We start from the raw sequence: 57259 nt of genomic DNA, 5'->3' as shown, positions 1-57259 counted from the left end.
CAGCGATTCGGAGATCCAGCCGAGGGTGTAGGTCTGGAGCAGCGGGTCGCCGAGGTCGTGGGGGATGACCTGGTTGATGTCGCGGGCGAGCGGCCAGGTCATGGCGAGGGCGAGGGCGATGCTGAAGAGGGCGGCGATGGTCCACTCGCTGGAGGCGGCGCGGCGGACTGTCGCGGTGAGGCGGGCGCCTCGGCCCGGTTGGCCGGGCCCGGTGGGGGCGCCCTCGGCGGGAGCGGCGTGGCCGGCGGCGAAGCGCTGCCAGCGGGCGGCGTCGTCGGGCGTCTCGGTCCCGGATTCGCTCGCGGGTCCGTCTCCGGATTCGGGTGTGGTGTTGGTGATCGCCATGGGAGAGGTTCTCGCGGTCTCTGCTAGAGGTCGTCCAGGGCACATCCTACGGACGTCGGCAATTTTGGGCCCTTCGCCCCCGATCACGGGACGCGTGTGAAGCCGCCCGGCTCTGAGCCTGCCTCGGCGGTCTGGAAATCGTTCTGCGGCGGGGCCGTCACCTTCTTCTTGCTCGCTCGTTGAAAAAGGTTGAGACCTGATTCGGGCGATCCGACTGGTCGCCCCGAACATGTACCCGCAGTTGGAGAGTCGCAGGCATGGGAAGACACAAGACGAAGCTCGGCGAGCCATCGCGAGCCCAGACACGTCCTCCGCTGCCCTATCCGGTCAGCGACGGTCGGATCCCCCCGACGGTGCAGGCCGTCATGGACAGGCGCACGCAGCGGCGCAAGTCGCGTCTGGCCGCCATTTCGGCGGCCGGGATGCTCGCGGTCGGCGGTGCGGCCGGCGTGAGCATGGCGACGGCCGACGAGTCCGGTTCGAGCAGTGACGACCAGATCGTCTTCAGCGGCAACTGCGGCACCCTCGACGTCGTGTCGGCTTCCTCCAAGCCCGACTCGACCGAGGTGACGGTGCCGGTCGGCTCCGAGGTGAGCTACCGCAACGAACTGGGCACGGACGCGCAGCTGCACGTCGGCGACGAGATCTACGACATCGATCCGGACTCGGAGCAGGTGTTCGTGATGAACCGTTCGGCCGAGGTGGCGATGGTCCCCAATTGCCACGGGCTGTTCGCCGACTACGACGCCGCGCAGGTGAGGGTAGCGGAGGCGCAGTCCGATGACGATGCCCCGGAGAACCAGGAACCGGCGAGCGGCGAGGCGCCCGCGTCCGATTCCGATGGCGAGGGCAGTGAACAGACGAACGAGTCCGAACCCGACTCGGCCGCAGGCGATGGGGCCGCAGCCGGTCGGGGCGAGGGCCCCGGCTCGAACCCCGAAGAGCGACCCGAGGGATCCGATGCCGCGGGCACGGACGAGGACTCGAAGTCCGATGAGGGCAAAGAGGTGAACTCGTTCGGCGAGACCGGCACCGACTCGGGCACCGACAGCTCCGGCTCGGGCGCCCCGAACGGCGAAGAGGTCGTGGCGGTGGATCCGAAGGCGGTCACCGATGGGGCCAACGGACTGCTCGCCTTGATCGCGATCGTCTGCCTCGTGGGCGTGAGCGCCGCGGTGATGCGCACCATGCTCAAGTTCCGGGCGGCCGCGTGACCGCTTCGAAAGCGTCCCCGCCGCGGCGGGGGCTTCACCGGGTGGAATCTCCGTGAGGCACTGACACCGGGCAAACGTAGTGGTCATTTCCTCCCCAGGTCCCACCTCGAATGCCCGGGCCAGTGCCTCACGGCCCGCCCGCTATCAAGACGGACTCCAGACGCTCGGAGCCGGCGCCCCAGCCGGTTCCGGGCGTCTCGTCCGTTCGCGGACGGGCACAGTCGGGTCGGGCGACTCGTCCGGGAGGCTCGCTCGGGAGCCGGAGCATCTGACTGCGGATCAGAAGGTCGAGGGTTCGGGTTGGCGGCGCGAGGAAGCCGGACCGGTTCGAGTGGGGCGCGTGTATGGGCAAGGGACGCAATAGCGACATTGGCCGTAGCGTTGTATAAGCGTTACAATTTCTCGGGTTCAACCCGGGTAGTCGCCGCCCTGCCACCTGCTTTAGCGTGGGCCGCAGTACCTTGTCAGCGACACCCCATCCAAGAGTCAGGTTCTCCACCCGTGACCCCCAAGCCGAATCCATCGCGGCGGCTCTGGCCCTACCTCGCCGTCCCCGCCCTCGCCGTACTCGTCGCCACCACCATTTACGTGGGCGATTTCACCGCCGAAGACGTAGGCCTCGGCGGCTCCTCCGACGAAGGCCTTCCCAGCTCGCAGGCCGACGAGTCCGAACTCGCCGACTCCTCGCTCCAGCCCGACGCCGAGGAACTGCGCGCCGCCGCCCATGAAAAGCTCGAGTCCGACCTCACCGAGCGGATCGACGAATACCTCGCCGGCATCGAGGACGAGAACCTGTACGTCTCGGTCGCGTTGAGCGACAGCGAATTCGACCTCGGCTACAAGGCCGAGGAGCAGCACAGCACCGCCTCCATCGTCAAGGTCGAGATCCTCACGATGCTGCTGCGCGAATACGGCTCGCCCGAGGACTTCCCCGACTGGGTCGCCACCGACGCCGAGAAGATGATCCGCGAATCGGACAACGAGGCCACCACCAACCTGCTGTTCGGCGTCTTCGACGACGGGCACGCCGCGATCCGCGAGGCCCACGAGGAATTCGGCCTGGAGAACACCGAGCCGTACGAGACCGAGCAGTGGGGCCTGACCTGGTCCACCGCCGCCGACCAGCGGACCATGCTGGAGACCGCCCTCTACGACGGCATCTTGGACGCCGCGCAGACCGAGTACGCGCGCTCCCTCATGGGCGACCTGGAGGAAGACCAGTCCTGGGGCGTCTCGGCCGCCGCCGCCGAGGGCGAGACCGTGTGGTCGAAGAACGGCTGGGACACCCGCGACGACCTCGGCGGTGAATGGGTGGTCAACTCGATCGGCGTCATCGCCGGCGACACCGACAACCCGATCGAACTGGCGATCATGACCGGCGGCTTGGCCTCCGAAGAAGACGGCATCGCCGTGGTCGAGGACATCGCGAAGATCGCTCGGGAAGTCATCGACACGGATCCCTACGCCTAGCGTGTGAGAATCGCGGTATGAGCGATCTGTTTTCCGCGCTGGCCACCGCCGGTGTCGAGCCCGTGGTCGATGCCGACGTCATCGCCGCGCATTCGGTCGACCAGGCGCGACTGGTCGAGCCCGGGAGGGCCGCCGCTCTGGTCCGGGCCGCGGACGCCGCCACCGTCTCGGCGGTTCTGGGCGTCGCCTCCGAGTACGGCACTCCGGTTGTCACGCAAGGTGCCCGGACCGGACTGGCCGGGTCCGCGACCGCCGTGGACGGGGCCATCCTCCTCGACGTCTCGCCGATGAACCAGATCGTCTCGATCGACCCCGTCAATCGCATCGCGGTCTGCGAGCCCGGCGTCCTCAACGCCGACATCTCCAGGGCCGCGGCCGAACACGGCCTGCGCTACTCGCCCGACCCCGGTTCCTGGCAGATCTCCACCATCGGCGGCAATATCGCCACCGCCGCCGGAGGCATGTGCTGCGTCAAATACGGCGTCACCGCCGAATACGTGCTCGGCCTGGAAGTCGTCCTCGCCTCGGGCGAGGTCATGCGCTGCGGCCGCCAGACCGCCAAGGGCGTGGCCGGATACGACCTGACCCGGCTCATGTGCGGCTCCGAGGGCACCCTCGGCGTCATCACCGAGGCCACGCTCAAGCTCTCCCCGATCCCCGCCGAGCGCCTCACGCTCGCGGCCGTCTTCGACACCACCGCCGCGGCCGGGAACGCAGTCACCGCGATCATGGCCGCGGGCTGCCAGCCGAGCCTGTTGGAGCTCATCGACAATGTCCACCTGCGGGCGCTCGAAGCCCTGCGCCCGCAGGGACTGCCGACCGACGCCGCCGCCCTGTTGCTGGTGTGCGCCGATTCGAACCCCGTCGCCGAACTCACCGAGATCGAGCGCCTGTGCACCGAATCCGGTGCGGCCGAGGTCTTCCGGGCGACCGACGAGACGGAGGCCGACGCGCTGCTCGAATCCCGCCGCAATGCCTATCACGCGATGGAGCGGCTGGGGACCGTCCTGGTCGACGACGTCGCCGTGCCGCGCTCGCGCCTGGCCGAGGCCCTCGACGGCGTCGCCGCCGCGGCTGAGCGCCACGGGGTCGTCATCGGGGTCATCGCCCATGCGGGAGACGGGAACCTCCACCCGAACATCGTGGTCCACCCCGAGGACGAGTCGTCCGTCGCGGCGGGCCGGGCCGCATTCGATGAGATCCTGGAAATGGCACTCGCCATGGGCGGCACCATTACCGGCGAACACGGGGTGGGAATGCTCAAACGCGACTGGCTCGCAAGGGAAATGGATCCGGTGAACCTGGCGGTCCAGCGCCGCATCAAGCACGCGTTCGATCCTTTGGGGATTCTCAACCCCGGCAAGGTACTAGCAGTTTAAAGCGAACGGAGCACTCGCGGCGCCGAACACATCTCTATAGGATATATCCTATAGGATCGCGTTCGCGATAGCGCGGCGGAAGTGCGGCAGCTTGAGAACCGGCCGATGCATTGTCGTGCCGATATGTAGTCGTGTCGGTTCTGTGACACATTAATGGGGCCGCAGCGCTTGCCCATTCGCTGCGGCCCCGATAAAGTGGAGAAGCTCCACTTTTCATTGGCACCGGAAGGGCTGTGCCCGATTGCCCTTTCCGGTATGTGCCCCCGGATTGTTCCGTGCCTCCCAGGCGACTGCCCATGTCATCCTGTTCGGCTTGTCGGCGTGACCGGAACAATCATTACTATGAGGACCGTCTCTGAGCGTGGCCTGTGGCGAGCCTGGGAACATGCTGTGAAACGATGCCAAACCGTTATTCGGGTACGGCAAATCCCGCGAGTTTGTCCAGCTCAGCCGTGATGTCCGGCCGCTGAGCGATCGCCTTGCCATCGATCGAAGTGATGAAGGCCACACCCCTCACCGACGAGCTCAGCCAGGCCGCCTCGGTCCCCATCAGATCCTCCACTGTGATCAGCCGCTCGGCGGTCTCCAGGCCCGCCTTCGCGGCGTGTTCCAGCAGGTAGGCGCTGGTCGTCCCCGGCAGGATCCCGGTCGAGGCCGGCGTGGTGCACAGCGTCCGGCCGTCGAGCCACAGCAGCGATGAGGTCGGGCCCTCCAGTGCGTAGCCGTCGGCCGAGACCCACAGCGCGTCGTCGGCTCCCTGGGACTTCGCCCAGCGCGTCACCGCCATCATGCTGGCGTAGGACAGTGCCTTGACCCCGCCTAGAAGCCACGGGGCTTTCCCCCGCGCATCGGCATCCACCCCCAGTGAGGCCGTCACGATATTGAGCCCGTCCCGGCGCGGCGCGATCCGCTCCGCCGGCACCGGGTCGATCGTCGCGAAGACGGTCAGCGGCCCGCCGTGCTCGCGCCCGCGCGTGGCGACCAGGCGCAGCGCCGCCTCCTCGCCGGTGAAGCGCCCCCGCCAGGCGGCGAGGGCCTGCTCGGCCAGTTCGGCCATCTCGGTCTTGGCGGGGAGTTCGAACTCCATGCGGCGCGCGGAGTTCGCCATCCGGTCGAGGTGTTCGGAGAGCAGGAAGGCCTGCCCGTCGCGGACGTTGATGGTCTCGAAGACGCCGTCGCCGCGGAGGACTCCGAGGTCGTCGGCGCACAGGATCGGCTCGTCGGAGTCGACGACACCGCGGTGCAGTACTGCTGTAACTAGTGCCATGCGCTCATTGTCCCCCTTCGCCGCGTCGCTTCGGGAGAGCCGGACCGGAGTATTCGATGACGGCGGGCGCTGCGAAGTACGATGCAGACATGCCCACCGAAGTCGAGACGGAGACCGAACTGGCTGCGGTGCTGCGCTCCAAGGGCCTGCGCATGACCGCGCAGCGCCAGCTCGTGCTCGAAGCGGTCCGCGCGCTCGGGCACGCCACCCCCGAACAGATCCACGAACGGATCCGAGGCCAGGTCGACGGGGTCAATATCACCACCGTCTACCGCACGCTCGACCTGCTCGAAGAACTCCAGCTGGTCTCCCACACCCACCTCTCCCACGGCGCCCCCACCTACCACCTGGCCGGGGACCGGGGGCACGCCCACCTGGTGTGCCACCGCTGCGGCCGGATCACCGAAGTCGAACCCACGCTGTTCGCGAACGCGCGCAAGGAGGTCGCCGACGCCACGGGTTTCATCATGGACGTCGGCCACGTCGCGGTGTTCGGAACCTGCGCCGAATGCTTGGAGAAGGATCAATGACCGAGACCGCTCCGTCCCCGCTGCTGGGCCTGCCCGGCGCCGTCGCCGACGAGGGCGGCATCGCCGCCTGGCATTACGGCCAGCCGCTGGCCGAGCAGCGCACCGCGATCGAGCGCGGCGCGGTCTTCGACCGGTCCGACCGGGACGTCATCACCATCACCGGGGCGCCCCGCCTGGAGTGGCTGCACTCGCTGTCGACCCAGCATTTGACGAGCCTCAAGCCCTTCGAGGGCACCGAGACGCTGTTCCTGTCCCCGACCGGGCGGATCGAGCACCACGCGAACGTCTTCGACGACGGCGAGACCGTCTGGCTCGACACCGAACCGGGCGCCGGCGAGGCGCTGCTGAAGTTCTTGCAGCTCATGAAGTTCCGCACCGAGGTCGATATCGTCGACGCGACGGGCGAATGGGCGCTGCTGACCGTCACTCTCGGCGCCGAGGACTCATCTCCCGAGCCGGTGCACCAGCCGGTACCGGTCGCGAAGTTCGCCGCCAAGGACCTGGCGGCCGTGCCGACGGCGGTGCTCCCCGGCAAGGCCGTGCCGGACATGGGCTGGATCCGCCGCACCGACGCGCTCGGCGTCCACACCGTCGACTGGATGGTCCCGCGCGACGATTCGCTGCCGGGCACCGTCGAGCAGATGGAGCAGGCTCCGGCCGGGTCGTGGGCCTTCGACGCCCTCCGGGTGGCCGCGAAGCTCCCGCGCTTCGGCGTCGACACCGACGAGAAGACCGTCCCGCACGAGGTGGCCGCCTGGCTCGCCTCCGCCGTCCACCTCGACAAGGGCTGCTACCGGGGCCAGGAGACCGTCGCGAAGGTCCACCACCTGGGCCAGCCGCCGCGCCGCCTGGTGCGTCTCCACCTCGACGGCTCGACCGAGCCCCCGCCCGCGCACGGCACTCCGGTGACCTTGGGCGAGAAGGAGATCGGCTCCATCGGTACCGCCGTGCAGCACTACGAGGACGGCCAGATCGCGCTCGCCCTGCTCAAGCGGTCGGCCGCCGAGAAGCCCGACCAGGAGTTCGAGACCGGAGGCCAGACCGCGGTCCAGTGAGCAGGGCTCAGAACGAGAAGTTCATGATCGCCCCCGCGCCCGAGGCGGCCGCCGCCTCGAAGAAGGCCACCATCCGGACGTAGTGGAACTCCTCGTAGTCAAGGGAGGCCCCGACTTCCCAGACCCTGGGGTAGACGTCGGCGGCCTCCATGGCGGGCCCGTCGTAGTGGGCGGCGAGGCGCTCGAACGGCACCGCCCGCAGCTCCTCGGCGGTCTGGCGGACGAGCTCCGGCGACCACGCGAACAGGGTGCCCTCCTCGTCGATATTGACGCCTTCGAACAGGAACTCGAAACCGACCCCGGCCTCGCCCATCAGGTACTCCAGACCCGCCCAGGACTTGTCGAGGTAGCCGTCGGGCTCCTGCTCGGCCTTCTCGTCCTGCCAGAGCAGCTCCTCGGCCCATTCGGGGTCGGCGAGGGCCTTCTCCAGCTCCTGGCGCGTCACACTCGTGAAGCTGATGGTCATGCCCATCCGGTGATCCTTACGTTCGACTGTCGCTGTCTCGCAAGAGAACCTACCGAACGACACCGACAGATCCGGCGATCGAACGAACCGGCGTGCGTCTCATCGTCGCCAATCCGGCCGCGCGCCAATGAAAGCGGCGTTAGTCTCCGCGGTATGGAATCTGTCTACCGCGGCGGCGAACCCGCCGCCGAACTGATCCGATCCGGTTTCACCGAGAGCCTCCACCGGGGCAGCGTGGCCGTGGTCGACCCCGAGGGACGCCCGGCCGCGTCGCTCGGCGACGCCGTCTCCCCGATCTTCCCGCGTTCGGCGAACAAGCCGCTCCAGGCGGTCGCGATGCTGCGCGCCGGCTGGAAACCCGCCTCGAGCGCCGAACTGGCGATCGCGGCGGCCAGCCACCGGGGCGAGCCGATGCACCTGGCGCAGGTCGCGGCGATCCTGGACGGGGCGGGGCTGAGCGAGAGCCGGCTCCAGTGCCCGCCGGACCTGCCCGGCGACCCGGCCGCGCGGCGCGCGCTCGTCGCCGCGGGCGGCGGGGCCCGGCGGATCTACATGACCTGCTCGGGCAAGCACGCGGCGATGCTCGCCACCTGCGTCGTGAACGGCTGGGACTCAGGGACCTACCGAGAGATCGACCACCCGCTCCAACAGTTGACCGTGTCCGTCATCGAGGAGCTGACCGGCGAGACGGTGAGCGCGACGGGTGTGGACGGGTGCGGCGCGCCCGTCTTCGCCACCAGCCTCCAAGGCCTTGCGAGGGGCGTCGGGCGCCTGGTCGAGGCCGAGGAGGGGACCGAGGAGCGGGCGGTGGCGGACGCGATGCGCGCCCACCCGCTGCTGATCGAGGGCACCGACCGGGTCGATTCGCGCGCGATGGCCGCATTGCCGGGCCTGGTGGCGAAGTTCGGGGCCGAGGGCGTGCACGTGCTGGCCGCGCCCGGGACCGGTGCGGTCGCGGTGAAGATCGACGACGGCGCCGGGCGGGCGTCGATGCCGGTGGCGCTGCGGGCGATCACGGTGCTGGCCGGACTGGACGTTCCCGAGTCCGCCAAGCATGAGGTCGAGCACCTGGTGTGGCCGGAGGTGTGGGGCGGTGACCAGCCGGTAGGCCGTCTGCGCACCCTCTTGTGAGTGGCGCGGAACTCAAGTGGGGGAATACCCCGTGGTGTTGTGGGCACCGATCAAGGTAGTATCGTCGCGTTGCACATAGCACCACTCGCGCGAGTGGCGGAATGGCAGACGCGCTGGCTTCAGGTGCCAGTGTCCTTCGGGACGTGGGGGTTCAAGTCCCCCCTCGCGCACATCGGGTTTCATTTCTGAACCCATGGGTTTGTGAAAACCGATTTCAGTGGCGGCGATCTTCTCCGGAAGGTCGCCGCTATTGGCGTTTCTGGGTCTGATCGTAGCGAGCAGTGGCGCGGCGGCAGGTGCGGCCTCGGTGTGCGTGGTGTGGATGCCGTGTTGGTCGCGGTCGAGGTAGAGGCTCGAAAAGCAGATCCGGTTGAGCGTCCTGCGGTCAGTGTCGGCGACCCGCCGGTAGACCGCTTTCGGGTCGGTGAGGAACTCCAGTAGCGTCTCAACGGTCTGGCGGGCCTCGGTGACCTCGGTCGCGGTGGCGTCGTTGAGTTGCTCGTCGATGGCGGCTTTCTTCAAGCGGAGGTCGCGGATGCGGTCGGTGAGTTTGTCGGCGGGCCAGTCCGGGTCCCCGATCAGCTCGATGCACTGACTCTCAGCGGCCTCGATCCTGGCGCGTTCGCGTTTGAGTTGGTCCCGCACAGCTTTCGACGTCGTTTCTTCGGACTCCAGCACCGCGTCGAGGTGCGACCGAACCTCATCGGCCTCAGCTTTCGTAATGGCGACGGTGGCCCAGTGGTTGACGACGTGCTGGTCAACCGCATCAACCGAGAACCGCGGCAAGTTGCATTCCTTGCGGTTGCGGCCCAGGCACAGGAAGTAGAAGTAGTGGCGGCCGGTGTGCGACTTTCCGCGTTCGAGTGTCAGCATCTGCTTGCACCGCCCGCACCGCAGCAGGCCCTTCAGGTGGTGGTCCCATTTGCGGTCGCGGGTCCCGGCCCCGCGCTGGGAGTAGAGCACCTCCTGGACGCGGGCGAAGATCTCGGCGGAGACGAGTGGCTCGTGGCGGCCTTCGTATTCGCGGTCCTTGTAGGGGAGCTGCCCGATGTAGTAGCGGTCTTTCAACAGGTTGCCGATGGCGTGGATCGAGACCGTGGTTCCGGCCGGGAACCGCTTCGTGGGTCTGGTCCGCAGTCCGGCGGCGGCGTCGCGGAGCTGGCGGAACGTGTACTGCCCGGTGGCATACCGCTCGAACAGCATCGTGACGAGGGGCCCGCGGACGAGGTCGATGGCGACGGTGCGCACGGACCTGCCCTCGACCTCCTCGGTGACGTTCAAGTACCCGAGCCTGGTGCGGGTCGGTGTCCCGCCTCGTTGGGCTTTGGCTTCCATCTTGTAGGCGATGTCGTCCCCGGCCGCCCGCGACTGGTACTCGTTCACCACGTCCAAGATGCCCGCGAGCATGTCCCCGGAGATGGTGTCGGCGGTCGGGTCCTTCACCGAGATGAGCGAGACCCCGAGCTCTTTGAGCTCCCTACGAGTGAGGGCGGCGTCGGCGGCGTTGCGGAAGATCCTGCTCCGCATGTAAATCAAGATGACGTCCACGTCGCCCCTCTCGCGGACGCGTTCCATCATCTGCTTGAACCGGGGCCTGCGGTCAATGCTCTTGGCCGACCGCCCCGGCTCGACGTACTCTCGTCCACCACCGTCAACCCCAGGTCGGCCGCGAGGGCCGTGCAGGCCTGGCGCTGGGCCGGGATCGAGTTTCCCTCGGGGTCGTAGTCGGTGTTGACCTGCTTGGGGTCGGAGACCCGCAGATACAGCACAGCTCGACCTCCCCGCAGTTTCGCGGTCTCGGTCGCGCTGGTGGATTTCTTGCGTCGGGTCATGACTGTCGCCTCGTCTTCGTCTCGCCAGTACGGTCGATGACGCCCCGCACCTGGTCGCCGGAGTCGGCCTCGCCCGCGTGGATCGAGATACGAACTAGGGCTTCGGCCAGATGGCGGGTGTCGATGCACTTGCGGCGCCGGCCGGTGACCCGGATCGGGCCGCCCGCGCCACTCACACAAACCACCCGCCTATGTAGGCGCAGGTCAGGACGTCACCGGTGACCGTAGCGGGACTCCGGCGGGCCATCAAGCCATGGCGAGTGGGCCACCAGCGCGGGCGATGGCGCTCGATGACGAAGTCGAAGAAGCTGCCCGAGGAAGACAGGGCAGCGCGAAGTGAAGCGGTGGAATAGGGCAAGACAGGTGTCTCACCGAGCACCATGCAATCCAGACGGGCATGAACAGTACCCGATCAATCGCTGACTGTCAAGGGTCGAGTACAAATTTTCTGTCCGGGGCGCACCCTGCCCGCTGTCGCCGGGGGTGGGTGCGCGCACCCACCCCCGGTTACCGACGCGCACCCTCCAAAGAGCGTTGGAGGGTCCACGTCAGTAACCGCTCCCGAGCATCTGGGGTTTCATGCCCATCCGGCCCGGTTCGCGAGGGTAACCGGGCCCGGTAACCGCCAGTAACCGCGGGGTGGGACCCACCCTGCGACTGCTCGATGTTCTTACCAATCAGGGAGCGCACGCACCGCGAGACGGCGAACGGCGGCAACTTCGATTCAATGCCAGCGAGTAGCCAGCCCGAATATGGTCATATACCCACGGCCGCCCGGCCCGGCGGGGACGCCGCCTCGCGGAGGTTCACTCACCAGTCCTCCTCGTCTCCGGTGTTCACTCCCGGCCAGCGCGGCCGCTGCCGCCCGCAACCCCGGCCAGCCCCTTCCACCGCGGCGCTGGCGATCGCCGGGGCCGCGTCGGGCCGCTGGCGGCCTCGACCGGGCTCCACACCGAGGCCGATGGAACCGCATCGGCGGGGACGATGAGGACCGGGAAGCAGCAGCACGGCTTCCGCCTTTTTCGGCGGCCGGTGGAGACATGACTATGTCGTCGGGTTCAGGGTGCGCGCCGAACTTGCCCGTTGCCCTGGGAAAACAGGGGCGAGCGCCGGGTCGGGCGCTGATGGGTCCGCTCCAGGGCTGATGCTGATGGGGTCATGCTGATGGGTCAACGCTGATGGGTCAACGCTGATGGGGCAACGCTGATGGGGCAAAACCATTCCGGTATCGACCCGTGCGACCGGAAACGTACCCGCTGTGCCTGTGCGGCCGCAGCAGCACTCAGCTTCGGCTGACAAGCCGGCGCCGCTTCCAGCGGTCGCGCCGCGGCTGCGTCCCGACTGCGGCGTCCGACGGGGCGAGCCTTGCCGCCCGTGTGGCCCGCTGGGGCCACACACTGCCGGTCCAGGCCCGGTTACGCACGGCAGCAGGCACACCGGAATCGCCAGAGTGGCCCAGGTTCATCCAATGGAGACAAACTGAGACCAGGACGGCCACCGGCGACCGGGACGGCACGAGACCGCTGGAGGGGCGCGCCACGAGTGCCGTCGATCCTTTCGCCCCGGGGGATATGTATATATGTCGGGCTCGGGGAGTGGGCGCGCATCCCGCGCCTGTCCTGCGGAAACGCGCAGTAACCGGGGGTCGGGCAACGGCTGGGGCTGTCCGAGGTGCTGCCTTGGGGTCGACGTGCCGGGGTCGACCACCGGGGGCTCAATCCCAGATCACCGGCCGGTTCGCGATCGCCTTCGCGACCTGAGGGAGCTCGGCCAGACTCACCACCTCCCCGGTGCCGACCACATGCCAGCGCCGGTCCTCGAGCGTATCGGGGAAGGTCTCGGGCCGGGTGAAGGTCTGCTCGGCGGCGGTGGCGGCACTGGCCGCGACCGTGAAGGGCGTCGGGCGGGTGCCCGGTGCGGTGGAGTCCCTCCAGTGGGCGGCGGCCAGGGGCAGGAGATTCGCCAGGCGCCCGGGGCCGGGCACCTCGATCAGCAGCACGGCCTTCTTCAAGTGGTGGTAGTTGACGTGGCTCTTGTAGCTCTTGACTTTTTCGGCCAGGCGCTGCAGGGTTTCGGTGCCCCGGTCGTGCTCGAACCAGAACCACAGTTCCCGCCCGTCGGCCCAGGTGAGGGTGACGTTCGCGTCTGAGCGCATCGAGTACGTGCTGTCGTGCTCGAAGACCCAGTCGACCTCCACATCGCCCCGGTCTCGGGCGGCGCGCATGAGGCGGCAGTAGAAGGCGTTCACGCCCTCGGTGTGGGCCCGGTGGGCCGAGACGAACAACTGCTGCGCCCGGAACGTCGCCGCGGACTTCGTCGGGGGCTTCTCGTCGTCGCGCATCGCCTGCAGGCACTGGCCCCGCCAGTCCAGCACATACCGGAACGCCCGACTGGAGGGGTTGCGCCACCGCGCCAGCACCCCCATCTCGGACAGCGTCAGCAACCGCGCCGCCGCCGCATGCGAGGAAGGGAAGAACAGCGCCTCCAACATCCCCGCGGTCATGATCTTGTGCTTCGCCAGCGCCGCGATGATCGCGAAGTCCCGCTCGGTCAACCGCCCGGCCAGTTCATCGAAGCTGCCGGTGTTGGCGCCCGGAATCCGCCGACTCATGCCCGCACCCCTCTCAACCGCGATCGCCTCCGGACCAAGCATTATCGCCCGCAGCCGGGTGCGTCGGCTGCGGTTCGGCCGCCTCCGGCACGGCTCCGAATCCGCATGATCAAGGCGATTTCAGGTATTTGTGCCCTGGCTGGCTTGCCCTGGCTGACCACCCCTGGCTGACCAGGGCTGAATACACCCCTGACACCCAAGCACCCGCTCACCCCGACGTTCTCGCAGGTCGCGAGCGGTTTCCGGCGCCCACCCTGAACCCGACGACATAGTCATGTCTCCAGGGCCCGCGAGAAAACGGCAGCCGCCGAGTCGCTCATCGGTCGATCCCGGCAATCGGGACCGGCCGCTCTCACCCGGCTACTTGAACAGCCCCGCGACGACACCGATGGCGGAGACGGCGAGGCTGCACGCGGCGATCTGCTGCGGTGCGCCGGTGAACCAGCCCCGCACGGCGTTCCCGAACGTGTCCAGCCGTGTCAGCGACTTGAACCGCAGCCACTTGTGCATGCGAACCTTGCCGCAGCCTCCCAAGAGACCGGTGGAGTTGTTGCGGCAGTAGCCCTCACCGCGGTTCTTCGCCCCGCACCACGTCGGTGCCGCCAGCAGCAGCCACACGAAGCACAACGCGAACGCACCCGAAACGGCCACCGGTCCCACGTCGCGCGAGAACAGCAGGACCACCGCACCGGCCAACAGCAGATAGCCCCAGTAGCGGTAGATCGGCGACTTCCTTTTCCTTGACATGACAACGGAACGTATCCAACCCATCCGATTCTGTGAAGGCGTGTGTCGGATAGAAGACATGCCAGCCTCGAAGTCGATCACCAACGGGCGCAGCTACTGTCCACCGGGCGCGCATCACCGAAGCGCGAGGACGAGGTGCCTGCGGCGCGCTCTCATGGCGGATCTTTGAACCGGTTCCAGCCGGTTTTTACCCCACGCTGATCGACCCATGCTGATCAACCCACGCCACACCCCACTCCAGGACCCACACTCACCGGTCTGCCGCAGTTCCGGCATTACCGCAGGTCGACGGCGATATTCAGCGGTCCCCTGAACCCGACTACATAGTCATGTACCCGACCGCGAGAGAAAACGGCTCTCCTGTCGTCGCAACCGGGAACGGCTCGGCTTCCCGAGTGCAGTCGATCTCCTTGAACAACCCGTCCGTTGCTCGCGGTGGAGCACTGCTGGCGGGACTGCCGTAGCGGCCTGAGTACGTTAGGCTTCCTTCTGAATCGGGTGCGACCGGCGTGGTGGACTGGTGCGCCATCATCGCGGAAGGACCCCAGCGCAGTGGCTCGTACAGTTCACGACCTCCTCGAACAGATCCGCTCCACCGCAACGAATAACCGTGACCTCGGCACCGAGTTCGAGCACCTGATGCTCACCTTCCTCAAGACCGACCCGCAGTGGGCCGAGCAGTTCTCCGAGGTCTGGATGTACGGCGACGCCCCCATCGCCGAGGACAACAAGCGCGACCTCGGGATCGACCTGGTCGCCCGCGATGTCGAGACCGGCGGGCTGTGCGCGATCCAGTGCAAGTTCTACGAGAGCGACCATGCGGTCTCCAAGGCCGACGTCGACTCGTTCTTCGCGGCCTCCGGCAAGGGCGGCTACACGCGCCGCATGATCATCTCGACCACCGAGCGGTGGGGTCCCAATGCCGAGGAGATGCTCACCGGCCAGCAGATCCCGGTGAGCCGGATCGGCCTGTCCGATCTCGAGGCCAGCCCGATCGACTGGGACAAGGTCGCGCTCGACGGCGTCTGGACCCAGGGCTCCAAGCTCGGCCTGGCCTATCTTCGGGACAAGAAGCAGCTGCGCCGCCACCAGGAGCAGGCGCTCGCCGCAGTGTTCGAAGGATTCGCGGCATCGGAGCGCGGCAAGCTGATCATGGCCTGCGGCACCGGCAAGACCTTCACCTCGCTCAAGATCGCCGAACACGACGCGACCGAGCGGGCGAAGCCTGACGCGGACCCGAGCGGCCTCGTGCTGTTCCTCGTCCCGTCCATCGCGCTGCTCTCACAGACGCTCCGGGAATGGACCGCCGAGTCGAGCCTGCCGCTGCACTCCTTCGCGGTCTGCTCCGACGTCAAGGCCACCAAACAGCAGGTCACTAAGGACCTGGGCGACCAGGCCGTCCACGACTTGGCCCTCCCGGCCACCACCGACCCGGCCAAGCTCATCGCACAGCTCGAGAGGGTCAGGAACCGACCGGGGCTCACGGTCGTGTTCTCCACCTACCACTCCATCGACGTGATCGCCCAGGCCCAGCAGCTCGGGCTCGGCGACCTCGACCTGGTGCTGTGCGACGAGGCCCACCGCACCACCGGCGTCACGCTCGCCGGCGATGAGGAGTCGAACTTCGTGCGCGTGCACGACGGCGATTACCTCCGCGCGAGCCGGCGCCTCTACATGACCGCGACACCGCGGATCTACATGGAGCACACCAAGGACGAGGCGAAGAACGCCGACGCCGTGCTCTGCTCGATGGACAACGAGGCCCTGTACGGGCCCGAGTTTCACAAGCTCGGCTTCGGCGCGGCCGTCGAACGGGACCTGCTCACCGACTACAAGGTGATGATCCTCGCGGTGGACGAGTCGCAGGCCTCGGCCGCGCTTCAGCGGCAGTTCGCCGACGAGAACATGGAACTCGCGCTCGATGACGCGGCCAAGATCATCGGCTGCTGGAACGGCATGGCCAAAAGGGCCGGGTCCTTCGCCGACGGGACCGGCTTCGAGCCCGGCGAGCAGCCTATGCGCAGGGCCGTCGCCTTCTCCCGCACCATCGCCGAGTCGGAGAAGATCGCCGCCTCGTTCGCCAGCGTCGTCAACCTCTACCGGGAGGACGCCGAGGACGAGCTGTCCTGCGAGCTCGACCATGTCGACGGCGGCATGAACACGCTGACACGCAACCGCAAGATCGACTGGCTCAAGGCCGACCCCGGTGAGGGCAACGCCCGCATCCTCACCAACGCCCGCTGCCTTTCCGAAGGCGTGGATGTTCCCGACCTCGACGCCGTCCTGTTCCTGCACCCGCGAAATTCACACGTCGACGTCATCCAGTCCGTCGGCCGCGTCATGCGTAAAGCTCCGGGGAAGAAGTACGGGTACATCATCCTCCCCGTCGCCATCCCTGCCGGGATCGCACCGGACAAAGCCCTGGCCGACAACAAGCGGTACAAGGTCGTGTGGGAGGTGCTCAGGGCGCTGCGCGCCCACGACGACCGGATGGACGCCCACGTCAACCAGATCGACCTGAATAAGAACAAACCCAAGAACATCATGGTCGGCACCGCCCCGCCCGGCGATGAATCCCTCGGCGGAAACTCGGGTTCCGACAAGGACGGCACCGAGAAGAAGACCGCCGCCTGGATGCAGGACGCGCTCCAGTTCGAACACCTCCGCGACGCCATCTACGCTCGCATCGTGAAAAACGTCGGCCAGCGCACCTATTGGGAAGCGTGGGCGAACGACATCGCCCGCATCGCCCAGCACCACGTCGTGCGCATTCAGACCGCGATCGAACTGCCCGAGAAGCGGAAGGCCTTCGACGCCTTCCTGGCCGAGCTGCGCTCCAACCTCAACCCCGGGGTGAGCGAAGACGACGCGATCGACATGCTCTCCCAGCACATCATCACCAAGCCGGTCTTCGACGCTCTCTTCGCCGACTACGCCTTCGCCAGCCACAACCCGGTCTCCAAGGCTATGGACGCCATGCTCGCCGCGCTGGAAGACCAGTCGCTGGAAGCTGAGACGGCGAAGCTGGAGGAGTTCTACAAGCGGGTGCGTGTCCGAGCCGAGGGCATCGACAATCACGTGGCTCGCCAGACCATCATCAAGGACCTCTACGAGCAGTTCTTTGAGAAAGCTCTGCCGAAGACCTCGAACCGGCTCGGCATCGTGTACACCCCGACCGAGGTCGTGGATTTCATCATCCGTGCCGTCGACCAGGCACTCGGCAAATACTTCAACGCCTCGCTCTCGGACGAGGGCGTCCACGTCATTGACCCGTTCACCGGCACCGGCACCTTCATCACGCGGCTGTTGCAATCGGGCCTGATCAAGCCTGAGGACCTGCTGCGCAAGTACGCCAGCGAGTTGCACGCCAACGAAATCGTGCTCCTGGCTTACTACATCGCCGCGGTCAACATCGAAGCCGTCTTCCACGACCTGGCAGGTGGAGAATACAAGCCGTTCGAAGGGATCGTCCTCACTGACACCTTTCAGCTCTACGAAGGCGAAGCCGAACAGCTCTTCGGCGTCCTCGAAGGCAACAGCGAACGGGCCGAACGCCAGAAAGCCACCGACATCCGAGTCGTCATCGGCAACCCGCCCTACTCCGTTGGACAGGGTAGCCAGAACGATGACAACCAGAACCTCAAATATGAACACCTTGACGCGCGGATCAAGGCCACCTACGTAGCGATGTCGAACGCCACAAACAAGAACAAACTATATGACTCCTACATCCGGGCCTTCCGCTGGGCATCCGACCGTATCCGAGACAAGGGCGGAGTGATCTGCTACGTCTCCAATGGGGGGTACATCGACAACAGCACCTTTGATGGTTTTCGAAAGTCCCTTGTCAACGAGTTCGATGCCATTTATTGTTATAACCTTCGCGGCAATTTGCGTGCAGCGGGCGAACAGCGTCGCAAGGAGAAGGAAAACATATTTGGTGACGGAGCGAGAACCACAATCGCGGTTATTATCCTAATCAAGGGTAATAAGGCATCAAGTGAGGGTTGCGAACTGTATTACAGGGACATCGGCGACTATCTCACTGAAAAAGACAAACTCGCCATCGTTTCTAGTAAGAACCTGCATGATGTGGAGTGGGAGCAGCTTGCGCCGAGCGTGGAAGGCGACTGGATAAATCATCGTGACGAACGATTTGGCGGCTTCAGGCCCATCGGAGACAAAGGGAAGACTGTTGCACGAGAGCCAATCTTTGGGCTGCACAGCCTTGGAGTAAATACTAATCGAGACGCCTGGGTCACGGGTTTTTCCGCCGAAACTCTGGCCGATAATGTTCGATCGATGATCGACTTCTATAATCAAGAGGTTGGGCGAATCATCGATTCGGGTCTAGATCTCGCAATACCGGCCAAAGTGCGCCTTGCGATGGTGGAGAAAATCATTGACCGGACCGATACCTCGATCAGCTGGTCCTCCAGTCTTATTTCCAAGGCTGCGCAGGGAAAAATGCTGAGCTTCGATCCAAGTCGATTCGCTTTCGAGACCTACCGCCCTTTTAACAGGCAATACCTATACTTCGACAACGACATGAATCATCGAGTTGGGCAGATTCCTCGAATCTTCCCCACTGTTGACCACAAAAACTTCGGCATCTACATCACGGGGACTGGTTCAGAGGAGCCGTTCTCGGTTCTAGCTGTAAAAGACATCCCTGATCTACACGCTGTTGGCACCAAGAGTGTTGGGCCGCTATTTGCGCGGTATAGCTACCGTGAATTGGATGGCGAAGGAACGCTCTTCGATGGTGGCGATGGATCCAGCTATGAGCGAGTTGACAACATTACCGATGGTGCGCTTCGGGATTATCAATCGAGCTACAACGACTCGTCGATCTCGAAGGACGACATCTTCTATTACGTGTACGGGCTCCTGCACTCACCGGAATATCGGACCACGTTCGAGGCGGATTTGAAGAAGTCGCTGCCGCGTATCCCGAAGGTTGTCGACTTCCAAGGGTTCGCAGAGGCCGGACGGGCGCTCGCAGAGCTGCACCTTGGTTACGAATCCGCCGAGCCGTATGCGGGGGTTAAGGAGGACATCAAGGGCTCCGGGGAAACCGACCCGGCCGACCTGTACCGGGTGAGCAAGAAGATGAAATTCCGATCTAACGACGACCGAATCGAGATCGACTACAACCAGCGGGTCACGCTTGTCGGCATCCCTGAGGAGGTATACCGGTACCAGCTCGGGGCGCGGTCGGCCATCGAGTGGGTCAAGGAACGCTACTGGGTCAAGACCGACAAGGACAGCGGGATCGTCAACGATCCCAACGATTGGTCCGAGGATCCACGCTACATCGTCAACCTACTCAAGCGGATCGTGACGGTCAGCCTGGAGACGATGAAGATAGTTGATGTGTTGCCGCCGCTCGACATCCTTCCCGAGCAATAAGCAGCCCTTCCGTCCCCTCGCCGGGCCGTGCCGCGGCCTCCAGGTGATTCGGGACGAGACTTGACCTCGAGAGGCACCCCTATGAATCAGGATCGGACATCAAATTCTTGTGCTGCAAGTGGTTTCCGGCGCTTTGCGTTCGGGGCGGCAGCGGTCGGACTGGCCGCGACTGGTGCCGTCCTGGCTATTCCCTCGGCGGCACTGGCTCAGGATGAGCTCGACCTGTATACCGAGAACGCCTGGGCGCTTGAGCAGATCCACGCGGAAGGCGCATGGTCGAGTTCCACCGGCGATGGCGTCACCGTAGCCATCGTCGACACAGGGATCTCGGAGCATCCCTTCTTCGAGGACAAGAGCGTGGAACGCGGGTACTCCGCGCTCGATCCCGATGAAGAGCCGGATGCGTACGCCGATGTGAACGGACACGGAACCGGCATGGCGGCAGCGGTGCTATACGCAGCGCCTGACGTGACGGTACTTCCTGTCCGAGTGTCGACCGGGGAGGACGTCGGAATCAGTTTGGGAGCCGGTGAGAACAACTTCGAAGGCATTCGGTGGGCCGCCGACAACGGCGCCGACGTCATGGTCATCCCGTGGGGCGAACTCGGCGGTGATGGAGAAAATATCGATCCGAATCCTGAGTTCCTCGAAGCGGTGCAGTACGCGATCGACTTGGACATCGTGGTGATCGCCTCAGGCGGAAACGACCCAGCGCTCAGCGCCGTCGGCAACCCCGCCTCGTTCGACGGGGTAGTCGCGGTCGGCGGAACTGATAAGGATGGTGCGCCCTGGTCAGGGGGCACGACCAGCTCCGATATCGAGTTGGCCGCTCCGGCGGACTCCATGACCTATCCAACACCCCAGGTGTTCCTGAGCGATGACTCGCTCTATTTCGAGGCCGCGGGAACCTCAGCGTCGGCCGCGATTGTCGGAGGTGTGGCGGCCTTGGTCCGTGCAGCGCACCCGGAGCTAGACGCGAGCAACATCATCCAACGGCTGATCGCCACCGCCGATGATGGTGGCGCCGGCAAGACCGACGCACTTGGTTACGGTCTAGTCGACGCCGACGCCGCAGTCAATGCGGACGAGGTCGACCCGGTCGAGGAGAACCCGCTGGGCTACCCGATGGGTGAGGCCGGGGCGTCGGGCGCCAGCCCTGACGACGAATCCAGCAGCGAGGACGCCGCTGTTGAACCAACGGACACCCAGGATTCGCAGCCGAGTGCGGCAGACGATGCAGGGACTGGCCTGACGACGATCGTCGTGATAGCCGCAGCGGCAGTGCTGTTGGCAGCGGCGGTCGCTGTGCTCATGATGCTGCGGAGTCGCGCTCGGTCGAAACCGCCGGTACAGCCGTGGCAGTAACTGAATGACACGATAGGGCATGAGAATGCCGGGCAGCGGGGTGCACGGTCCCCATCCGCCCGGCATTCAGTCTCTGCCGCCTCTGGAGTCAGGCGTCGGCTTCGCCTTCTTCCTCTTGTCGGCGTTTCCAGGCATCGTGTTCCTTGTTCCAGGCTCGCTGGTGCTTCGCGCCTTCATGGGCGGGCCCGACGGCGGGGTCGAAGGGGACGGCGAAGACATCTTCAGCCTTGACGTACTTCGACTCCTTGGCCGTGGTCTCCTCTTCTTCGGCCTCGTCATTGCGGCGCTTATTGTTCGCGCCTGGGCTGCCGTTCTTCCCAGGCCCGGCCCCTGTCCGGGTGCCGGTGCCGGTTCCGCGTCCGGCTGTGGATCCTTGGCGGCTGGGCTGGTTCGGTTGCAGGCCACCGCGTCCCGAGGTCGTGCGACCGGAGGTGCCGCGACCGGGTGTACCTGGCTGGCCGCCACGGTTGGGGGTCGCCGGTTGGGTCCCACGGCCAGGAGAGGTCGGCTGCGTGCCGCGTACCGGCCCTGCAGTTCCCGGAGTGCGTCCGGGGGCTCCACCGGTGGTGGGTCGGCCGGGGTTGAAGAGTCCGGGGGTGCCTGCCGGAAGCGGGTTACCCCCGGGCACGGTCGTGCTACTGGGTCCGACTGGTGGCCCTGGTGTGGGAGTGCCGCCGCTGGCGAGACCGCCGGAGGGTTCATCGATGTCGGTGTAGGACGGCACGTCCCATGGGGAGGCGACATCGTCCTCGTCCGAGTCCACCGAAGCCTCAGGTTGAAGAGCGCTCCCGGAGGACGCTGTTGTTGCTGAGGAATCGATGGTGGTCGGGGCGAAAACCCCGGTGGTCGGCTGCTGGTAGGTGCTGTTGCCGGGCATGCCTTCCGGTGGTGGCGCGGCGGGTTCGGCGAAATGCTTGTCGGCCATGGCCGCGTACTGCGTACCCAGGTCGGCGACGGTCTGGGCGAGTTCATCATGCCGGGCTTGTTGCCAGGCGGAATGCTCTGCGGTGTAGGTGTTTCGAGTCTGCGGTTCGAGCTTGGCGATCTCGTCGTAGGAGAGGTTCTTGACCTCGTGCATCCAGTCATCTGGGTCCGGAATGTCATTGTCCGGGTGAAGGTCTTCCCCAAGATCGTTCTCACCCTGAGCGCGGCTCTGTGCGGTCTGCAGGGCGGTTACCATATCGGGTATGTGAGTTTCCTCAGCGGTTCGCATCCGCTCCTCGGCGATGGCGCTGTAGTCGTGGACGAGGAACATCCGCGACTGGAACTCTTCCGAGGCCGGTCCCTGCCAGTATCCGGTGAGGCCTTCGAGGTTGGTCTGGAGCGATCCGCGAGCCGCTTCGAGGCCATGGCGGGCAGTGCGCCAGACGCCGGCGGATTGCTCGACGCTCCAGGCGTCACCGGCGGCGAGCATCGCCCACAGCTCGGTGGTGGTGTGGTTGCGGTAGTAGTCGAAGCCTTTCGCTTCTGCCATCGGGTTCCCTCCAGGGGTCGGGCCGCCGCGGGAGCGGCGGTGAAGGCGAGTCGGTGCTCGAACTAGAAGTTGGTCGCGAAGGAGTCCGTCGGGTCCTCAGGGGGAGCCGACTCCTCGGAGCCTCCCTCAGGGGCAGGTTCGCTCGCACTCGGCTCCTCGGTCTCGGTTCCTTCCTGGAGTTCATCGAACTCGGAACTGGTGATGAGGCCGGTGCCCGCGAACTCGGAGTCAATGGAGGTGACGTCGGCAGCGACGTTCCCGTCGTTATCGAGGTAGGAGGCCATGGTGTCGCCGGCGACGGTCTTGCCGGTGGCGATGCCGTGGTGGACGCGTTCGACCTGGTCGGCGCTGCCCTGGTAGAAGTTCTTGAAGTACGCCTCGGACAGGGCCTGTGCTTCGGGGAAGTTGCCGAGCTTCAGGTTCTGGGCGTCGATGGACTGGAACTGCATGTCACCGTACTGCCCGAACTGCGGGACGTTGTTGAGCTGCCCGCCGGTCACCAGCGACCGCACCGGTTCGAGGTCATCGAGGGTCTGGCCGGTCTTGGTGGAGAAGACGGTCAGGGCGTCCTCGTCGACGACGATGATCTGTTCGCCGTTCTGGACCAGCTTGACGCCGTCGGCGGAGTCGTCGGCGCCGACGTGGATGATCTCGCCGCTACCGTCGTCGATGTCGCTGTAGCCGCCAGCCATGAGGGGCCTCCGGGGGTGTGAGTCGCTTTGGTGGGCAAGTGCCTCGAACGCCTTCAATCAACGTCGAGGCAGACGTTTGGGATGATTCCGCAATCCAGGTTATCGAAATCGCGCGTTGCGGTGGGTGCACGAGTCCAGAACTGGCACGATCCGATGACTCGGCGTGGCGGGTAGTCGTTAAGATAGCTCAGCGTAGTAACGGACCTATACCCGGTTCCGCCTCAAACCTGATGAACCCCAACAAGGTCGACTACCTGCTACGGTGAACCCGTGCTCGGTCTCCCCGCCCTGTCCCACCTGCAAGGAAACCCGCATCTCCTATGACGGTGAATCTCCCCAGCCTCGACCAGATCCTCACCGAGGCCGCCGAACGCCTCGAAGACATCACCCCCGACCTGACCCCCGCTGAGGTCGACGAGGTCGTCACCGACTCGCTCGCCTCCACACTGGTCACGGCGACGATGCCGACGTTCGCACTCAGCGCCACCATGAGCCTCGCGCTCAAGCTGGATGCGATCCACCTTCCCGCCGACACCGCCCGGCACTGGTCATATTGCGAACAGGTCGGTCAGGCCGCCGGGCTCACCCTCACCGAGCTTCGTAAGGCCTGCACCGAGGCCCGCACCCAGGTCCTCGCCGCCGTCGACCAGATCAGAGGCGCCCGCGATGAATGATGAGTCCAAGCTGCACGAGGGGCCGGGTATGCGCCATCTTCTCGGTGTTCTCGCCCAAGGCGCTCCCGCCCCGGCCGCGGCGAAGCGCTTCGACCAGACCACCTCCGATGGCCTGCTCCGTCTCACGCTCGACCCCGACGGCACCTGCACGGTCGACATCGACCACATGGGAGCTGAGAGCGAGGACGGCATGGCCCACGTCGAGGCCGCCATCAAGACCCTCTACAACCAGGCCACCTCCAAACCCACTACTCCAAAGGCCCCCGAGGAGGAATCGCGTTGAGCGACACCATGCCCCGCACTCCAAGACACCCACGGCCGCGAATCCTCTGCGGCATCGCTTGCACAGGAGCTCAAGGTGAGTGAATTCAACATCGAACCCGAAGCGGTGCGCGCAGGAGCCGAAGCAATGTTCGCCGCCTCCGAAGCCATCTACGAAGCGATGAACACGCTGGTACAGGAATCAAGTCCTCTCGAAGGCAGTGCCGAGGCGGTCGAGTTCGTCGGGATCGCCGAATGCGTTCAGGCCGTGCAAGTCTGGGAGACGGACTACATCGCGGTGCACCGTGCCGACATCGAGGATCTGGCGATGTCCGCCGCCATATCCGCCGAGACCAGCGCCGAGGCCGACGGAGACATCTCCTCGGCGTTCGACCAGTACGCTGATTCGTACTTCCCTGACGGGCGCACCGCTCCAGCCCCGGAACGCCCCGCCCCGGACCCATCGACACAGATGCCCGTCAACGGCGAGAGCGTGGCGGTGGCGTAACCGATGACCATCACCTACAACACTCTGCTGGAAGCCGACTTCGGCGCGCCCGAAGCGAGCGGCGAAGCTTGGATGAAACTGTATGGAGCCCTTGAGGAACAGGCAGCGACGCTGGTCGACCTGAAAGCCAAGGACGGCTCCGCGTTCGGCATCGACAACTGGGACGGCGAATCTGGGGAAGGAGCTCGCGAGCGTGTCCGCGATGCCGTCCTCGCATTGGACGAACGTTCCGCAGCGGCCCGACGGGTTTCGGTCGCAATTACCGACGCGGTCGAGGAGTTCGAAGGCGCACAAACGGACCTGAACGACGTGATCGCAGAGACCGACCGCGAGAAAGTCACCCTGACTGACACGGGTTCTGTCATCCCCGACACGTCCACCGGAACCGACAACGTTTACTACGCCGAGGGACTGAGTTCGCGCATCGCTGCCGCCTTGGACCGGGCGACCGAAGCCGATGAGGCGCTCAAGGCCGCTATCGGCACCTGGGCCGAGACCTTCAGCGAGTCCGAACGCCTCGCCATGGCCGCCGATGCCAGCGACGAGGCCGGCGAGCTCCAAGAACTCATCGACTCCGGTGCCTCCCCCGAAGCGATCACCGACTGGTGGAACGGGCTCACCGAGGCCGAACGCCTCGGAATTCTCGAAGGTGACCCGGCCCTCATCGCCGGACTCGACGGCATCCCCACCGATACACGCGATGCCGCCAACCGCGATCTGCTTGACGCAGAGCTCGACCGCTTCAACCCCACCCTCGACGGAGACATCGCCGACATCGAGGCGCAGATGGCAGCGATGGAAGCGGACGGCACCGACTGGCTCAACCGGGGCCGATCGTCGGGCTACAGCCCAGAGTACGAAGCGTTGCAGGAACAGCTCGAAGCCCTGCAATCGGAACGGGACCAACGCGACTCGTTGATGAGCTTGCAGGACGCGATCACCGGTCAGGCCTCGACCGGCCAGGAGTACTACCTGATCGGATACGACTCGGCTGAGGACGGCAGAGCCATCGTGTCAGTCGGCAACCCCGACACGGCCGACAACACCGCCGTGTACGTGCCCGGGACCACCGCCGAACTCGACGGATTCGGCAACGAGATCGACCGAGCTGAGGCCCTCGCCGCCGCTTCGAACGATGTCGCTTCAGGACAGGAGACCGCCGCGATCGCCTGGCTCGACTACGACGCACCCGATGAGGTCAAGTACGACGCCTTCTCAATGGAGTACGCGGAGCAGGCGGGTTCGACGCTCTCAAGCTTCACCGAGGGGCTCAGCGCCACTCACACGAACGGGGACGGACACACCACACTGGTCGGACACTCCTACGGTACCACGGTCATAGGCCACACCGCAGCCGAGCACGGGGTCGACGCCGACAAGATCATCGCCGTGGCATCCCCCGGCCTCGACACCGCTCATGCCGATGAACTGGGAATCGGCGCCGAAAACGTCTATGTCACCACCGCTGAAGACGACGGCATTCTCGCATCGACCGATGACTACAGTTGGGTCGAGGCCACTTTGGACGGAATCACGCAGACTGAGCAAGGAAGGGACTCGGACGGCGACGGCGCCTACGCGTGGCATGGGGAGGCCAATCCGCTGCACGAGGACTACGGGGCCACCCAGTTCTCCAGTGAATCCTTGGACTCCAAAGGAAACGAGTCGACAGACGGCTCGGACATCCACGGCGGGTACTTCATCCCAGAGAACGTGGCACTGGAGAACATGGCGTACATCATCACTGACCAGCCAGACCGCCTCCAACCCGTGGAGGAGAGCTAATCAATGACGATCAGAACCTCTAGATCACTGCGCGGCAGCATCATCCAAGTTGTTGCCGCCCTTGCTGTCGTCACCCTCACCGGAGCCTGCATGCCCTCGGAACGAGAAGTCCAGTACCCGCCAGAGCGAGAGTTCGACCAGACGACTGCCTGGCAGCGTCTAGAAGACGCCGCCGCAGAAGCCATTGCAGACCTCCCGGACTTTCCAGGTTTCGACGTCAGAACGATGATGGTCACCAACTGCGAGCAATACGGCGAGAACGGCACCGAGTATGTTCAGCTCGACCTGACCTACAAATTCAGCGAGGAAGTCTCGCAAGATCAATTGGTCCGCGAAACCTATGTCGACCTGCTTCGTGAAAAGTGGAATGCCAGCGAGTACAACGTTCACCGAGACGAACAACGCGGGGAAGACCCGCCCTACTACTCCATCGAAGCACAGCGTCCTGACGGCATCAACTACTGGTACTGGGCCGCTGGCTACGTGGTGTTCCACATTCAATCCGGCTGTATCAAGGCCACCGAGGATGGCGGGAATCCCCCCTGCCCTCTCCCCCTGGGCGGAGTCACCAGGGAGAACGATCGCGCAACCAAATTCTGCGATTCCATAGGCATGGTTTATCCGGGAGAGGAAGAGTCTGCCGACGCGATCGCACCGTTCGAAGGAACGCAGCCAGCGACTGTCCCTTTCCAGTCGGATGGCGCTCGTCGCGCAGCCTTCGACCCGTCGTCCTCCGTCTGACGGGCGGCCATGGGATGGAGCCGATGAACGAGGCCCAGCGCGCCGAGCGCCAGCAGATCATCAGCAAATTCAGTAGCGGCCCGCCCGCGATGGCGGTGCTGTACTCCATATCGCTGACGGTGAAGGCGACATTGCCGTTCATCGCCAGCCTCGTCGCCTGGGGCGAAGCAGGTTGCGGCACCTCGTGTACCGACTGGGCCGGGCTCGTGTACCTCTTCGTCGGCGCCTCCGGCGCCGGACTGCTGATCAGTCTCTTGTGCGCCTTCGGGATATGGCGTGGCAATATCGTCGCCTGGGTCCTCTCGCTGGTCTTCCACCTGCTGATCGGGATCGTCGTCCCGGCCGTATACGGCGGCACCAGCTACGGAGCAGGCTCGCTCGCAACCACCTTGCTGGTGTTCAATCTGCCGTTCGTCGCTCTGCTCTTCGTCCCGTCGATCAGGCGATGGTGCCGGCCTGACCACAAGGAACCGCATACGTCCAGGACGGCACCGTGATTGGTCTCGCGGAGGTCCGGGCCGACTGTGCCGATGAAAGCTCGGTGATGGATAGGAACTGATGATGCGATCAATCCGACATGTTCCCAGATGAGGGGCCGCAGCGGACGCCTGTCTCCTGTTGGAGGCGGCCTGCACCGAAGACACCGACCAGCTGCCGTACGAGGAGAAGCTGTTCTGGGACACCGAGCTGTGCGAGGAGTTCGCCGCCGGGGTCCCTGGCGGGTTCTACCTGGACGGAATCGCCTTCGACGTGCAAGGACTGAGCAAGAGCTGCAACGTTGGCCAGCCCACCGGCACGGTTTACCGGGAACTGGAGTTCAACATCTTCTTGGGTCCGGCCCCGGAAGGGCCCGCGTTCACTGCGGAGCGGTTCGCCGAGATTGCCGTCTCCCCTCACGAGTTCGTTTTCAAACAGCCCGATTCCGGCTACTTCAGTTGAACTTCATTCTCGGGGTCCGACTGCGCACTGCTGCCGCACTGTCTGAGAGCTTCGGAATCTGCTTCGCGGTTTCGGGGCGATCGGCCTGAGACTACCTCCAAATACCTGAGTACATGCCTCTGACCAGGTGAAATGATCGCTCCTGCCTCCGGTATCGTGATCGCCAACTCGTACCCTTCGGAGGATCCATGACTGACAACGAAGCCCACCGTCCGCGCATCGTCAGGGTGTACCGCACCGCGGGCGGCAGTGCCTACCATCGGACCGACGAATGCGCCTGGCTTCACAAGGGTCAGCGGCGTGCGGCTCAGCAAGGCAAGAATCTGCACGACATCCAGCAAGTGCATCGCGAAGCCGCCGAGGACAAAGGCCTGGCACCCTGCGAGCACTGCTACGCGGAGTAGAAGGCCCGTGCCAGTCCTTGGCGACGACCGGCCCGGTCGGCTAGCGGCGCTTGAGGTCCTCGATCAGCATTGCGTACGAGGCCGGGTCGAGGCTGAGAATTGGTGAGGCGTCGCCGAGCTTGGAGTCGCGGACCTGGACGGATTCGTCGCCGAGGCGAAGTTCAACGCAGTTGCCTTGGGACCCACTGCGAGTGGACTTCTTCCAGTTACGACTCAACATTGCTCAGGTACTCCTCGATCCGCACGACTTGCGCCAGCGTGATCGAGGATACCTCGCGGAATCGGGCCACAGCCCGGCGCTCGTCAATGTACCGGGCCCCGTACTCCGACTCCAGGTAGACCACCTCGGGGCTGTAGGCCCCGTCGAAAGACATGATCATGAAAGCGCCCTTCATCCCGGCGTGGATTCCCCGATCCATTGGGAGGATGTAGATCTCGACCGGCCCCAGCGCGTCGAGCTCGCGGAGCCGCTGAAGTTGCTCCTCGTACCAGGGCTCATGCCGGATCCGCAGAAGACACGCCTCGTCGAGTACGAACCGCATCCTGGCGATCTTGCCGGGCGGGCGGCTGAACACCGAGTCCTGCCGCAGCAGTCGCAGGCGTATGGTCTCCTCCACCTCATCGAGAGTACGGAACGGATCCGCGGCGAGGACCGCTTCCATGTAGGCGCGGATCTGGAGCAGGCCGGGGATGTAGGCGGTGTCGTAGGAGTACATCGCGATAGCTTCGGCCTCCAGGCTCAGGAAGGCCGTGAACCACTTCGGGGTGGTGGTGAAGACTTCCTCCCAGCCCCGGGCGTCGGCGTCGAGGGTTTGCATCGCGAGCGCATCGAGGTCGTTGATGACCTTCTCATCGGCCCCGTATTTGAAGGCCCAGCCCGTGACAGTGCCCGGGTCGCAGCGTTGGTTCTTGGCCGACTCGACGCGATCGAGCCGGTCCTTGTTGGTGCCAAGGATCTTCGCGGCTTGGCGGAGGGTATAGCCGCGGTCCTCGCGGAGCCCCCGCATGATGCCCCCGATGCGCCATAGCGCCAGTGACGGTGTGTTCATGGGTCCATCATCACCCGTGATCGGCCCGTGTGGGTAGTCCACTTTCGTGGTGAATTTTCCCGTCTCATTTCCGTTGGCGCGAAATGAGACACGCATTTCGTCGGCGCATCGGCATCGGCTTGAACGTTCTCCTATGAGGATCGCTTGACCACGGCATACGTTGGTCTCGGTTGGCCCGACAGGGCGCGGGAAGCGAGCAAGGTGGAGCCCTTCCCGCGCCCGCTACACCCAAACTGAACCGCTAGGGGGACAAGTGAGTCGATCGATCAAGTACTCGCCGGTGATCACCGAGGACCGCGACTGGGGCAAGGCCGAAGTGGCGGGGAGGCGGCTTCAGTTGTGGGCCAACCTGACCACCGGGCGCGTAGTCGTACAGACCGATGAGCCGGAGCCGAAGGACGTCGGTATCGCGGTCGGACTGGTTTCGCCGATCCAGAACAGCCGGATGTTCATCAACTCCCAGCAGTCCGGTTGGGCGAACGAGCTTTGCGCTGAACTTCTCGCAGCGGCGGTAGAGCGGTTCAACGCGGTCAATGCCGCTGGTTGGAAGAGCCCGGCGGCATGAGCGACCGCATCCGAATCGGGGAGCTCCACTTGGAGCACCGCACCGTCGAAGTCACCGCCGAGCCCGCAGGAACCACCTCGACCGCATGGCTTGAACGGACCTATCCTGCACCGCACCTGGCATTGGGGTACGTGACCGAACTCGATTCACCCGCGTCGAGGCTCTGCCTCTACCGAGCGGAATGGTCGCCGGAGCTGCGCCAAGGGTTCAAGGTTGCCCTTACCCTGGTGTGGGTTGACGCCCTTGCTTCAGGGCTCATCCAGCCCCGGGAGGCGAACTCGGCGCTCATCCCGATCGGGGAGGCCCAGATCGACGGAGCGACGGTCGACTTCGTGTGGACCTCGCTCTCTGATCACATTCAGGTCCGTTTCCGCCACCTGGACCCGAACGTCATCGGTCACGTCGTCTTCGGCGACCGGCAGTCCCCTGCGCTGGTGGCGAACTCGCACCACGCCGCTTGGGCTGAGGAGACCGACCACCAGCGGGCGATTATCAGCACCGCGACCGAGTTTTGGCGCGAGCGTCGTGAGGTCGTCCGCGCGCTCTTTCCGCAGGAGTGACCTCGGTCAGCCATGGTCGCGGAGTACCCGCTGCACACTGCTGACGCTGATGGCGAACCGGGCTGCCAACTCCTTCTGGAAGGTCCCACCCGCATGTTCGCGAACGATCGTGCCGATGTCTTCGGAGGTCAGGCGGTCGTAGAGTCGCCACGGACGTGTGGGGCCTGCCATGACTGCCGTATGAGAGTCATCTAGACGAGTCACGGCCGGGCCCGGTACGGCCGGTTTCTCGGGCGGGGCCGCCAATACCGCCGATAGGCGCGAAACCAGGGCCGTGACCTGCGGTGACGGGTTCAAATAGGCCGTTGCAAGGTGCACAGAATGGCTCGGTGGCCTTGGCCACCGGGCCTTTTTGCCGTCCTCAGGTGCGGCCCACGGGAGATTCGACTGCTGCGAACCCGTCCATCAGCGGCGGGAACAACCCGTCCTTCTTTCCGCGTTAGGCTCGGGTAGAGGGAACCGACCGAACACCGAGACCGTGGGGACACGTCCGACGATGAGCGATCACAGCAAGTCCGAACGCGACCAGCGAAAAGAGCAGGAGTCCGAGGACGACCTGCTCATTGTCGACGCCGATGGAAACCCCGTCTCCGCCGATGACGAGGAATCGTCCGAGCGGCCGCAGCCTGAGCGCTACGAATCCGACCCCGCGAAGATGGTCTCCGAACCCGCCAAGGTCATGCGCGTCGGCTCGATGATCAAGCAGCTGCTCGAGGAGGTCCGCGCCGCCGAACTCGACGACAAGGGCCGCCAGCGCCTGGCCGACATCCACGCCCGCTCCATCGCCGAACTCGAATCGGGCCTGGCTCCCGAGCTGCGTGACGAGCTGGAGCGGCTGTCACTGCCGTTCAGCACCGACGAGATCCCGACCGAAGCGGAACTGCGGATCGCGCAGGCGCAGCTGGTCGGCTGGCTCGAGGGGCTCTTCCACGGCATCCAGGCCTCCTTGGTGGCGCAGCAGATGGCGGCGCGGCTTCAGCTCGATCAGATGCGTTCGGGCGAGATGAAGGCGCTGCCGGCCGGCACCGAAGACCTTCCGCCGCAGCTCCGGGCTGTCATGGCCGAGCGCGCCGCGCGCGGTGACGATCACGATCACCATCCCGGTCAATACCTGTAGTCACTGCGGATGCCATAGACTCAGCATTCTTGGCAAAGCCTGCGAGCCATGAAATTACCCCGTCGGACCCTTCCCGCCAGCCGGGGTGAGAACCACTGGAGAGCTGAACACGGTGCTGTACAAGACGCTGCAATGGACTGCCGCCCCGGCGGTCAAGTTGATCTACCGGCCGTGGATCGACGGTAGGGAGAATATCCCCGAGACCGGTCCGGTGATCCTGGCGTCCAACCATCTTTCCGTGGCCGACCACTATTTTCTGGGTCTGACGACCAAGCGGCACATCGCGACGATGGCGAAGATCGAGTACTTCACCGGCGCGGGCGTCAAGGGCAAGCTGATCTCCAAGACCGTGAAGGCGCTCGGCCAGGTGGCCGTGGACCGCTCGGGTGGGCGCCGTTCGGCAGCCGCCCTGGAGCCGTCCCTCGAAGTGTTGGAGGACGGGCGGGTGTTCGCGATCTTCCCCGAGGGGACGCGTTCGCCCGATGGGCGTCTGTACCGGGGGAAGCCGGGGGTGGCGCGGTTGGCGCTGGCCTCGGGTGCGCCGGTGGTGCCGATCGGGTTGATCGGGACGGAGAAGGTCCTTCCGATCGGCGAGTCGCGTCCGCGGGTGGCGCCGGTGGGCGTGCGCATCGGCAAGCCGCTGGATTTCAGTCGGTATGCGGGGCATGAGAACGACCGGGTGATCATTCGGGCGGTGACCGACGAGATCATGGATTCGATCCGGCGGTTGACCGGCCAGGAGTACGTCGACAAGTACGCCAAGCGCGGCGGTTCGAAGGACGACGCGGCGGAGTCGGATTAGAGCGGGGTCGGTTTGGATCCGCGCGTCATTCTTTCCGGTCAGGACTGTGTGGCGGTGGGGTCGATCGTCTCGATATTGAACCCGCCCGTGGTCTCCGTCCCGTTCGGGCTCTCGGTGCCGCTCGGTGCATCGGTGGCGGTGGGATCGGTGGACGGACCCGGTGTCTGGGTGGACGTCCCCGGGTCGGTCGGATCGGGCACGGTGTCGCCGCCCGGGAGGTCCTCGATTGGAGTGATCGTGACGCCGAAGATGGTGACCGGGACCGGCGGGGGTCCGTCGGATTCGACTTCCTCGGTGAGTGCGGCGATCGTGTCGAGCACTTCGTAGCCGTCGACGATGCCGCCGACGACGCTGACGCCGGGGGTGGGCTCGGCGGCGCCGCGGATGAGGGTGAAGGCGCTGCCGGCGTTGCCCGATTCGTCGGTGACGAGCGCGAGCACGTCCTGGACATCGTTGCCCGCCATGCCGGTCTCGGCCGCGAAGCGCCAGCCGGGCCCGTAGGTCTCCTCGGTTTCCTCACCGGCTTCGTAGCGTCCGGGGCTGCCGCAGTGGAGGATCGCGGTGGGGCTGGCGGCCTGGGTGGTGAGCCGGTCGCAGTTGTCGCTGTTGTAGTACCCGGCGGTGGCGAGGTGGCTGAAGGCGGCGACGCCGCAGGGGGCCACGTCGCCCCACAGCATGACGTCGAGGTTCCCGTAGCTGGTCTCGATGGTGGCGATGGAGCGTTCGGCGGGGGTGTCGAGGCGGGGCGCTTCCACGACGGGCTGGGCGTCGTCGGCCTCGGTGACCTGGCAGCGCTCGTAGATGACGTCGGCGGCTCCGGCGCCTCCGTCTCCGTTGTCGCGGAAGGCGAGCCAGGTGACGCCGGCGACCGATCCGATGGTGATGACGAGCGCGCCGATACCGCCCAGGGTCCGTTTCCAGCCGCTGCCGCCGCGCTGCCACGGGGGCGTGCCGCGGAAGGGGTTGGCCGCTACTGGCTCGTGCTCGGTCTCGCCTCGGTGGCCGCTGGGCTCCATGATTCTGAATCGTACGGTGCCGCGTCTCGCGCGAGGTAGGCGTATCCGACGCATACCAGGCCGTAGGAGACTGCGACGCCGAGCAGGGTGCCCGGCGCGTACCCGTCGGCCGGGACGACGAGGGCGGCGGCGAAGAGCCCGGCGAGGTAGCCGACGTTGTAGACGGTGTCGTTGACGCTGAACACCCGGCCCCGGTAGGCGTCCTCGACGCCCCGTTGGAGGCTCGTGTCGACGGTGATCTTGATGCCCTGCGAGGCGATGTTGACCAGCAGCACCGCGACGGCGAACATGACCGGCTTCATGGTCCCGGCGAGGGCGGCGACGACGACCGCGCACAGCGCCATGAGCACGACGACCCAGTTCTTCGGCCCCCACCCACGGGTGGCGCGCGGGGTGGCGATGGCGGCGGCGAGGACGCCGACGTTGCCGAGCACCGCCAGGACCAGCAGCCAGGAGATGGTGGTGGTGCGGGTCGGATCGGATTCGACGTCCCAGAAGAAGCCCATGAACAGCGCGATCGCGATGATGAACACGATGCCGTACAGGAACCGGTGCAGCCCTTGGACGGCCATGACCAGTGCGGGGCCGCGGCGCCGGCTCAGGTGGCGCAGGCCGTCGACCATGCCGACGGTGGTCTCGGAGATGCCCTTCCACAGCCCGCCGGTGCGGTCGGCCTCGAGGTCGGGGCCGAGGCTCCCGGAGCGGAACGACGCGGTGACGAGTGCGGCGGAGACGAGATAGAGGCAGCCGGCGGCCAGCGCGAGCATTGAATAGGAGACGCCGGAGTCGATGAGCTTGGTGATCCCGGTGGTGGCCAGGCCGAGCCCATAGGCGAGGGCGCCGAGGGTCGAGGCGAGGGAGTTGGCCGTCACGAGCTGCTCTGCGGGGACGACCTTCGGGTGGGCGGCGCTGAGGCCGGCGAGCACGAATCGGTTGGCGGCCAATACGACCATGGCGCACACCAGCCAGGTCCAGTCGAATCCGGCGGCGAGGGTCGCGGCGATGACGACGGTCAGGGCCGAGCGGACCAGGTTGGCGCCGGCGATGAGGCCGCGGCGGCTGAACCGGTCGAGGACGGTGCCGACATAGGGCCCCAGCAGCGAGTAAGGGCCGAGCAGGAGCGCGACGGCGGCGGCGTACCGGTAGGGGTCGCCGGCCTCGCCGAGCGCGGGGTTGAAGAAGACGCTCAGCGCCAGGGAGGCCTGGAACATGCCGTCGGCAGCCTGCGAGGCCAGCCGCACCGCGAGGAGTTTGCGGAAAGGGCGGCTCGAGGCCAGTGTCCGAACGTGCCCGGCGGTGCGCATTGACCGAGGATAACTCCCTAAAAGCTGAGGGAGGCCCCCTTCTGAGGGGGCCTCCCTGACGAAACGGATTCGCCGATGGCCGCCTTCGTTACTTGCCTTCGATGAAGTTGTCGACCGAGATGCGGGCCTCTTCATCGGAGAACTGCTTCGCGGGGGACTTCATGAAGTAGCTCGACGCGCTCTCGACCGGGCCGCCGATCCCGCGGTCCTTGGCGATCTTCGCCGCGCGCAGCGCGTCGATGATGACGCCCGCCGAGTTCGGCGAGTCCCACACCTCGAGCTTGAGCTCCGCGTTGAGCGGCACGTCGCCGAAGGTGGTGCCCTCCAGGCGGATGTACGCCCACTTGCGGTCGGTCAGCCACGGCACGTGGTCCGACGGGCCGATGTGGACGTCGGCGCCGCGCATCTCGTGCGGGATCTGGCTGGTCACCGACTGGGTCTTCGAGATCTTCTTCGACACCAGGCGAGTGCGCTCCAACATGTTCATGAAGTCCATGTTGCCGCCGAAGTTCAACTGGTACGTCCGGTCGAGGCGCACGCCGCGGTCCTCGAACAGCTTCGCCAGCACCCGGTGGACGATGGTGGCGCCGACCTGGCTCTTGATGTCGTCGCCGACGATCGGGAGACCGGCGTCGACGAACTTCTGGGCCCATTCGGGGTCGGAGGCGATGAACACCGGCAGGGCGTTGACGAAACCGCAGCCCGCGTCGATCGCGGCCTGGGCGTAGAACTTCGCCGCATCCTCGGAACCGACCGGCAGGTAGCAGACGACGACGTCGGCCTTCGCCTCGCGAAGCGCGGCGGCCACGTCGACCGGCTGATCGGAGGACTCGGTCACCAGCTCTTCGTAGTACTGGCCGAGACCGTCGAGCGTCGGTCCGCGCTGGACGTTGACGCCGGTCGGCGGCACTTCGGCGAACTGGATGGTGTTGTTCTCCGAGGCGTTGATGGCGCTGGCCAGGTCCTGGCCCACCTTCTTCGCGTCGACGTCGAACGCGGCGACGAACTCGATGTCGCCCACGTGGTACTCGCCGAACTGCACATGCATGAGACCGGGTACCCGGTCCTCGGGCTTGGCGTCGCGGTAATACTCGACGCCCTGGACCAGCGACGAGGCGCAGTTTCCCACGCCCACAACGGCTACGCGCAGCTTACCCATCGCGCATGCCTCCTTTATCTTGTTTACTTTGCTCTCCGGCTAGGTCGGCCGGATCGGGTGTTGGTGTTCCTTCAGTCCGGTCGGCGCTCGGCCGTCCCGGTCCGGCGAGTGTCTCGCCGAAGTCGTTGCGCAGCGGGCGGTCCCGCTGCTCGTAGGCGATGAGCTCATTGAGCCACCGCACCTCCCGCTCGGCCGTCTCCAGCCCGTGCCGCTGGAGTTCGAGCCCGTAGGCGTCGAGCCGCTCGGCGGTGCGGGCGAGTGCCTCGCGGATGCGTTCGCGCCGCTCCTCGACGCGGCGGCGGCGCGCTTCGAGAATGCGCAGCCGGGTCGCCGGGTCGGTCCGGGAGAAGAACGCGAAGTGCACCCCGAACAGGGCCTCGTCGGCGGACTCGGGTCCGGCGTCGGCCATGAGCTGGGCGAAGTGCTCTTTGCCCTCGGGTGTGAGGCGGTAGACCTTGCGGGCGCGGCGGCCGGTCAGGAGCGGTTTCTCGACCGAGGCGGCCTCCGGGGCCTCCTCGACGATGAGGCCTCGCAGGCGCATGCGTTTGAGGGTCGGGTAGAGCGAGCCGTAGGAGAAGGCGGCCCGAATCGCACCCAGCAGGGTGAGAAGGCGCTTGCGCAGTTCGTATCCGTGCATGGGGGATTCGTGCAGGAGTCCGAGGATGGCCAGTTCGAGCAACGCGTACCCCCTTTCCCGGTGCTACCGTCGGTGCCGGACCGGACATCGCGGTCCGATCTGACGTTTCGATGTATCGGACCGATACATCAGTGAAACCATAGCCGGGCGCGGAAATCACGTCAACCCCACCGTGCGGCCACTGTCCGGGACCCGACTCTTCAGCTAGGCTCGGCGGAACTAATCGATCTAGCAGAGTTCTCACAGATTCGGTGTGCGAAACTGCGAGACGACCGGCCACCCCAGGGCCGGGACCAGCACCCCGGCATGACCTCACGTGGATGGTTGAGCATGAGCGACTACGGATATCGTCCGGCCCCGCCCCCCGAGGACGGTCGTTCCTCCGACAACGGCGGTGGCGCGCACCACTCCGGGCGTGACAGCGGTTACGGCTGGGACGCTTCGGGCGCGCAGCCGGGCACCGGAGGCCAGGCCCCCACCCCGCGCCCCCGCGCCAGCGGCCGCGCCTCGGGTTCGGCCTCGGTCGGCCGCGCCTCCGGCTCCGCCTCCGTGGGCGGCGCCACCGGCAGCGCCTCGGTCACCGGACGCACCGGGCGAGCCTCGGTCGGGTCTGCCTCCGTCGGTTCCGCATCGGTCGGCGCCCCTCCCCCTCCCCGCGACCCCGGGGACGGCACCCTCCAATTCAACATGGGCAAGCTCCCCGAGGGCGGCGACGACTTCTTCTCCGGCTCCGAGAACACCGGGCGCGCCTCCGTGACCGGCCGCCGGGCCGCTATCGCGTCCGAAGACGAACTCGCCCCCGGCGGCAAGAAAAAGAAGAAACGCATGCGCCGCAAGGTGCTCGCCAGCCTCATCGCCATGGGCGTGGTCATGGTCGCCGCGGTCACCGTCGTCGGCGCCTACTTCTTCCAGGAGATCGACGGTATCGAAAGCGTCCGCCGCCTGGGCGAGTCGAGCACCTTCTACTACGCCGACGGCGAGACCGAGGCCGGCGGCTACGGCCAGAACCTCCACTTGGAGGCCAAGTCCGACGAGATCCCCGCAAGCATCAAAGAGGCCCTGGTCGCGCTGGAGGACCGCAAGTTCTACGAGCACTCCGGGGTCGACTACATGGGCACCATGCGCGCCGTGCTCAACAACGTCACCGGCGGCGACACCCAGGGCGCCTCGACCATCACCCAGCAGTACGCCGGCATGGTCCTCGACGCCCGCGACGAGATCTCCTACGACCGCAAGGCCCGGGAAGCGGCCATGGCCATGCAGATCGAGTCGGAGTACGAAAAAGACGAGATCATCACCTCCTACCTCAACCTGGCGTTCTTCGGGCGCGGCGCCTACGGCATCGCCTCGGCCGCCGAGGTCTACTTCAACAAGGAACTGAAGGAGCTGGACTACGCCCAGTCGGCCTTCCTCGTCATGCAGGTGAAGTCCCCCAACGGGACCTACGACGAGTGGAACGAGGACTACTACGACGAGGGCGCCACCTCCGACCGCTGGAACCACGCGATGGACGCGCTGGTCGAAGAGGGCTACATCTCCCAGGGCGACCGCGACAAGGCCGAGCAGCCCGTGCCCGAGGAGAAGTACGAATCCCGCGGCTCCTGGGGCGGCGACACCAACATGGGCTTCATCGTCAACGAGCAAGACGGCTACGTCTTCGACGAGCTCTACGAGCACTACGGGCTCACCCAAGAAGACCTGTTCGGCGGCGTCGATGAGAACGGCAAGGTCATCAAGCCCGGCGGCTTCCAGGTCACGCTGACGGTCGACAAGGCAGTCCAGGACTCGCTGGCGAACACCGGATCGCGCGGTGAGATCAGGGTCAAGACCAACGAGGACGGCGAATACCTCGATGAGAACGACGAGGTCGTCGACGACATCGACCAGGCCGCGAAGGACACGACCGACGAAGGCTACGCACAGTTCGTCAACGACAACGAAGACGCCGCCCTGGAGAAGTATCCGGAGTACATGACCACCGCGATGGTCGCCACCGACCCGGCCACCGGCAACGTGCTCGGCTACTACGGCGGCGACGACGGCTTCGGCGTCGACAAGGCCGGTGCCGAATCGCCACACCCCCCGTCCTCGACGTTCAAGATGATCACCGCTGCCACCGCCATCGAAGGCGACCACTCGATCGACTCGTGGTGGGACTCCAGCTCCCCCCGGCCCTTCGACTCCCTCACCCTTGAGGAGCAGGAGGAATGCATCGGCTCGGGCACCTACCCCGACTGCACCCTCCTCAACGGCGGCCACCCTGGGAAGTCGCAGATGACGCTGACCGACGCGGTCCGCAACTCGCGCAACACCCCGATGTACGCCATCGCGGAGGACCAGGGCGCCAACACCATCCTCGACTACGCGGACAAGATGGGCCTGGAGACCATGAACCAGTCCCGCCAGGTCGACGACGCCGACGGCAAGACCCACGATGTGTCGGTCAACTACCAGCTCAACGGCGACGGCACCTACACCGTCCTGGGCAAGGCCATCGACGCCGAGGGCAACCCGATCGTGGGCGCGGACAACAACTGGGACACCTACGCGCTCCTGGAAGTCGACGACGAATGCAACCCGACCGTCGTGGACGCCGACGAGCAGGCGATGGCCGCCGACGAGGACGGCGAGGCCAACACCTGCGAGATCGGCGGAAAGAGCGAGACCGACCCGTTCTACAACCACATCGCCTTCGGACAGTACCCGACCAGCGTCCGCGACATGTCGTCCATCTACGCGACCATCGCCAACGACGGGGTCTACAACGAGAGCCGCTTCGTCGCCAAGGTCGTCAAGAACGACGGCACCGAATTGAATCCCACCGTCCCCTACGAGTCGGGCAAGGCCTTCGACGCCGGGGTCGCCCGCGACCTCCAGTACGTCGGCTCCGAGATCAAGGGCGAGTCGACCTCCGGCGAGGACCTAGGCCGTGACTACTTCGGCAAGACCGGTACCTGGGAGGCCAGCGGCGAGGACGAGAACGGCGAGAAATACGACGACGGCTACAACGCCCATGCCTGGTATGTGGGGGCGATCAAGCAGCTGTCCATCGCCGCCTGGGTCGGCAACATCACCTCTGAGTCCGACCCGATCGCCGACGAGGACGGCAACAAGCTCAACGTGTTCGGTTCCAACACCGCCTATCCGGTCTGGTTCGACGCCATGACCAAGATCCTCGACAAGAAAGAGGGCGACGACACCTGGGACGAGGTGAAGTGGGAGGAACCGGAGAAGGTGGGCTCCGCCGACACCGACGACATCGTCCGGGACGACGGCACGATCGACCCGAACCTGCAGTACTGCCAGCAGCACGGCGACGATGAGCGCTGCGGCGACGGTAAGGACGAGGACGAGGACCTGCCCGACGACGAATGCGAGGACGAGGACTCGAACTCGCCGGACTGCCAGGAGACGACGCCGACCGAGGATCCGACGACCGACCCGACCGAGGGCCCGACGGGCGAATGCTCCGACTGGGACCCGCTCTGCGAGGAGCCGACGGACGAGCCGACCGATGACGGCGGTGGAGGCGGCGAGGAGTCCATGGAGCCCGAGGAGCCGGCGAACCCCGGCGGAGAGTAAGGCCGGGCGAGGCTCGGCCGAGATGACACGGACGACGGCATGGGACAGAATGTGTCCCATGCCGTTGTCGCGTCCCACCGCCGAGATCGCCGCCCCCACCCGAACCGACGCCCTCGCGCGCTTCGCGTCCGGGTTCATCGGAGGGCCCCTGGGCGACCACGCCACGGACCCGCCCCAGCGCCGCTTCTGGACCCCGCTGCGCATCATGCTCTTCACCGGACTGGTCGCCTTCGCGATCTCCTGGCTACAGAAGTACCCGTGCGCCGCCGGGGGCTGGCTGGACTGGAACCAGTACACGCAGGCCTGCTACACCGACATCCGGGCGCTGTGGGGCGCCGAGAAACTCGACCTCGGCGCGGTCCCCTACCGCGACCACCCCGTCGAGTACCCGGTGCTGACCGGTTGGTTCATGGGAATTCTGGGGCAGATCGCCTTCCGCATCGGCAATATCGCCGGAGTCGACGGCGGCCCGATCTTCTACCACCTCAACGCGATCGTGCTCATCGCCTGCGGCACCGCCGCCATCGCGGTCACGTACCTGATCCGCAGGGACAACCGCCGCACCGACCTCCACGGCACCGAAGCCGAAGCGTCGCAGGTGTTCTCACGGCCGTCACGGCCATGGGACGCGATGATGCTGGCGGCCGCGCCGATCATCCTCGTGACCGCCACCGTCAACTGGGACCTGTTCGCCGTCGCGCTCGCCATGCCGTTCTTCCTGTACTGGCAGCGGGACCGGCCCGTCGTCGCCGGCCTCTTCCTGGGCCTGGCGGTGGCCGCGAAGTTCTACGCGCTCTTGTTCATCGGCCCGCTGCTCATCCTCGCCCTGCGTCGGCGCCGCCTGACGCCGGCCTTGCAGGCCACCGCGACCGCGGCGCTCACCTGGGCGGTCATCAACGCGCCCGTCGCGGCGCTGTGGCCGGAGTCGTGGCTGCGGTTCTTCGAGCTCAACTCCGAGCGCCCCGTCGACTGGGGCACCGGCTGGTACGTGCTGCGCGGCATCACCGGCTGGGAGCAGCTGTGGGACGCCGAATACGTCAACGACCGGTACCTGCTGCTGTTCGCCCTGTCGTGCATCGGCATCGCCGCCCTCGGCTACTTCGCCGGGCGCAGCCGCGGGGCCGAATCGCTCACCGGCGCAGTGAAAAAGGTCTGGCCCGACACGGTGCCGCGCCTGGCGCAGCTGTGCTTCCTCGTCGTCGCCGCATTCCTGCTGTTCGGCAAAGTCTGGTCGCAGCAGTACGTGCTGTGGCTGCTGCCGCTGGTCGTCCTGGCCCGCCCCCAGTGGGGAATGTTCCTGGTGTGGCAGGTCGCCGAACTGTGCTACTTCGCCGCGTTCTACGGCAAGATGCTCCAGGTCTCGGCCGAGGACGGGCGCGGCATCCCCGAGTGGATGTTCCTGGCCGCCGCTTCGTTCCGGTGGCTCGCGGTCGCCACCATGTGCGCCTTCGTGGTGCGGGAGATCCTCAGTCCGCGTCTGGACGCGGTCCGATCCCTTCGGACCGGGCCCACTCCAGCAACGCCTCCTCAGCCTGATCGCGAGGAACCGGACCCCGCTCCAGTCGCAGCTCCTTGAGAAACTGCCAGGCCCGGCCCACCTGCGGGCCGGGCTCCAGGCCGAGCAGCTCCATGATCGCGTTGCCGTCCAGGTCGGGCCGGACGGCCCGCAGGTCCTCGTCGGCGCGGATGCGCGCGATGCGGTCCTCGAACGCGTCGTAGTCGCGGCGAAGCCTTTCGGCCTTGCGCTTATTGCGGGTGGTGCAGTCGGAGCGGACCAGTTTATTGAGCCGCTCCAGCTGGTCGCCGGCGTCGGTGACGTAGCGCCGCACCGCCGAATCGGTCCACCCGGCATCCCCGTAGCCGTAGAAGCGCAGATGCAGGCTGATGAGCAGCGAGACGGCCTGGACGTCGGACTTGGGGAATTTGAGCGCCCGCATCCGCCCCCGCGCCAACCGCGCCCCGACGACGTCGTGGTGGTGGAACGTGACGTTGCCGGTCTCGGTGACGCCCTTCGTCTCCGGCTTGCCGATGTCGTGCAGCAGCGCCGCCAGACGCAGGATCAGGTCCGGACCGTCGTCCTCGGAGTCGATCGCATTGCGCAGCACCTGAAGCGAATGCTCGTAGACGTCCTTGTGCTGGGCGTGCTCGTCGATCTCCATGCGCAGCGCCCCCACCTCCGGCAGGAACTCCTCCGCCAAGCCGGTGTCGACCAGGACCCGCAGGCCCAGGGCCGGATCGGGCGCGAGCAGGAGCTTGACCAGCTCCTCCCGGATCCGCTCGGCGGTGATGCGAGACAGCTCGGCGGACATGTCCCGCATGGCCGCAAGGGTTTCCGGATCGATCGCGAAGTCGAGCTGGGCGGCGAAACGGGCCGCGCGCAGCATCCGCAGCGGGTCGTCCGCGAACGAGGACTGCGGCGAGGCGGGGGTGCGAATGGTGCGGCGGGTCAGGTCGCCGATCCCGCCGAACGGGTCGGTGAAGACGTGGCCGGGAACCGACACGGCCATCGCATTGATCGTGAAGTCGCGCCGCTCCAGGTCATCGGTAAGATTGTCGCCGTAGCGGACGATCGGATTGCGGCTGACGCGGTCGTAGGCGTCGGCGCGGAACGTCGTCACCTCGACCTGGTGGCCCCGGAACATCCCCGCGATCGTCCCGAACTCGGCCCCAGTCGTCCACACGACCGTGCACGCGCCTCTCAGTAGCCGCTCGGTGTCCTCCGGGCGAGCGTCCGTGGTGAAGTCCAGGTCGCTGGTCTCCCTGCGCAGGACGGCATCCCGCACCGAACCGCCCACCAGATGCAACTCGAAACCCGCCTCCGAGAAGAGACGACCCAAGTCGTCGGCTACGGACGGGACTGTGATTTGGTTACCGCTACTGTTGTCAGACATCGCCGGGCAAGTTTAGCGGAGTAACCACGAATGTCCGAAAGTAGCGCGCGACCGAGCAACGGCTCGGCGGCACCTCCGCCACCGGGGCCCGGGCCCTCCAGACAGGGCAAGAGCGTCGTCAGTTCCAGCCTCCTCATGGGCGCCGGATCCCTCGTCAGCCGCGTCACCGGATTCGGCCGCACCGTCGTCATCTCCGCCGCCATCGGCGCCGGCCTCCTCGGCAACTCCTACACCACCGCGCAGTACTTCCCGCAGATGATCTACGAGCTCGTCCTCGGCGGCGTGTTCGCCTCGATCATCCTGCCGCTGTTCGTCAAGGCCCACAAGAACGACCCCGACGGCGGCGACGCCTTCGCGCACCGCCTGCTCACCCTCGCCGCGCTCGTCCTCGGCGCCGCCGCGCTCGTCGTCACCCTCGCCGCCCCGCTCATCGCCGTCGGCATGTCCGAGCCCGTGCAGGTGGACCTGGTCACGAAGCTGTCCTACCTCATGCTGCCCGCGCTGGTCTTTTACGGACTGTTCGCGATCCTCTCGGGCGTGCTGAACTCCCGCGAGCGCTTCGGCGCCCCCATGTGGGTGCCCATCATCAACAACCTCGTGGTCATCACCGTCGGCACCGTCTTCTACTTCGTGTTCACCCGCGACGCGGTCCCCGACGCCAACGGCGAGGTCTTCAACTCCGCGAGCGACGTCACCACCGGGATGCTCCTGCTGCTCGGCGGCGGCACCACCGCCGGCGTCGTCATCCAGGTCCTGTGCCTGACCCCCGCGCTGCGCCGGGCCGGATTCCGCTGGCGCCCGCGCTTCGACTTCTCGGCCCTGCCGCTCCGCACCATCCGCAACCTGGCCGCCTGGACCCTGCTGTTCGTGGCCGCCAACCAGATCGCGGTCATGGCCGCCATCAAGATCGCCAACGCCGCCAGCGACCCCGAACGGACGGCCGACCTGGGCGTGTTCGTGCCGGGCGCGACCGTCTACAACAACTCCTACCTGATGATGATGATGGCCCACGGCATCGTCGCCGTCTCCGTCATCACCGCGCTCATGCCGCGCATGACCCGCGCCGCCGACGACAAGCGCTGGCCCGAACTGGCCGAGCACCTCTCCGGCGGCATCCGCATGGCGTCGTTCCTGCTGGTGCCCATCGGGGCCGCGTTCGTCGCCCTGCACGAGCCGATCGGCCTGGCCATCTTCCAGTGGGGCGTCTACACGCCGCAGCAGGCCCTCGCGACCGGTCAGGCGCTCGCCGTCGTCGGCGTGATCCTGCTGCCGTTCTCGATCTCGCAGCTCCAGATCTACGCGTTCTACGCCCAGACCGACACCCGCGCAGTCGCCATCTTCAACCTGCCGGTCATCGCGATCCGCATCGGCGGCTACCTGCTGGCGTTCGCGCTGCTTCCGGCCCAGTGGGTCATCGTCGGACTCCTCGCCTCCAACGGCGTCTCCTACCTGGTCAGCCTGCTGCTGTCGATGTCGCTGCTGCGCAAGCGCGTCGGCCTGCTGGGGATGCGAAAAGTCGCAATGGGACTGATTCGCACCGTTCTAGCCGCAACCATTGCCGGCCTGAGCGCGTGGGGACTGTGGATGCTGTGGCCGGCGGACCTCGCCGACGGCGGCACCTCGGACAAGCTCGGGCAGCTCTTGGCATCGTTCGCGCTGGGCACGGTCCTGCTCGGCGTCTACATCGCCGTGTGCCTGGTATTGCGCGTCACTGAGATGACGTCGCTCCAGACAACGGTGCGCGCAAAACTGCGACGATGAGGCAAGTACCATCCATACGTGTGCCCGGCCCCCGGCTGGCACGACCCCCGCAGGGTCGCATTTAGAGGGGAGGACCCCGCATCATGAGTACCGTCGAAGTTCCCTCCGTGGGCGACCTGCTCGCGGAGCGGTACCGACTGGAAGAGCACGTCGGAGGCACCGGCGGCCACCGCCAGCTGTGGCGCGGCGTCGATGTCCTCCTGCACCGCAGCGTCGCCGTGGTGCTGAGCTCTCCCGGCGGCGAATCCGCCTCCCCCACCATGACAGCCGCCGTCGCGGCCTCGCGCACGCACGTCGACTCGATGGTCGACGTGTACGACGCGGTCGACGAGGGCCGCTTCGCCTATGTCGTGCGCGAATGGGTCAACGGCTCCTCCCTGCGCGGCGTGTTGGCGCAGCAGGCGCTGGCGCCGAGCCACGCGATCGAACTGGTCGCCTCCGTCGCCGACGCGGTCGCCGCCCTCCACGAAGGCGGCGTCACCCACGGCAACCTGCAACCCGGCTCGATCCTGTTGTCCGAGGACGACCGGGTCATGGTCACCGAGCCGCGCAACGAGCCCGGACACACGCCGGTCGGCGACGTCCGAGCGCTCGGCGCGACCCTCTACGCCTGCCTGACCGGAGCCTGGCCGCGCGTCGTGCCCGCCGAGAACACCGGCCTGGCCGACGCCCGGGTGGACGACTGGGGCCGCGTCATCGACGCCGCCACGATCGAACCCGCCGTCCCGGCCTCGCTCTCCCGCCTCACGGCCGACCTGCTCGACACCGCCGAGGCCCCGCCTTCGGCCGCCGAGCTCGCCGTCGAATTGCGCCGGCTCGCCGAGACCGGCGGCGCCGGACCGCTCGAAGCCATGGGCACCGGGGCGCCGGCCCGCGCCGAGGCCCCGCCCGCGGGCATGAAGCGCCTCGCGCTCATCGCCGCGATCGTCGCCGCGGTCGTGTTCCTCGGCGTCGTCACGTCGACGCTCGTGTGGGGCGGCGGCGACGACCCGGCGTCGGGGGACGACAACCTGGGCCTGACCGACACCGCCGACACCGGCGAGGACGATGACGGGGGCGAGACCGAAACGGACGCTGCCGGGCCCACCGAGGCCGAACTGTCGCCCGAGGACATTCGCGTCGTCGACCCGCCCCCGGGCAGCCGCACCGAGCTCGAGGGCACCGAGCAGGTCATCGACGACAACGCCGCCACCGGCTGGTCCACCGACACCTACAACTCCCCGGAGTTCGGCAATCTCAAGCCCGGCATGGGCATCCTCGTGGACCTGGGCGAGGAGGTCGAGGTCGCCTCGGTCCGCATCCAGATGACCAGCGCCGGCGCCACCGTCGGGCTGCTCTCCGGATCCGAGGACCCCGGCAACGACTCCGACGGCGATGGAACGATCGCCGAGGACTGGTCGGTCATGGCCGAACCGGTCGAGGACGCCGACACCAACGTCGAGCTGCAAGGCGGCGAGGAGGCCACCCGGTACCTGGTGATCTGGGTGACGAAACTGCCGACCTCGCAGGGCGGCTACAAGCTCACCGTCTCAGACATCAACGTGTTCGTCCGGTAGGCCGGCCCCCATGCCCGCCCCGCGCCAGCCCGAACGCGGACCCGCCCGCCCGTCGGACCGCCACCACCCGAACCGGAGTGAACGCGGACCCTCGTCCGAAGGCAACGCCCGCGAAGGCGACTTCGGCACCGACGAAGTCGCCGACGCCGACCTGCTCGCCCGCCACGTCGCCGGCGACCGGGACGCCTTCGGGGAGCTGTTCCGCAGGCACCGCGGCCGGCTCTGGGCCGTCGCCGTCCGCACCCTCGCCAATCCCGAGGACGCCGCCGAGGCCCTCCAGGACGCCATGATCAAGGCCTACCAGGCCGCCGGCTCCTTCCGCGGCACCTCCGCCGTCACCACCTGGCTGCACCGCATCGTCGTCAACGCCTGCCTCGACCGGCTCCGCTCCGCCGCCCGCCGGCCCACCGTCCCGCTCGCCGACGACCTGCTACCCGCCTCCGGCGGGACCGGCCCAGAGACTGGTCCAGAAAACGTCACCCTGCGGCTGAGCGTCCACCGCGCCCTCGCGCAGCTGCCCTTCGAGCAGCGGGCCGTCCTGGTCTACATCGACATGCTCGGCTACCCCGTGGACGAGGTCGCCGCGATCCTGAAGGTCCGGCCCGGCACCGTCAAGTCCCGGGCCTCCCGCGCCCGCAAGCGCATCGCCGCCGATCTGCCCGAATTCGACCCGGCCGGACCAGCCGAAGCCCGGCCCGAGCCGGGCGGTGGGAACCCGCAGCCACGGCACGGCGTCGAACCAGGAGCAACCCGCCAGGCCGGACCCGCATGGAAGGAGGAAGGCCGACGATGAGCCAGCAGCACGACCGGACCCGCGTCACCGAGACGCTGCGCGCCGCCTCCGGCGAATACGACGACCTCCCCGCGGATGTCCAGGCCCGGCTCGACCGCGTCCTCCACCAGCTGCCCGCCGCCGACACCCTCCACCACGGCGAGCGGGACGGCCTCCTCGCCACCTGGGCCGAACGCCTGCGCCCCAAGCGGGTCCGCTACGCCCTCATCAGCGCCACCGCCGCCATCCTGCTGACCGTCGGCGGCGTCGGCGTCGCCCTCCAGGTCGTGAACGACGCCCCCTCGAGCGACGCCGGAGCCACCGCCGACCTCAGCGACGACACCCTCGCCGACGAATCCGAACGCTCCGAGCCCGGAGCCGAGGCTGAAGACGAGGTCGAGGAGTCCGCCGAGGTCGAGACCTTCGCCACCGGCACCGACTACACCGGCGACGGCGACCTCTTGGACGCGCTCCGCGGTCTCGGCTCGCAGAGCACCACGAGCACCACCGGCGCCGTCCCCGAGGAACTGGCGCCGCTGGCCGAAGGCGGCGACTTCTGGCAGGCCTGCCAGGACGCCCTCGCCGGGCGCTACGACGGGCTCCTCGTCGCGGTCGACTTCGCCCGCTTCGAGTCCGAACCCGCCGTGGTGGCGCTGCTCGTCGCCGACTCCGGCGAGATCGCCGTGGCCGTCGGCCCCGCCTGCGCCGACGGCACCATCGACGAGCTCGACCGCGAAGCCTGATTCGGCGGCTATGTGCCCTTCAGTGCGTGAGGTTGCACACAAAAGGGGTTTTCGCCTGTCACAAGCCCGCCACAGGCGCGAACCACGGAATTTCCGGTCCTTAGGATGGCGTTGAAGCAGTCAGCCTCCCGACCCCGCCCCAGCGGGGCGGCTTGGGGGCAGCCGAAACCACGCTGAGGAGCAGTAATCCGGTGAGCGAGATCCGCGACGTCATCATCATCGGCTCGGGCCCTGCCGGCTACACCGCCGCGCTGTACACCGCCCGCGCCAATATGCGCCCGCTCGTCTTCGAGGGCTCCCAGTTCGGCGGCGCCCTCATGCAGACGACCGAGGTCGAGAACTACCCCGGCTTCCCCGACGGCATCATGGGCCCCGACCTGATGGACTCCTGGCGCAAACAGGCCGAGCGCTTCGGCGCCGAGCTCGTCCCCGAGGACGCCACCAAGGTCGACCTGACCGGTGAGATCAAGAAGGTCTGGGTCGAAGAGACCGAGTACCAGGCCAAGTCCGTCATCCTCGCGACCGGCTCCGCCTACCGGCACCTGCACGTGCCCGGCGAGGACGAGCTCATGGGACGCGGCGTCTCCGCCTGCGCCACCTGCGACGGGTTCTTCTTCCGCGAGCAGCACATCGCCGTCGTCGGCGGCGGCGACTCGGCCATGGAGGAAGCGACGTTCCTGACGAAGTTCGCCTCCAAGGTGTCGATCCTGCACCGCCGCGACGCCTTCCGCGCCTCCCCGATCATGGCCGAGCGCGCCCTGGCCAACCCGAAGATCGAGGTCGAGTGGAACACCACGGTCGAGCAGATCAACGGCGAGAACGGCAAGGTCGCGGGCATCGACGTGGTCGACACCGTTACCGGTGAGAAGCGCTCGCTGCCGGTTACCGGCGTGTTCATCGCGATCGGCCACGACCCGCGCTCGGAGCTGTTCAAGGGCCAGGTCGAACTCGACGACGCCGGCTACGTCAAGGTCGCCGCGCCGACCACCCGTACGAACCTCGAAGGGGTCTTCGCCGCGGGCGACCTCGTCGACCACACCTACCAGCAGGCGGTCACGGCCGCCGGCACCGGCTGCGCCGCAGCGCTCGACGCCGAGCGCTTCGTTTCCAGCCTGGGCGACTAGGGGGTGTTCAATGACCCCCGGCGAGTCGGTATCCGAGTCCATTTGTTCGCTCGCAAGGCGGAAGGCCCTCCAGATCCCGGTGTTGGATCTGGAGGGCCGACAACGAAGCGAGCGGGCAAATGGGCCGGATAACGGCCGTCAGGGGTCATTGAACACCCCCTGGATCGCCCCTCGGTCAAACAGCGATACATAGGAGGATGCCAATGGCCATCAAAGCAGTCACCGACACCGACTTTCAGGCCGAGGTGCTGGACAACGAGAAGCCGGTCCTGGTCGACTTCTGGGCCACCTGGTGCGGCCCGTGCAAGAAGGTCTCCCCGGTGCTCGAAGAACTCTCGGGCGAACTCGGCGACATCGAGTTCCGCAAGATCGACACCGACGCGAACCCGGAGATCACCCGCCAGTTCCAGGTGATGAGCGTGCCGACCATGATCCTGTTCAAGGGCGGCCAGCCCGCCGACCAGATGATCGGTGCCCACCCCAAGGCGGCCATCCGCAAGTTCCTGACCAAATAACAGGTCGCAAAGCGAGTGGGGCGCAGCCGTTCGGCTGCGCCCTTCGCCGTCAGTCGCCGAGACCGTCGTAGCGGGGACGCCCGCCGGTCTTCTCCTCGAAGAACTGCTCCAGTTCGGAGTCGTCGAGTTTGAACCACTCCACGCTCTGCGGCAGCTCGAACGCCTCCGCGGCCTCAGCGTTCCGGTCGAGGGCCGACTTCAGCTCCAGGCGCAGGCGCGGATAGCGCGGGTCCGGGCGCACCGTCTTGAACCCCACCGAGCGGAAGAAGTCCGCCGGCACCAGGCACGCGTTCGACTCCCCGCGGGCATCGCCGAACGTCTCGATCGCGCAGATCCCCTTGCGCGCCACGTCGGCCGCCACCGTCTGCACCAACTGCCGCCCCAGCCCCGTCCCCGTGAAGGCGGGAGCCACGAACGCCGTCATGAGCAGCGCCGCGTCCGGCGACACCGGCCCGGAGGGAAACTCCACGGACCGGGGCACGAACTTCGGCGAAGCGTAGGTGATGAATCCGGCGACGCTGTCGCCCTCGAAGGCGATGCGGCCGCATCCGCCCCACTCCAGCAGGGTCTGCGACAGCCAGGCTTCCTTCTCCAGGCCCGGGTCGCCCACATCGCTGGCCGCCTCCCCGCAGATCGGCGAGAGCTCCCAGAACACGCACGTCCGGCACCGCCTCGGAAGGTCGTCCAAGGAGTCGAGGGTGAGGTTGACCATGCGCCGATGCACCCGATAAGCCTACGTCGGCTCACGGTCCACATGACGGAAAACACGCCCTGCTCGAACCAGGTGTGCTAGTAGAGTGGGTCGATCAGCGCCCGGTTCCCGTAGGGTGGACCGAGCGAGTGCTTCGGTGAACGAAACCGCAGCACACAAGCCCGCCAAGGCGAATAGGAACCTTGAAGGAGGTCTCCGCGTGTCCGGTACAACACTCGATGATTACACCGGTCGTTACGCATCCCGGGTGCACGGGATGGCACAGTCGGAGATCCGGGCACTCTTCTCGGTGGCATCGCGCCCCGAGGTCGTCTCGCTCGCGGGCGGCAATCCTTACACCGCCGCGCTCCCCATGGACGAGCTCGGCGAGATGTTCACGCGCCTCCTCCAGCAGGACGGTGCGGCCGCGCTCGGCTACTGCCCCGGCCAGGGCAGCACCGCCCTCCGCGAGGCCCTGTGCGGCGTCATGGACCTCTCCGGCGTCCGCGCCTCGGCCGACGACCTCGTCCTCACCAACGGCGCGCAGCAGGGACTCGACCTGCTCGCCCGCACCTTCCTCGACCCCGGCGACATCGTCCTGGCCGAGGGCCCGACCTATGTCGGCGCGCTCGGCGTCTTCCAGGCCGCGCAGGCCGACGTCCGGCACCTGCCGATGGACGACGACGGATTGATCCCCGCCGGCCTCGAAGAGTCCCTCGCCGGACTCAAAAAGGAAGGCCGCCAAGCGAAGTTCCTCTACACCGTGCCGACCTACCAGAACCCGGCCGGCGTCACCCTCTCCGAGGAGCGGCGCGAGGAGATCCTCGCGATCGCCGAACGCCACGGCCTCCTCATCATCGAGGACGACCCGTACTCGATGATCTCGTTCGAGGGTGCCCCGCCCGCGCCGCTGCGCGCCCGCGTCGAACGCGGCGTCATCTACCTCGGCACCGTTTCCAAGATCTTCGCCGCCGGGCTGCGGCTCGGCTGGGTCCTCGCCCCGCCGGCGGTGCGCGACAAGCTGCTGTTGGCCGTCGAGGCGGCCATCCTGTGCCCGTCCGCGCTCATTCAGGAGGCCGCGCTGCGTTTCTTCACCGAGATGGAGTGGCGCCAGCAGGTGAAGGTCTTCGCGACGCTCTACCGCGACCGGCGCGACGCGCTGCTGGCCGCGCTCACCGACTACATGCCGGGCAGCATGAGCTGGACGAAACCCGGCGGCGGCCTGTTCGTGTGGGCGACCCTCCCCGACGGGCTCGACTCGAAGGCGATGCTGCCGCGCGCCCTGCAGGAACGCGTCGCCTACGTCCCGGGCACCGGCTTCTACGCGGACGGCAACGGCCGCAGCCAGATGCGTCTGAACTTCTCCACCCAGTCGTCGGAGTCCATCCGCGAGGGTGTCCGCCGCCTCGCCGGCGTGGTCGCGGGCGACATCGAACTGCGCGACACGTTCGCGGGAGGCAGCGCATGAGCAATGCATCCGCACCGCGCTCGGACCGGCGGGTCCTGATCCTCGCCGGCGGCATGTCGTACGAGCACGAGGTCTCGCTCAAGTCCGGCCGCCGGGCCGCCGCCGCGCTGGCTCGCCGGGGCATCGAATGCGAGATCCGCGACCCCGACAGCGAGCTGCTGCCGGCGTTGCAGGAGTTCCCGCCGGACGTGGTCCTGCCGCTCGTGCACGGCGCGCCCGGCGAGGACGGTTCGCTGCGGGGCCTGCTGGAGTTGACCGACATTCCGTTCGTGGGCACCGGCGCCGTGGGCGCTCGTCGCGCCTGGAACAAGTCGACCGCGAAGGACCTGCTGCGCACCGCGGGCATCCCGACGCCCGACTGGGTGACGATGCCCCGTCAGGCGTTCTCGGACTTCGGCGCGCACAAGCTGCTCGACCGGATCTCGACCCGCATGGGCCTGCCCCTGGTCGTCAAGCCCAACTCCGGCGGATCCGGGCTGGGGGTGCACGCCGTGCGCAAGGAGGACGACTTCCCGTCGGCGATGATGGGCTGCTTCTCCTACAGCGACGAGGCGCTCATCGAATCGTTCGTGGACGGCCGCGACATCGCCGTGGGCGTCATCGACCTCGGCGACGGACCGGTGGCGCTGCCGCCGGTGGAGATCGCGCCGCTGCAGGGCGACTACGACTACGCGGCCCGGTACAACCCCGGGGCTACCCGCTGGACGGTCCCAGCCGCGCTCGAGGCGGGCACGGCCGAGCGGATCGCCGAGATCGCGGTGGCGGTGCACGAGACGCTCGGGCTGCGGGACTTCTCGCGGGTCGACGTGATGGTCGACGACGCCGGCGACATCCAGGTCCTGGAGGCGAGCGTCGCCCCGGGTACGACCGAGACTTCGCTGCTGCCCATGGCGATCGAGGCCGCCGGCCTCGACTTCGGCGAGGCCCTGGCGACGATGGTGCGACTGGCCCTCGCCCGAGGTTGACCCGCCCGCGGGCGAACCACTGACGACGAAATCCGGGTGGATGTTTCACGTGAAACATCCACCCGGATTCTTGCTGTACGGAGCTCATCCACCGAGAGGGATTTTCATGCCGCTAAACATGAAAGCGGAATTATCATGATAAATACCCCCTAAGGGACCCCTGGAGTCAAGTGTAGGGAGGGGGTGTGACAGAACATCGTTTCCGCAGGTCACAAGGCTTACTTTCGGGTGCTGAACCACGGTCTTCGGGATTCGGGACTCGGTTTTCAGAACTCAGTCGTCGGCGAGCCAGGCGGCTATGTACTCGAGATTCATCTGCCACTCGTGCTCCTCGACCGGCGGCAGGATCTCGTCCCACATCGTCATGAACGGTCCTCGCAGCTGGAGGTAGCCGTGGGGCCGGGCCAGGAACCACTGCTGGAGGTGGGCGGTCCCATCTCCCCAGCGATTGACGTGGACCTGCGCGACGGTTTCGAGCGAGCGGATCGCCCGTTCCAGGCGCACGGTGAGCACCCCGAGCTCGGCGGCGTGCATCGTGGAGAGGTCCCCGAGGTCCAGGTGCGCGCGCGGTTCGAGGATCACCACCACGGGCAGTCCGGTCGGCGCGGGCGGGCTCTTCAGGCGCCACCGCTCGTCGGTCCACAGATAGGCCGTGTCGGGCGTATGGCAGGCCGAGCACTGCTCCTGACGGTCGCCTCGGCGCGGCGGCTCGGCGGCCACAGGTGCTTGGAGTTGCTTGAGCCGGAGGTCGCCCTCGAACGGGAAGGCGGGCCACTCCACGAACGGCGGCAACCCGGGACGGGCGCCTCCGCGTTGGTTCGGCGGAGTTCGGCTCTGGTTGGCTTGGTTGGGCGTTGGACTTTGGCCGGGGGTACTCGCTGATGCCACCCCCGAAAAATACCCCATGGACGCGAGTCTGGAAACCACCGGAATCCACCTCTTGGAGTAATTCACCCCATCCCCCGCCTCCAGCGGTCCGTATATCCCATGAATCGGGCAAATCTCGGGCAGACACAGGCTTTCGCGCCGGATAGTGACGTGCGCCCATATGGCGGGAAGGGACTGTCGCGGGGTAGGGGGCTTAGGGCAAGCTGGTAGGCGTGCAAGCAACAGTGACTGATAGTTCCACGCCGGAGGCGTCGCCCGTTCAGGGCGACGACCTCGCTGTTCTGGTGGATCCGCCGGTCACCGCCGCGCTCGTCGATGAACTCAGCCACCTCTGGGTACGGGTCACGAACGCCGGCGGTTCCGTCGGGTTCGTTCCGCCGGTGAACATTGAAGAGGTCCGCCCTCACACCGTTTCCATTCTCGCGCGAGTGATCGACCAGACTGACACGCTGGTCGCTCTTAAGGAAGGAGCCGCCATTGTCGCTTGGTGTGTCCTCACATCAAACGACAGCCCGCCGCGGCAGGGATGGCGGACCATCCGCCACGTTCAGGTCGATCCGGAGCGTCAGGGCAGCGGCCTCGGCGGCAAGCTCCTGGCTGCGGTCGACCGTGTGGCATGCGAAGAATTGAAGCTCGAAGCGCTGACCCTCAAGGTTCGCTCGGGTACCGGAGCCGACGCCTTCTACCGGCGCCACGGCTTCAGCGAGGTCGGCCGCCTCCCGCGCGCGGTGCGCGTGGCCGACGATGACTACCGCGACGACATCATCATGTGGCGCGAACTCTCCTAAGCCAGACCTGAACCATCTGGCCACAGGGGACCCGCAGCGGCGGGACCGGGCGGCGATGCCGCTCTCAAGATTCGACTGACAAAGCAGCGGGGCGATGTTTCACGTGAAACATCGCCCCGCTGCTTTGTCGTGTCTGAGTACCGAGCTGACCGGCTATTCGACGCCGATCTGCTCGACGATGCGATCCAGGTCCGACAGCGAGCCGAACTCGATGACGATCTTGCCCTTCTTACGACCCCAGGTGACACCGACCTTGGTCTCGAAGTGGTCGGAGAGCCGGTCCTTCAGCTCCTCCAGACCGGGGGCCTTGATGCGGTCCTTCGCGGGCCGCGGGGAGCCGACGGGCGGCTCGTCCAGTTCCGGCTTCTCCTCCAGGCGGCAGGCCGTCACCAGTTCCTCGGTGCTTCGCACCGACAGGCCCTCGCTGATGATCCGTTCGGCGATGTGCTCCTGGGTGTCGCCGCTGTCGAGACCGAGCAGCGCCCGCGCGTGGCCCGCGGTGAGGACTCCGGCCGCCACCTTCGACTGCACCTGGGCAGGCAGGCTCAGCAGCCGGATCATATTGGAGATCTGCGGGCGACTGCGGCCGATCCGCTTCGCCAGCACGTCCTGCGTCACGTTGAACTCTTCGAGCAGTTGCTGATAGGCCGCGCCCTCTTCGAGCGGGTTCAGCTGGACGCGGTGAATGTTCTCCAGCAGCGCCTCGCGCAGCAGCTCGTCGTCGGCGGTGCGCCGGATGATTGCCGGGACCGTCTCCCAGCCGAGCGCGGTGGCGGCCCGCAGACGACGCTCGCCCATGACGAGTTCGAACTTGGCGCCGTCGTGCGCCCCTTCCCCCTCGGCCCGCTCGCGGACCGCGATCGGCTGGAGCAGGCCGACTTCCGACAGCGAAGTCTGGAGTTCGGCCAGGTGCTCCTCGTCGAAGATCTGGCGCGGCTGCTTCGGGTTCGTGCCGATGTCCGCGATCGGGATGAGCCGGAAACTGGCACCGGGAACGGGAACGAGACCCCCGTCGTCGGCCGATGTTTCACGTGAAACATCGGCCGTGGGCTTCTCCTCCTCCACCACCGCCGCGCGCGATGTTTCACGTGAAACATTGCGCTCGACATTGCGCTCGACCAGGGCCGCCTTCCGGGGAGCGGGCGTCGCCTGGGGGACCGCCTCTTCTTCTTCAGCTTCGTTGGTCGTGCTCTCGGCCAGGCCGGTGGGGATGAGTGCCCCGAGCCCGCGACCGAGTCCTCCGCGTTTCGCCGCCGCCATCGACTAGTTCCCGCCCTTATTGGTCTGCTGCCGCCGGCTCAGTTTCGCGCCGCGTCGGGCGATCTCCTCGGCCGCTTCGAAGTAGCTTGTCGCTCCTCGCGAGCCTGGGTCGTACGTCATGATCGACTGGCCGTAGCCGGGCGCCTCGGAGAGTCGGACGCTGCGCGGCACCACCGAGTCGAGCACGAGCTCGCTGAAGTGTCCGCGCACCTCCTGCTCGACCTGGTCGGCGAGCTTGGTTCGCTTGTCGTACATCGTCAGCAGGATGGTCGAGACCCGAAGGCGCGAGTTCAGATGCGCCTTCACCAGTTCGATATTGCGCAGCAGCTGCCCCAGACCCTCCAGTGCGTAGTACTCGCACTGGATCGGGACAAGCACCTCTGCGGCCGCAACGAGGGCATTGACGGTCAGCAGTCCGAGCGACGGCGGACAGTCGATGAGGACGTAGTCGAGTTCGCCGCTGAAGCCGTCGATCATCTTCTGGAGTCGGCCCTCGCGCGCGACCACATTGACGAGTTCGACCTCCGCGCCGGCGAGGTCAATGGTGGCCGGAATGCATTGGAGCGAGGGAATTCCCTCGACGCGCTGCGCGATCTGCTCTACCGGAATGCCGTCGACAAGCCCTTCGTAGACGCTCGGAGTACCGGCACCATGCTCGACGCCCAACCCGGTCGACGCGTTCCCCTGCGGGTCGAGGTCGATCACCATGACACGGTTCCCGTGCAGCGCCAAGGCGACCGCGAGGTTGACCACACTGGTGGTCTTACCGACGCCACCCTTCTGGTTCGCCACGGCGATCACCCGCCGCTTGGGCGGGCGCGGCATGGTGATGTTCCCGGACGGATTGAGGACGCGGACCGCGCGCTGGGCCTCGCGGGCCAGCGGGAGGTCGTCATCGAGCGGATCGTTCTGCTGGGGGATCTCCCCCGTCTGCTCCTCCACCGCCGTCCGCTGGTAGCCCTTCGGTTCGGCGGGAGCAGCGTCCTTGCCCGCGGCCGTGCTCTCCGGAGCCGTGTGGCGTCCGGACCTCCCTCGTTGCGATGTGGACTTGCGCATCCCGTCCCGTTCCCCGCCGTCACTCGACAGATCGTTCTCACTGCGGAAGTCCGGATCGGGATTCCCAGCAGCAGCGCCGGGGCCGTCACTGGTCTCCCTAGGAACCGATTCTGGCCCAACGGACCCGAACGTCCCAGCTGCGCCACCCGAGAGCGATGAACTTTCTCGGTATCTGCGCCGACGAGGAGCTGGTTCTTCCTCGCTCACCGCGGCATCAAGGACGTCCTTGATACGGCGCTCGGCCGGGATATCGCTGCCGAGGGAGCTTTGGTGCTCACGATCTTCGGGGGGAAGGGGGTCGCGCACATTCACCGCCACAGAGTACGGGCCGAATGTTTCACGTGAAACATCGACCCCGTTCGGAGAAGCTTACGAGCCATACACTAGCCCAATGACGTGAACGCCGCAGTGGACGCTTGCACGCGACGCCGTTGCCCGACGGTGAAGCTCTGGGGAATCGAACCCCTAGCTTCCGCATGGCAAAAGGTGAAAGCTGAAAAATGCGGATTTGTCCGCCCGGGGGACCCCTTCATTCAAGAATACCCGCGGGGTATGACAGGAATTTCGCCCTGCACGCCTGTACCGGTGAGGCACATCATCTTGGGCCGCAAGCTGGTTCGACGGCCGGGCGAACCCAGAGAACAAACCACGGCCCGCCGGCTTGCCACCCAACGGGCTTGCCACCCAA

The 57259-nt window shown here is 66.7% G+C and carries 51 protein-coding genes, 1 tRNA gene and 1 pseudogene (1 of these 53 only partly in view); 32 read left to right on the top strand and 21 right to left on the bottom strand.

Features of this window, described 5'->3' with window-relative positions:
- Window positions 1-345: the 5' end (the start) of a hypothetical protein gene (locus FAB82_RS15480; RefSeq protein ID WP_136535431.1), read on the bottom strand. The gene continues 1533 nt to the left of window position 1, outside the view; only the first 345 of its 1878 coding nucleotides appear in the window; it begins with the start codon at window positions 343-345; its stop codon lies beyond the left edge, outside the window.
- A 257-nt stretch (window positions 346-602) separates the two neighbouring features.
- Between FAB82_RS15480 and FAB82_RS15475 the strand changes: the two genes are divergently transcribed.
- From FAB82_RS15475 to FAB82_RS15465, 3 genes are all read left to right on the top strand, one after another.
- Window positions 603-1559: a hypothetical protein gene (locus FAB82_RS15475; RefSeq protein ID WP_136535430.1), complete on the top strand. Its 957-nt coding sequence runs from the start codon at window positions 603-605 to the stop codon at window positions 1557-1559.
- A 501-nt stretch (window positions 1560-2060) separates the two neighbouring features.
- Entirely contained in the window at window positions 2061-3029 is a 969-nt protein-coding gene (locus FAB82_RS15470; RefSeq protein WP_136535429.1) for a serine hydrolase, read from the top strand.
- A 17-nt stretch (window positions 3030-3046) separates the two neighbouring features.
- Window positions 3047-4408 (top strand): FAD-binding oxidoreductase, encoded by a 1362-nt coding sequence (locus tag FAB82_RS15465; protein WP_136535428.1) that lies wholly within the window; start codon window positions 3047-3049, stop codon window positions 4406-4408.
- A 409-nt stretch (window positions 4409-4817) separates the two neighbouring features.
- On the opposite strand, the gene FAB82_RS15460 is transcribed toward FAB82_RS15465, so the two are convergent.
- On the bottom strand, window positions 4818-5675 hold the full coding sequence (locus FAB82_RS15460; RefSeq protein ID WP_136535427.1) for an aminotransferase class IV: 858 nt from the start codon (window positions 5673-5675) through the stop codon (window positions 4818-4820).
- Window positions 5676-5764: 89 nt separating this feature from the next.
- On the opposite strand from FAB82_RS15460, the gene FAB82_RS15455 reads away from it, so the two are divergent.
- Together FAB82_RS15455 and ygfZ are read left to right on the top strand one after the other, a co-directional pair.
- Window positions 5765-6205 (top strand): Fur family transcriptional regulator, encoded by a 441-nt coding sequence (locus tag FAB82_RS15455; protein WP_136535426.1) that lies wholly within the window; start codon window positions 5765-5767, stop codon window positions 6203-6205.
- On the top strand, window positions 6202-7260 hold the full coding sequence (ygfZ, locus tag FAB82_RS15450) for a CAF17-like 4Fe-4S cluster assembly/insertion protein YgfZ (RefSeq protein WP_136535425.1): 1059 nt from the start codon (window positions 6202-6204) through the stop codon (window positions 7258-7260). The genes FAB82_RS15455 and ygfZ overlap by 4 nt, the downstream gene beginning before the upstream one ends.
- Window positions 7261-7267: 7 nt before the next feature.
- Here the strand turns inward: ygfZ and FAB82_RS15445 are convergent, their stop codons facing one another.
- Window positions 7268-7732, bottom strand: coding sequence for a YfbM family protein (locus tag FAB82_RS15445; protein ID WP_136535424.1), 465 nt, complete (start codon window positions 7730-7732; stop codon window positions 7268-7270).
- Between the two features lie 147 nt (window positions 7733-7879).
- Between FAB82_RS15445 and FAB82_RS15440 the strand changes: the two genes are divergently transcribed.
- Entirely contained in the window at window positions 7880-8857 is a 978-nt protein-coding gene (locus tag FAB82_RS15440) for an asparaginase (protein ID WP_136535423.1), read from the top strand.
- Window positions 8858-8944: 87 nt separating this feature from the next.
- Window positions 8945-9027 (top strand) — tRNA-Leu (locus tag FAB82_RS15435).
- Between the two features lie 577 nt (window positions 9028-9604).
- Here the strand turns inward: FAB82_RS15435 and FAB82_RS28905 are convergent.
- The 5 genes and pseudogenes from FAB82_RS28905 to FAB82_RS15400 form a co-directional block, all read right to left on the bottom strand.
- Window positions 9605-10462, bottom strand: a pseudogene (locus FAB82_RS28905) (recombinase family protein); the annotation flags it as partial.
- A complete protein-coding gene (locus FAB82_RS15415) occupies window positions 10432-10689 on the bottom strand; it encodes a recombinase family protein (RefSeq protein ID WP_136535421.1) in 258 nt (85 codons plus the stop codon). The pseudogene FAB82_RS28905 and the gene FAB82_RS15415, both read right to left, overlap by 31 nt.
- Entirely contained in the window at window positions 10686-10865 is a 180-nt protein-coding gene (locus FAB82_RS15410) for a hypothetical protein (protein ID WP_136535420.1), read from the bottom strand. Before FAB82_RS15410 ends, FAB82_RS15415 begins: the two co-directional genes overlap by 4 nt.
- 1538 nt (window positions 10866-12403) lie before the next feature.
- Window positions 12404-13300, bottom strand: coding sequence for a replication-relaxation family protein (locus tag FAB82_RS15405; RefSeq protein ID WP_168801618.1), 897 nt, complete (start codon window positions 13298-13300; stop codon window positions 12404-12406).
- Window positions 13301-13660: 360 nt separating this feature from the next.
- Window positions 13661-14047 (bottom strand): hypothetical protein, encoded by a 387-nt coding sequence (locus FAB82_RS15400; protein ID WP_136535418.1) that lies wholly within the window; start codon window positions 14045-14047, stop codon window positions 13661-13663.
- 552 nt (window positions 14048-14599) lie between these two features.
- Here FAB82_RS15400 and FAB82_RS15395 point away from each other — a divergent pair.
- Complete coding sequence (locus tag FAB82_RS15395; protein ID WP_211116615.1) at window positions 14600-19459, top strand: DEAD/DEAH box helicase; 4860 nt, start codon at window positions 14600-14602, stop codon at window positions 19457-19459.
- Between the two features lie 81 nt (window positions 19460-19540).
- The gene (locus FAB82_RS15390) at window positions 19541-20824 is read left to right on the top strand and encodes a S8 family serine peptidase (RefSeq protein ID WP_136535417.1); all 1284 of its coding nucleotides are present in this window, start codon (window positions 19541-19543) and stop codon (window positions 20822-20824) included.
- 88 nt (window positions 20825-20912) lie between these two features.
- Here FAB82_RS15390 and FAB82_RS15385 read toward each other — a convergent pair whose 3' ends face one another.
- Window positions 20913-22298, bottom strand: coding sequence for a WXG100 family type VII secretion target (locus FAB82_RS15385; protein WP_136535416.1), 1386 nt, complete (start codon window positions 22296-22298; stop codon window positions 20913-20915).
- 62 nt (window positions 22299-22360) lie between these two features.
- Window positions 22361-22990: a hypothetical protein gene (locus FAB82_RS15380; protein ID WP_136535415.1), complete on the bottom strand. Its 630-nt coding sequence runs from the start codon at window positions 22988-22990 to the stop codon at window positions 22361-22363.
- A 320-nt stretch (window positions 22991-23310) separates the two neighbouring features.
- Here FAB82_RS15380 and FAB82_RS15375 point away from each other — a divergent pair, with 320 nt between their 5' ends.
- The 8 genes from FAB82_RS15375 (at window position 23311) to FAB82_RS15340 (ending at window position 28302) form a co-directional block, all read left to right on the top strand.
- Entirely contained in the window at window positions 23311-23664 is a 354-nt protein-coding gene (locus tag FAB82_RS15375) for a hypothetical protein (RefSeq protein WP_136535414.1), read from the top strand.
- Window positions 23657-23947 carry a hypothetical protein gene (locus tag FAB82_RS15370; protein ID WP_136535413.1) on the top strand — a complete coding sequence of 97 codons (291 nt, stop codon included), beginning with the start codon at window positions 23657-23659 and terminating at the stop codon, window positions 23945-23947. Before FAB82_RS15375 ends, FAB82_RS15370 begins: the two co-directional genes overlap by 8 nt.
- Before the next feature lie 75 nt (window positions 23948-24022).
- On the top strand, window positions 24023-24433 hold the full coding sequence (locus FAB82_RS15365; RefSeq protein ID WP_136535412.1) for a hypothetical protein: 411 nt from the start codon (window positions 24023-24025) through the stop codon (window positions 24431-24433).
- Window positions 24434-24436: 3 nt separating this feature from the next.
- The gene (locus FAB82_RS15360; RefSeq protein ID WP_136535411.1) at window positions 24437-26218 is read left to right on the top strand and encodes an alpha/beta hydrolase; all 1782 of its coding nucleotides are present in this window, start codon (window positions 24437-24439) and stop codon (window positions 26216-26218) included.
- A gap of 3 nt (window positions 26219-26221) precedes the next feature.
- Window positions 26222-26959: a hypothetical protein gene (locus FAB82_RS15355; RefSeq protein ID WP_136535410.1), complete on the top strand. Its 738-nt coding sequence runs from the start codon at window positions 26222-26224 to the stop codon at window positions 26957-26959.
- A gap of 23 nt (window positions 26960-26982) precedes the next feature.
- Window positions 26983-27456: a common antigen polymerase gene (locus tag FAB82_RS15350; protein WP_136535409.1), complete on the top strand. Its 474-nt coding sequence runs from the start codon at window positions 26983-26985 to the stop codon at window positions 27454-27456.
- Between the two features lie 121 nt (window positions 27457-27577).
- Window positions 27578-27898 (top strand): hypothetical protein, encoded by a 321-nt coding sequence (locus tag FAB82_RS15345; protein ID WP_136535408.1) that lies wholly within the window; start codon window positions 27578-27580, stop codon window positions 27896-27898.
- A 188-nt stretch (window positions 27899-28086) separates the two neighbouring features.
- Window positions 28087-28302, top strand: a complete 216-nt coding sequence (locus FAB82_RS15340; RefSeq protein ID WP_136535407.1) for a hypothetical protein — start codon at window positions 28087-28089, stop codon at window positions 28300-28302.
- A gap of 40 nt (window positions 28303-28342) precedes the next feature.
- Here the strand turns inward: FAB82_RS15340 and FAB82_RS15335 are convergent, their stop codons facing one another.
- Together FAB82_RS15335 and FAB82_RS15330 are read right to left on the bottom strand one after the other, a co-directional pair.
- Window positions 28343-28522, bottom strand: a complete 180-nt coding sequence (locus tag FAB82_RS15335) for a DUF397 domain-containing protein (protein ID WP_136535406.1) — start codon at window positions 28520-28522, stop codon at window positions 28343-28345.
- A complete protein-coding gene (locus FAB82_RS15330) occupies window positions 28509-29351 on the bottom strand; it encodes a helix-turn-helix domain-containing protein (RefSeq protein WP_136535405.1) in 843 nt (280 codons plus the stop codon). Before FAB82_RS15330 ends, FAB82_RS15335 begins: the two co-directional genes overlap by 14 nt.
- Before the next feature lie 253 nt (window positions 29352-29604).
- Here FAB82_RS15330 and FAB82_RS15325 point away from each other — a divergent pair, with 253 nt between their 5' ends.
- The 4 genes from FAB82_RS15325 to FAB82_RS15310 all read left to right on the top strand — a co-directional run bounded on the left by FAB82_RS15325 (window position 29605) and on the right by FAB82_RS15310 (window position 32395).
- The gene (locus FAB82_RS15325) at window positions 29605-29916 is read left to right on the top strand and encodes a hypothetical protein (protein ID WP_136535404.1); all 312 of its coding nucleotides are present in this window, start codon (window positions 29605-29607) and stop codon (window positions 29914-29916) included.
- Window positions 29913-30476 carry a hypothetical protein gene (locus FAB82_RS15320; RefSeq protein ID WP_136535403.1) on the top strand — a complete coding sequence of 188 codons (564 nt, stop codon included), beginning with the start codon at window positions 29913-29915 and terminating at the stop codon, window positions 30474-30476. The genes FAB82_RS15325 and FAB82_RS15320 overlap by 4 nt, the downstream gene beginning before the upstream one ends.
- 496 nt (window positions 30477-30972) lie before the next feature.
- On the top strand, window positions 30973-31593 hold the full coding sequence (locus FAB82_RS15315) for a bacterial proteasome activator family protein (protein ID WP_136535402.1): 621 nt from the start codon (window positions 30973-30975) through the stop codon (window positions 31591-31593).
- Window positions 31594-31678: 85 nt separating this feature from the next.
- A complete protein-coding gene (locus FAB82_RS15310) occupies window positions 31679-32395 on the top strand; it encodes a lysophospholipid acyltransferase family protein (protein ID WP_246039662.1) in 717 nt (238 codons plus the stop codon).
- Window positions 32396-32433: 38 nt separating this feature from the next.
- Here the strand turns inward: FAB82_RS15310 and FAB82_RS15305 are convergent, their stop codons facing one another.
- From FAB82_RS15305 to FAB82_RS15290, 4 genes are all read right to left on the bottom strand, one after another.
- Window positions 32434-33411 carry a peptidylprolyl isomerase gene (locus tag FAB82_RS15305; protein WP_168801617.1) on the bottom strand — a complete coding sequence of 326 codons (978 nt, stop codon included), beginning with the start codon at window positions 33409-33411 and terminating at the stop codon, window positions 32434-32436.
- Window positions 33366-34715 (bottom strand): MFS transporter, encoded by a 1350-nt coding sequence (locus FAB82_RS15300; RefSeq protein WP_168801616.1) that lies wholly within the window; start codon window positions 34713-34715, stop codon window positions 33366-33368. Before FAB82_RS15300 ends, FAB82_RS15305 begins: the two co-directional genes overlap by 46 nt.
- Window positions 34716-34803: 88 nt before the next feature.
- Complete coding sequence (locus FAB82_RS15295; protein ID WP_136535399.1) at window positions 34804-35874, bottom strand: inositol-3-phosphate synthase; 1071 nt, start codon at window positions 35872-35874, stop codon at window positions 34804-34806.
- Window positions 35867-36553 carry a PadR family transcriptional regulator gene (locus tag FAB82_RS15290; protein WP_136535398.1) on the bottom strand — a complete coding sequence of 229 codons (687 nt, stop codon included), beginning with the start codon at window positions 36551-36553 and terminating at the stop codon, window positions 35867-35869. The genes FAB82_RS15295 and FAB82_RS15290 overlap by 8 nt, the downstream gene beginning before the upstream one ends.
- 288 nt (window positions 36554-36841) lie before the next feature.
- On the opposite strand from FAB82_RS15290, the gene FAB82_RS15280 reads away from it, so the two are divergent.
- A complete protein-coding gene (locus tag FAB82_RS15280; RefSeq protein WP_168801615.1) occupies window positions 36842-40093 on the top strand; it encodes a transglycosylase domain-containing protein in 3252 nt (1083 codons plus the stop codon).
- A 58-nt stretch (window positions 40094-40151) separates the two neighbouring features.
- Window positions 40152-41669, top strand: a complete 1518-nt coding sequence (locus tag FAB82_RS15275) for a glycosyltransferase family 87 protein (protein ID WP_136535395.1) — start codon at window positions 40152-40154, stop codon at window positions 41667-41669.
- Here FAB82_RS15275 and FAB82_RS15270 read toward each other — a convergent pair.
- On the bottom strand, window positions 41560-42984 hold the full coding sequence (locus tag FAB82_RS15270) for a CCA tRNA nucleotidyltransferase (protein ID WP_136535394.1): 1425 nt from the start codon (window positions 42982-42984) through the stop codon (window positions 41560-41562). The two genes, FAB82_RS15275 and FAB82_RS15270, sit on opposite strands and share 110 nt — an antisense overlap.
- A 30-nt stretch (window positions 42985-43014) precedes the next feature.
- Between FAB82_RS15270 and murJ the strand changes: the two genes are divergently transcribed.
- The 6 genes from murJ (at window position 43015) to trxA (ending at window position 49455) form a co-directional block, all read left to right on the top strand.
- On the top strand, window positions 43015-44745 hold the full coding sequence (gene murJ / locus FAB82_RS15265; protein ID WP_136535393.1) for a murein biosynthesis integral membrane protein MurJ: 1731 nt from the start codon (window positions 43015-43017) through the stop codon (window positions 44743-44745).
- 83 nt (window positions 44746-44828) lie between these two features.
- Entirely contained in the window at window positions 44829-46301 is a 1473-nt protein-coding gene (locus FAB82_RS15260) for a protein kinase family protein (RefSeq protein ID WP_136535392.1), read from the top strand.
- A 10-nt stretch (window positions 46302-46311) separates the two neighbouring features.
- The gene (gene sigM, locus FAB82_RS15255; RefSeq protein WP_136535391.1) at window positions 46312-47094 is read left to right on the top strand and encodes an RNA polymerase sigma factor SigM; all 783 of its coding nucleotides are present in this window, start codon (window positions 46312-46314) and stop codon (window positions 47092-47094) included.
- Entirely contained in the window at window positions 47091-47816 is a 726-nt protein-coding gene (locus FAB82_RS15250) for a hypothetical protein (protein WP_136535390.1), read from the top strand. The genes sigM and FAB82_RS15250 overlap by 4 nt, the downstream gene beginning before the upstream one ends.
- Before the next feature lie 191 nt (window positions 47817-48007).
- Window positions 48008-48940, top strand: coding sequence for a thioredoxin-disulfide reductase (gene trxB / locus FAB82_RS15245; RefSeq protein ID WP_136535389.1), 933 nt, complete (start codon window positions 48008-48010; stop codon window positions 48938-48940).
- Between the two features lie 203 nt (window positions 48941-49143).
- A complete protein-coding gene (trxA, locus tag FAB82_RS15240) occupies window positions 49144-49455 on the top strand; it encodes a thioredoxin (RefSeq protein WP_136535388.1) in 312 nt (103 codons plus the stop codon).
- Between the two features lie 49 nt (window positions 49456-49504).
- Here trxA and FAB82_RS15235 read toward each other — a convergent pair whose 3' ends face one another.
- Window positions 49505-50179, bottom strand: coding sequence for a GNAT family N-acetyltransferase (locus tag FAB82_RS15235; RefSeq protein ID WP_136535387.1), 675 nt, complete (start codon window positions 50177-50179; stop codon window positions 49505-49507).
- A gap of 187 nt (window positions 50180-50366) precedes the next feature.
- Between FAB82_RS15235 and FAB82_RS15230 the strand changes: the two genes are divergently transcribed.
- Together FAB82_RS15230 and FAB82_RS15225 are read left to right on the top strand one after the other, a co-directional pair.
- Window positions 50367-51614 (top strand): aminotransferase-like domain-containing protein, encoded by a 1248-nt coding sequence (locus FAB82_RS15230; protein ID WP_136535386.1) that lies wholly within the window; start codon window positions 50367-50369, stop codon window positions 51612-51614.
- Entirely contained in the window at window positions 51611-52579 is a 969-nt protein-coding gene (locus FAB82_RS15225) for a D-alanine--D-alanine ligase family protein (RefSeq protein WP_136535385.1), read from the top strand. Before FAB82_RS15230 ends, FAB82_RS15225 begins: the two co-directional genes overlap by 4 nt.
- 273 nt (window positions 52580-52852) lie before the next feature.
- Here FAB82_RS15225 and FAB82_RS15220 read toward each other — a convergent pair whose 3' ends face one another.
- Window positions 52853-53371: a hypothetical protein gene (locus tag FAB82_RS15220; RefSeq protein WP_136535384.1), complete on the bottom strand. Its 519-nt coding sequence runs from the start codon at window positions 53369-53371 to the stop codon at window positions 52853-52855.
- Between the two features lie 308 nt (window positions 53372-53679).
- On the opposite strand from FAB82_RS15220, the gene FAB82_RS15215 reads away from it, so the two are divergent.
- Complete coding sequence (locus tag FAB82_RS15215; RefSeq protein WP_168801613.1) at window positions 53680-54255, top strand: GNAT family N-acetyltransferase; 576 nt, start codon at window positions 53680-53682, stop codon at window positions 54253-54255.
- 153 nt (window positions 54256-54408) lie between these two features.
- Here the strand turns inward: FAB82_RS15215 and FAB82_RS15210 are convergent, their stop codons facing one another.
- Both FAB82_RS15210 and FAB82_RS15205 read right to left on the bottom strand, forming a co-directional pair.
- The gene (locus FAB82_RS15210; protein ID WP_136535382.1) at window positions 54409-55515 is read right to left on the bottom strand and encodes a ParB/RepB/Spo0J family partition protein; all 1107 of its coding nucleotides are present in this window, start codon (window positions 55513-55515) and stop codon (window positions 54409-54411) included.
- Window positions 55516-55518: 3 nt separating this feature from the next.
- On the bottom strand, window positions 55519-56571 hold the full coding sequence (locus FAB82_RS15205; protein WP_168801612.1) for an AAA family ATPase: 1053 nt from the start codon (window positions 56569-56571) through the stop codon (window positions 55519-55521).
- Between the last annotated feature and the right edge of the window lie 688 nt (window positions 56572-57259).

The sequence above is a fragment of the Glycomyces buryatensis genome (assembly GCF_004912275.1).
Lineage (GTDB): Bacteria > Actinomycetota > Actinomycetes > Mycobacteriales > Micromonosporaceae > Glycomyces > Glycomyces buryatensis.
Note: the sequence above shows the minus strand (reverse complement) of the source record. Positions and strands in the feature narration are given on the sequence as shown.

Excerpts from the sequence above, each read along its gene's own strand:
- FAB82_RS15340 (WP_136535407.1), top strand. The coding sequence starts at position 28,087 with ATGACTGACAACGAAGCCCACCGTCCGCGCATCGTCAGGGTGTACCGC.
- FAB82_RS15320 (WP_136535403.1), top strand. The coding sequence starts at position 29,913 with ATGAGCGACCGCATCCGAATCGGGGAGCTCCACTTGGAGCACCGCACC.
- FAB82_RS15440 (WP_136535423.1), top strand. The coding sequence starts at position 7,880 with ATGGAATCTGTCTACCGCGGCGGCGAACCCGCCGCCGAACTGATCCGA.
- FAB82_RS15465 (WP_136535428.1), top strand. The coding sequence starts at position 3,047 with ATGAGCGATCTGTTTTCCGCGCTGGCCACCGCCGGTGTCGAGCCCGTG.
- FAB82_RS15330 (WP_136535405.1), bottom strand. The coding sequence starts at position 29,351 with ATGAACACACCGTCACTGGCGCTATGGCGCATCGGGGGCATCATGCGG.
- FAB82_RS15335 (WP_136535406.1), bottom strand. The coding sequence starts at position 28,522 with ATGTTGAGTCGTAACTGGAAGAAGTCCACTCGCAGTGGGTCCCAAGGC.
- FAB82_RS15275 (WP_136535395.1), top strand. The coding sequence starts at position 40,152 with ATGCCGTTGTCGCGTCCCACCGCCGAGATCGCCGCCCCCACCCGAACC.
- FAB82_RS15225 (WP_136535385.1), top strand. The coding sequence starts at position 51,611 with ATGAGCAATGCATCCGCACCGCGCTCGGACCGGCGGGTCCTGATCCTC.
- FAB82_RS15270 (WP_136535394.1), bottom strand. The coding sequence starts at position 42,984 with ATGTCTGACAACAGTAGCGGTAACCAAATCACAGTCCCGTCCGTAGCC.
- FAB82_RS15385 (WP_136535416.1), bottom strand. The coding sequence starts at position 22,298 with ATGGCAGAAGCGAAAGGCTTCGACTACTACCGCAACCACACCACCACC.
- FAB82_RS15405 (WP_168801618.1), bottom strand. The coding sequence starts at position 13,300 with ATGAGTCGGCGGATTCCGGGCGCCAACACCGGCAGCTTCGATGAACTG.
- FAB82_RS15375 (WP_136535414.1), top strand. The coding sequence starts at position 23,311 with ATGACGGTGAATCTCCCCAGCCTCGACCAGATCCTCACCGAGGCCGCC.
- FAB82_RS15280 (WP_168801615.1), top strand. The coding sequence starts at position 36,842 with ATGAGCGACTACGGATATCGTCCGGCCCCGCCCCCCGAGGACGGTCGT.
- FAB82_RS15455 (WP_136535426.1), top strand. The coding sequence starts at position 5,765 with ATGCCCACCGAAGTCGAGACGGAGACCGAACTGGCTGCGGTGCTGCGC.
- trxA (WP_136535388.1), top strand. The coding sequence starts at position 49,144 with ATGGCCATCAAAGCAGTCACCGACACCGACTTTCAGGCCGAGGTGCTG.
- FAB82_RS15205 (WP_168801612.1), bottom strand. The coding sequence starts at position 56,571 with ATGCGCAAGTCCACATCGCAACGAGGGAGGTCCGGACGCCACACGGCT.
- FAB82_RS15260 (WP_136535392.1), top strand. The coding sequence starts at position 44,829 with ATGAGTACCGTCGAAGTTCCCTCCGTGGGCGACCTGCTCGCGGAGCGG.
- ygfZ (WP_136535425.1), top strand. The coding sequence starts at position 6,202 with ATGACCGAGACCGCTCCGTCCCCGCTGCTGGGCCTGCCCGGCGCCGTC.
- FAB82_RS15460 (WP_136535427.1), bottom strand. The coding sequence starts at position 5,675 with ATGGCACTAGTTACAGCAGTACTGCACCGCGGTGTCGTCGACTCCGAC.
- FAB82_RS15350 (WP_136535409.1), top strand. The coding sequence starts at position 26,983 with ATGAACGAGGCCCAGCGCGCCGAGCGCCAGCAGATCATCAGCAAATTC.
- FAB82_RS15360 (WP_136535411.1), top strand. The coding sequence starts at position 24,437 with ATGACCATCACCTACAACACTCTGCTGGAAGCCGACTTCGGCGCGCCC.
- FAB82_RS15305 (WP_168801617.1), bottom strand. The coding sequence starts at position 33,411 with ATGGAGCCCAGCGGCCACCGAGGCGAGACCGAGCACGAGCCAGTAGCG.
- FAB82_RS15295 (WP_136535399.1), bottom strand. The coding sequence starts at position 35,874 with ATGGGTAAGCTGCGCGTAGCCGTTGTGGGCGTGGGAAACTGCGCCTCG.
- FAB82_RS15475 (WP_136535430.1), top strand. The coding sequence starts at position 603 with ATGGGAAGACACAAGACGAAGCTCGGCGAGCCATCGCGAGCCCAGACA.
- FAB82_RS15370 (WP_136535413.1), top strand. The coding sequence starts at position 23,657 with ATGAATGATGAGTCCAAGCTGCACGAGGGGCCGGGTATGCGCCATCTT.
- FAB82_RS15390 (WP_136535417.1), top strand. The coding sequence starts at position 19,541 with ATGAATCAGGATCGGACATCAAATTCTTGTGCTGCAAGTGGTTTCCGG.
- FAB82_RS15415 (WP_136535421.1), bottom strand. The coding sequence starts at position 10,689 with ATGACCCGACGCAAGAAATCCACCAGCGCGACCGAGACCGCGAAACTG.
- FAB82_RS15210 (WP_136535382.1), bottom strand. The coding sequence starts at position 55,515 with ATGGCGGCGGCGAAACGCGGAGGACTCGGTCGCGGGCTCGGGGCACTC.
- FAB82_RS15400 (WP_136535418.1), bottom strand. The coding sequence starts at position 14,047 with ATGTCAAGGAAAAGGAAGTCGCCGATCTACCGCTACTGGGGCTATCTG.
- FAB82_RS15315 (WP_136535402.1), top strand. The coding sequence starts at position 30,973 with ATGAGCGATCACAGCAAGTCCGAACGCGACCAGCGAAAAGAGCAGGAG.
- sigM (WP_136535391.1), top strand. The coding sequence starts at position 46,312 with ATGCCCGCCCCGCGCCAGCCCGAACGCGGACCCGCCCGCCCGTCGGAC.
- FAB82_RS15300 (WP_168801616.1), bottom strand. The coding sequence starts at position 34,715 with ATGCGCACCGCCGGGCACGTTCGGACACTGGCCTCGAGCCGCCCTTTC.
- FAB82_RS15250 (WP_136535390.1), top strand. The coding sequence starts at position 47,091 with ATGAGCCAGCAGCACGACCGGACCCGCGTCACCGAGACGCTGCGCGCC.
- FAB82_RS15445 (WP_136535424.1), bottom strand. The coding sequence starts at position 7,732 with ATGGGCATGACCATCAGCTTCACGAGTGTGACGCGCCAGGAGCTGGAG.
- FAB82_RS15355 (WP_136535410.1), top strand. The coding sequence starts at position 26,222 with ATGACGATCAGAACCTCTAGATCACTGCGCGGCAGCATCATCCAAGTT.
- murJ (WP_136535393.1), top strand. The coding sequence starts at position 43,015 with ATGTCCGAAAGTAGCGCGCGACCGAGCAACGGCTCGGCGGCACCTCCG.
- FAB82_RS15380 (WP_136535415.1), bottom strand. The coding sequence starts at position 22,990 with ATGGCTGGCGGCTACAGCGACATCGACGACGGTAGCGGCGAGATCATC.